The sequence below is a fragment of the Streptomyces sp. NPDC048516 genome (assembly GCF_043199875.1).
Classification (GTDB): domain Bacteria; phylum Actinomycetota; class Actinomycetes; order Streptomycetales; family Streptomycetaceae; genus Streptomyces.
Map to the genome: position 1 here is coordinate 1 of NZ_JBICWS010000033.1, position 50,892 is coordinate 50,892.

Genomic DNA, 50,892 nt, shown 5'->3' on the forward strand with positions numbered 1-50,892 from the left:
ATCCCACTCCGCATTCGTCAGATCCCCACGGCCCATACAGCCAGCCTGACGCCAACACTCCACCCGCGTCAGGAGATCCGAGAAACAGTGCCTAGTCCTCGCCGGTGGCGACGACGACCACGGCATGGCCGTTGCCGATGCCGACCACTGCCGCGTCGAAGGTGGCCTCGGTGACCGACGCCCAGGAGGTATTGCGGGGAGAGCCCTCCCGGTAGGCGGCGTAGCCGTTGGCGCGCCAGTCCGCGTCCGGCCCGAGCAATGTGATCAGCCCGTTGGCGAGGGCGTCGGCCAGGTGGCGCATCGGGCCGTCGGGCATCCGGTAGACGAGACTGCGGAGGAGCGTGGCGGCTATCCAGGGCGACAGTTCGTCCGGGGGGATCCGGATGCCCAGGGCGGACTCCATCTTCTGCGGGTTCCGTGGACCACCGTGCCCGTGCTTGCAGTGCCCGCAGTGCGGCGCGAGCAGCCCGGTGGGTTCCAGGGTGTCCCAGCACAGCTGCCCGTGGCTTCGGCCGTCGTCCGGCCCGAGGTGAACGATCCGGTCCGCGTACTCGGCCCACTCCGTCAGCCACATGCCGAGGTCCGGATCCGGCCCCAGGTCGTACGGCGGTGGCGGCTCGAACGGCAGATTCATGATCTTTCCTCCCCCTGTCCGGCCACTCTAATCGAGCCGGTGGTTGCCAGGGGCTGACGGTTGCTCAGGATGCCAAGGCCCTACGGGGCCACTCACCCGGCGGTGGAGGGAGTCATCTGGGGGGCTCGGGTACCGCCAGGGTCGGGAAGCGGCCGGAAATCGGCCGGATAACGGCCCAAGGGCGCTGGTCAGAGGCGGGGCCGGTGGGGTAGATCAGGAGTGGGGAGAGGGCGCGGTGGCCCCTGGCGGTGCCGTGGCGGGAGATCGGCAGGAGATCGGAGAGCAGGCTGCATGTCGGTACGACGTCTGAACCATGCGGTGCTTTACGTCCGTGATGTGGCGCGGTCGGTTGCCTTCTACACCGAGGCCCTGGGGCTCACGGTGGGGATGGAGGTTCCGGGACAGGCCGCCTTCCTCCACGCCCCCGGCTCACTCAACGATCATGATCTGGCGCTGTTCGCGGTGGGGGCGGATGCACCGGGACCCGAGGCAGGGCGGGTCGGGCTCTACCACCTGGCCTGGGAGATCGGCACGCTCGGGGAGCTCGTCGCGGCCCATGCGCAGCTCGTCGAGCGGGGAGCGCTGGTGGGATCGAGTGATCACCTCGTCGCCAAGTCGCTGTACGCCAAGGACCCGGACGGCAACGAGTTCGAGGTGATGTGGCGGGTCCCGCGGGAGGACTGGCCGGGACCGGACGAGCCGGAGCGGGTGCGGCCACTCGATCTGGCGGAGGCGCTGCGGCGCTGGGGACCGGATCTGGCGACGGGGGCGGCAGCCGGTTCGGCCACCTGAAGGAGCCGGTGACGGTGCCGGGCGCCACTACGGGCGCCGGGGACGCCTGCGGGGCGTGGTGCCCACGCGCCTCAGGAGTCCGGCGTGGCACGCTCCGTCGGCTCCGTCGGCCCCGCCTGCTCCGTCGGCTGGGTTCGCTCCGACCGCTCAGCACGCTCCGCCCAGCGCTTTTCGACGCCGGTCAGTCGCCAGTACGCCAGCGCCGCGGCCCACACCACCACGAACAGGCCGACGATGAGGAAGCCGACATTGTCGAGGTCGAGGCCGGAAATCCAGCCGGTCAGCGGGTCGTTGAGGGCAAGTTTGTCGTGCAGCACGGTCACCAGCTCGATCGTGCCGATGAAGAAGGCGACGGCGATCGACAGGCCGGTGATGGTGAGGTTGTAGTAGACCTTGCGCACCGGGTTGGAGAACGCCCACTGGTAGGCGAAGTTCATGAAGGTGCCGTCGAGGGTGTCGAACAGGCTCATGCCGGCGGCGAAGAGCAGCGGCAGGCACAGCACGGCGTACCAGGGCAGGCCGGCCGCGGCGCCGCTGCCCGCCATCACCATCAGCGTCACTTCGGTCGCGGTGTCGAAGCCGAGTCCGAAGAGGAAGCCGAGTGGGAACATCTGGCCGGGACGGGAGATCGAGCGGGTGAACCGTCCCAGGAAGCGGTTCATGAAGCCGCGCGCGTCGAGGCGCTGCTCCAGCTCGGCCTCGTCGTACTGGCCGTTGCGCATACCGCGGAAGACCCGCCAGATTCCGGCCAGCGCGATCAGGTTGAGGGCGGCGATGAGGTAGAGGAACGTGCCCGAGACGGTGGTGCCGACGGTGCCCAGGATCTGGTGCGTACGGGACTCGTCGTTGAGCAGGGTGCCCGCGAGCTGGGCGCCGCCCGCCACCAGGGCCGCCATCGCGACGACCACGCTGGAGTGGCCCAGGGCGAACCAGAAGCCGACCGAGACCGGTCGCTTGCCGTCGGCCATCAGTTTGCGGGTGGTGTTGTCGATGGCGGCGATGTGGTCGGCGTCGAAGGCGTGCCGCATCCCGAGGGTGTAGGCGGTGACACCGAGCCCCACGCCGAAGACCTGGCTGCCCACGGCGTAGTGATACGGCACCACGAGCAGGAAGAGCACGCCGAAGGCGATGACGTGCAGACCGGCTATGACGGCCATCAGGCCCGCTGTGCGGACGGTGTCCTGCCGGCGCCAGCGGAACGCCGCGGAGGCAGGGGTGGTACGGGTATCGGTGGACAGGGCCATCCGGCGGTCACGCTCCAGCACCTCGTGGATCACTTCGTGAGATGCCGTGGCCGGTCTCCTGGCTTACGGGTGCACGCGCCCGCCCCGCCTTCCCGGCCGCGGGTCGCGGTCAGTGGCGCCGCAGACGCGCCGTGCGTCTGCGGAAGGGGCGGAAACTCCCCGATCACAGTGGCGAGGGCCGCTCCGGTCTGGGACCACAAGGTCCGTCACCGGCTTCCCGAACACCACGGCCCGGCCACTCTAGCTGCCATGGGGTGGTTGCTGCCGCCCCGGTCGTCCTTTGCGCCGGCGGCCTCGGGGGCCGTTGGTTCGCGGCGGCGCAGTAGTCCTCAGCAGTTCTCGGCAATTCGCAGCAGTTCCCGGGCAGTCCTCGGTGGTCCTCGGTGGTCCTCAGTAGTGCTCAGTAGTCCAGGGAGGAGAGGAAGGCGTGGAGTTCGCGGTCGAAGAGCGCGGTGTTCTCCAGATTGACCATATGCGCCGCGCCCGGTATCCGGACTCTTCGGGCGCCGGGAACGGTGAGCGTGATCGCATGGGCGTTGGCGGAGATGTCCCTGCTGTCGAGGTCGCCGTCGAATACGACGGTGGGCACCCGTATCTCGCCCAGGCGGTCGGCGGCACCGACCTCAAGGGGCATACCGGCACCCGCACCCTCGCCATGTACCTCCACATTGGCCTCGGCCGAGGCACGCATCCGCGCACGGAAGCCGGGGTGTACGGCGGAGGGTTCGCGGTGCGGCCCGTCCACCCACATCCGCAGGAAGTGCTCGACATAGCGTTCCGCCCCGTCCGGTGCGCCGATCGCCGCCACCTGCTCCTTGATGTGCTCCAGGAGGAAGGGGTCGGTGAAGGCGCGGCCGCTGATGCCGGGGGAGGCGAGCGCGAGGGCCGTCACCCGCTCCGGGCGGGCTATGGCGGTGTCGAGCGCGACCCGCGCGCCATGGGAGAGGCCGACGAGGACGGCGCCGGGAACGCCGAGGGCGTCGAGCAGGGCGCACAGGTCGTCGTGGTTCGTGTAGTCCCCGGCCACGGTGGAGGACAGGCCATGGCCCCGGAAGTCGTAACGGATCGCGCGCAGGCCGGAGTTCACCAGCCAGGCGAACTGCTCGTCCCACATGTGCTGGTCGAGCATGCCGCCGTGGAGCAGCACCACCGCGGGGCCCGAGCCGGCCGTTTCGTAGAACAGCTCACCGTCCTCGACCGGCACGAGCCCGTTGTCGATCTCGGACCAGTCGGTGATTCCTCGGGTCATCTTGCAGGCCGTCCTTTGTGTACCGGATGCGATGAAGTGGGCGTGATGCCATTGTCGTCGCTCTTGCCGCTGCTGCCGCAACTGCCGGTTTCCTCCGGTGTCACGTGTGAGCCGTCCGCCAGCTGCCGGAACTCCTCGCCGAGCCGGTCCAGTACGTGGAGCGCGGTACGGACGTCCTCGGTGGAGAGGTCGGCCAGCCGCTGCCTCAGCTCCGCTGCCTCGGATTCCCGGACGCCGCGTATCGCCTCCGTGCCTTCGTCGGTGAGCCGGATCAGGGGCGAGCGGCGGTGTGCGGGGTTCGGGGCGGTCACGACCAGGCCCAGCTCCATGGCGTGGTTCACCCGGCGCTGCACCGGCTGCCGGTCGAGCCCCATCCCGCGCGCCAGTTGCGGCACGGTGCGCGGACCTTCGGCGCGCAGCGTGTCCAGCAACGCGTGTTCGCCGGCGGTCATGCCCGTGCCCGTCAGCTCGTGTTCCACCGCGCGGACGACCGTGCGATGCAGCGGCCACAGGCGTCGGAGGACGCCGTACAGCAGGTCTTCGGTGGGCGACGGCTCCCCGTCGCCGGCTTCCTTCACGTCATCGGCGCGCATCTCATTGACACTCATGATGTCATGATGACATCGCTGATGTCGTTTGGGAAAGGGGCTGCCGCGGAAAGGAATGGAGAAGGCGGCGGGCGCGACGGGGCTCGTGCGGCCGGCCGACGGGAGAAGAGGCGGGAACGGTCCAGGAGAAGTGACGAGAGCGGTCGACGAGACCAGTCGACGAGAAGAGGCGAGGAAAGGGGATGGTGGATGAAGGTCGGTCTGTTGCGTGCGGTCGGGGTGGCCACGGCCGTGTACGGGGTGGCGGTGGCGGCGCTGCCCGATCTGCTGGCACGGCCCTCGGGGCTGGCCGACGCCAGAGGGCGGACCGCGCCGGCGACCCGCACCGCACTGCGCCCGCTGGCCTGGCGGGACGCGGTGAGCGGGTTGGCGATGACGGTGGCTCCGGAAGGGCCGGCCCTGCGCACCGCCGCCTGTGTGCGGATCGCGGCGGACTTCGGGGACGCCGTCCTGCTCGGTGCGACGCTGCCGGGGCGCGGCCGGAAGCTGACGGCGGTGGCGGTGTCCGTCGGGTGGGGTGCGCTGTCGGTGGCCGGGCTGCTCGCCGACCGGGGGCGGTGGGGGAGCGGGGTCATGCGCTCGGTGGAGGTGGGGCCTCTCCGGGTGCGAAGGTGATGATGAGGTCGGCGCGGTCGCGGGTGGCCGCCACCACACGGGCGTTGGCCTCGTCCGAGGCGCGTACGAACCGCTCGGCGTCGGCCCGCGGACGCCCGAACCGCTCATGCCGGTCGACCAGCCGCCGGATCCGTTCCGGGGTCTCCAGCTCCACGTACCAGACCTCGTCGAGCAACGCCCGGACCCGCGGCCAGGGGGCGGAGTCGAGGAGGAGGTAGTTGCCCTCGGTGACGATGAGGGGAATGTGGGGCGCGACGGGGATGCTGCCGGCCACCGGCTCCTCGATACGGCGGTCGAACGCCGGGGCGTAGACGGCGGTGTCCGGCTCCGGGGAGCGCAGCCGCGCCAGCAGCGCGGCGTAGCCGGCCGGGTCGAAGGTGTCCGGCGCGCCCTTGCGGTCCGTACGGCCCAGGCGGCGCAGCTCCGCCTCGGCGAGATGGAAGCCGTCCATCGGGACGAGTGCCGCCTGACCGGCCAGCTCCGCCACGAGGTGGGCGGCGAGGGTGGACTTGCCGGCGCCGGGCGGGCCGGCGATGCCGAGCAGCCGCCGTCGGCCTGGGGTCGCGGAGGCGGCGAGCCGATGGGCGCGGGAGAGGAGGAGCCGGAGATCCATGGTGCGTCCATCGTGCCTGACCGGGTGCGTTCCCGGTGCTTGACCGGGTGTGTCAGGGGTGCCTGACGGCGGGGTGTGTTCCTCGTGCCCGTGACGGGGTGCCGCTTCGGGCTTGCGGTTTCCGCTGCGTCAACTTCTACGGTCATCCATGGGGCCGGAGAGACCGGCCCGGCGAGGGGAGGCACGGCAATGGCCTGGTCGATCGCGGAAGTGGCCCGGATGTCCGGGGTGACGTCCCGGACGCTGCGGCATTACGACGAGATCGGTCTGCTGCCGCCCGCGGGGATCGGAAGTAACGGGCACCGCTACTACGAGGAGGCGGACCTGCTGCGGCTGCAGCAGATCCTGCTGATGCGGGAGTTGGACCTGGGACTGCGGGAGATCCAGGCGGTTCTGGACAGCCAGGTCGACCGGGTGGCCGTACTGGGCGAGCACCACCGGCGCCTGCTGAGGGAACGGGACCGGCTGGAGACGCTGGTCCGCACGGTCGGGCGGACCCTCGCCGAACTGGAGGAAGGCAAGAACGACATGGTAAAGATCAACAGGCCGGAGAACCTGTTCGAGGGCTTCGAGGCCTCTGCCGCCGAGGCCGAGGCCGAGGTGCGCGAACGGTGGCCGGCGAAGTGGGAGCAGGCCCGGCAGGCCAGGGAGGCCATGACCGCCGAGGAGCAGGAGCGGTGGCAGCGTGAGGTGACGGCGCAGATGATCCGCATAGCGGAGTTCATGGTGGCCGGCACACCGGTTGCCGATCCCGCGGTGCAAGCCGAGATGCACGCCCACTACCAGGACATCTGCCGGTTCTGGACCCCGGACGCGGCCGCCTACAAGGGGCTGGCCCAGACCTACGCCGACGACCCGCAGTTCCGTGCGAACTACGACTCGATCGCCGAGGGGCTGGCCGTCTACCAGCAGCAGGCGATGGTCGTCTACGCCGATGCCCGGCTGAGCTGACGGGGCTGAGGGGCTGACGGAGCTGACCGGGCCGGCCGAGCCGGCCGACGGCTCTCCTTGCCGGGGGGCTGCAGACCCCCGGCAGTAAGCAGCTCTCTTCCCCGCTCTTCTCCTTCACTTCCGCCACGCTCGGAACATGCGCCCCGACGCCGGACGCCCTCAGGGAGTGCCGGACGTACCCCGGTCCGCGGTGCCCAGGCGCCACAGGGAAGTGACCTCTGCCGCGCGGGCCACGTGAAGCGGGTCGGAGGTGTCGCGGGCACGTGGATGCCGCGGGGTGATGTCATGCCGGCCCAGGACCCTCAGGCCGGCCTTGGCGAAGGCGTCCAGCAGCTCGGTGTGCGCGCGCAGGCCGAGGTGTTCCGCCAGGTCGGAGAGGATCAGCCAGCCCTCGCCGTCCGGTGTCAGATGGTCCGCCAGACCGCTCAGAAAGCCGTACAGCATCCGGTTTCCCGGGTCGTACACCGCGTACTCGACGGGTGAGGTCGGCTTTGCGGGCACCCATGGGGGGTTGCAGACGATCAGCGGGGCGCGGCCGGCCGGGAACAGATCGGCCTCGACCACTTCCACCTGTCCGGCGAGGCCCAGCCGTTCGGTGTTCTCACGGGCACAGGCCAGCGCGCGCGGGTCCTGGTCGGTGGCCACGACCCGGCGGACGCCGCGCCGGGCGAGTACGGAGGCCAGTACGCCGGTGCCGGTGCCGATGTCGAACGCCAGCTCGTCGCCGGGCAGCGGAGCCTCGGCCACCAGGTCGACGTACTCGCCGCGGGCCGGGGAGAAGACGCCGTAGTGCGGATGGATACGGTCGCCGCCCAGCGCCGGGATCTCGACGCCCTTCCTGCGCCATTCGTTGGCGCCGATGAGACCGAGGAGTTCGCGCAGCGAGACGAGCGAGGCGGTCGGATCCGTGCCGCCGGCGGCCTCCCCGTCGGTCTCCCCGGCGGCCTCCTCGTCGGTCTCCCCGGCGGCCTCCCCGGTGGGAGACTCCACGGGGCCGTACGCCCTGGCGCAGGCCTCGCGGACATCGGGGGCGCGGTGCAGCGGGACGGCGAGGGTCGCATCGAGCGGGACCAGCAGCATGCCCAGGATGCGGGCGCGGTGATTCTGCGCGGCCCGGTGCAGATGGAACGCCTGGGTGACATCGGCGGGCGGTGCCTTGCGGGGGCGGCGGTCGATGCGGCGGGCCAGCGCCGTCAGCAGTTGGCGGGCGTTGTGGAAGTCGCCGCGCCACAGCAGCGCGGTGCCCTCGCAGGCGGATCTGTAGGCGTCGTCGGCCTTCGTCCGGTCGTCCGCGATGACGACGCGGCGCGGTGGCGGGGTGCCGTTCTCGGAGCGCCAACGGGCGGAACGGGGCTCGTCGGCCTCGGTCCATTCGACGACCGGCGGTTGGTTCACCGAAATGTGCCTCGTGTGTGTGGTTCGGGCCCGTCCCAGGGGTGCCGCTGTGGTGCGGCGCCGGTCCGGCGCCGGGGGAGCGGCCAGGCGCTCTCGGGAGACGGTGGGCGGGGTGGACGGTCGACTTTACTCCGTATCGGCCCGGGGCCTGTTTCGAAGTCGGGTCGTTCGCGCGGAGGGCGGGCCTCGGGCCGGGGTCAGGCGACGCCGAACGCCGCGGCGTAGCGCACCGTGCCGCGCGGGGGCGGGGAGCCGTCCAGGGACAGCGCCATGAAGGCCTCGTCCGGCCAGGGCTGCGGGGGCAGGATGCCGAAGCGGGTGGCGGCCGGGGCGAATCCGAAGCGTGGGTAATACGGCGGATGACCGAGCACGAGGGCGGTTCGCTCGCCGGCTTCCCGCGCCGCCCGAAGGAGCGTCCTGATCACCGCGCCGCCCGCACCGCACTTCTGGTACCCGGGCAGCACCGCGCACGGGGCGAGTGCCACGGCGGGGACGTCGTCGACATGACAGCGCGTCAGCAGCGCATGGGCGACCGGGGTGCCGTCCGGTGCCTCGGTGACGTAGGACAGACCCGGCAGCCAGGCCGCCGGGTCGCGGCGCAACGCGTCGACGAGGTCCGCCTCACCGGCCGACTCGAAGGCGGCGAGGTTGATCCGGCGGACGGCCGGTACGTCGCGGGCGGTTTCGGGGCGGGGGTGCCAGGTGCCGGGGGCCGGGGTCCGGCGGGTGGTGGCCCCGGGGGTGGTGCCGCCGGGGGCGGTTGAGCCGTCGCTGTCGTGGGTGCCGCTCATGTGCTTCATCGTCGCACCGGGGTCTGACAGCGGGCCAAGGGATTTCCGCGCCGGTGGCCGGTGGCCGGTGGCCGGTGGCCTGCGGGCGGTGGCTGACGGGCAGCGGGCAGCGGGCGGCGGGCAGCGGGCGGCGGGCAGCGGGCGGTGGCCGGCGGGCAGCCGCGGCCCCGTCCCGGCCTGCCGGTCGCGCACCGTCCCCGTCAGTCAGCGGCAGCGTGTTCCGGACGGCGTATCAGGAAGGCGGCCGCGGACCCGGCGGCGAAGAGGGCCATCACGGAGAGGGCGGTGCCCGCCCAGGACGTGCCGAGCCATTGCCCGCCGAAGTAGCCGAGGCTGACGCTGTAGGCGGCCCAGGCGAGGGAGGCCAGCGCGGACCAGGGAAGGAACTCGCGGACCGTACGGTGCGCAACGCCGGCCCCGAGGCTGACCACCGAGCGCCCGGCGGGTGCGAAGCGGGCCAGGACGACGATGGCGCCGCCGCCTCGTGTCAGCGCCGCGCCGAGCCGTTTCTGCGCAGCCGTCAGACGGCGGGAACGGCGGATGGCGCGGTCGAAGCGGTCGCCGCCGCGCCAGGCGAGGCGGTAGGCGGCCATGTCGCCGAGCACCGAGGCGGTGGCCGCGCACAGCATCAGGGAGAACATCTGGGCCGGGTGCGTACCGGTGTGGACGGACGAGGTGACATCGGCACCGCCCACCGCGCCCGCCGCGGTGCTGGTGCCGGCGGCCGTGGTGGCCGCGGCGATCACCAGGACTCCACTGGGCAGGATCGGCACGAACACGTCGAGAACGATCGAGAGACTGACGATCACATACACCCAAGGGGTGCCGCTGAGGGACCCCAGCTTTTCCAGCAACGCCCTGCTCCCGGTCCGAACCCCGCCGCGACGTCGCTGGTGCGGCAGGGGCGGCCCTACAGCCATACAGCGTACGCCTGGGCTCCGCGCGCGCCGGGCCGGGGGTGGAGGGCGGCGGGCGGCTCATATGGCGGAGATGCCGCACGGTCCGTACGGCCTGCACGGCCTGCACGGTGGAGATGCCACGGCCCGTACGGCGGAGATGCCGCACAGGCCGTGCGAGGGGGCGGGGCCGGTGGGTGCGCCGGGCCCGCCGGCGCGCGTGCGTCAGGCGGCGGAAGGCTCGTGGCGCACGGCCGAAGCCCGCTCCTGCCGGCCCTCGCCGAAGAAGACCCGGTCGAGGGCCCACGTCCCGGGGCCGGTGAAGAAGATCAGCAGGAAGGCCCAGCAGAACATCACGGAGGCCTCACCGCCGTTCTGTATCGGCCACAGTGCCGAGCCCTGGTGCATCGAGAAGTACGCGTACGCCATCGAGCCGGAGCTGATGAACGCCGCGGGGCGGGTTCCCAGGCCGAGCATCACGAGGATGCCGCCGGCCAGCTGGATCACGGCGGCGTACCAGCCCGGCCAGGCGCCGGTGGGGACGGTGCCGCCCTGACCCATGGCGCCACCGAGGACGCCGAAGAGGGAAGACGCTCCGTGGCAGGCGAAGAGCAGCCCGACGACGATGCGGAAGAGCGCGTGCACGTGCGGGGCTGATTTCTGGATGAGCGAGGACAGAGGTGCGGACATGTGGGGACTCCTACGGTCTCTGGGGACGAGGTAACCGTCGGAGGCAGAGGTTAGGGACACCTAAGCAGTACTTGCAAGTTCAACTTCTGGCCGAATCGGACCTTTGGCCGGAAACCGCCGAGCCGGCCACCGCGACCGCGCCCGTTCCCGGCCCGCTTCCCGCCTCAGGCCCGCTTCCCGTCGCCGGCCCGCCTCCCGTCGCCGTCCCCGTCGCGGCCGTCCCCGCCCCCGTTCCCGTCACCGCGGCCCGCAGCGCCGCCCGCGCCACGGCGTCCGTGTCCGCCAGCGTGACCGACCCCACCCCTGGACGGGCCCCCGCCGCCGTCACCCAGTGCACGCCCTCCGTGGGCACCCCGACCGCGAAGCGCCGCGGGTGGCGCGCGCCATCCGCCCCGACGACGTGGTACGGGCGCGGCGACACATCGAGGCCGCCCGTTTCGTAGCCGTCCGCGGTGTGCGGCCGGCAGCCGCCCTCGGCCAGCAGCCCGGCCAGCAGCGGGTCCGCGGTGTGCCGCAGATCCGGTTCCGGCAGCCGCGCCTCGATCAGCGCCGTCGCCGTCACCTCCGAGCCCGCGACGTCCGGCGAATGGGCCGTGAAACCGGGCCCGCTGCCGTCGGCGCCGCCGAGCCGGACGGTCATCCGCGGGCCGATCACCTCCAGCACCCCCGCCTCGATCAGCGCGGTCATCTCCTCGATCCGGCGCCGCGGCGGTCCGATGGACAAGAAGGCGTTGAGCGGGGTGTACCAGCTGTCCAGGTGCCGGCGGCGGGAGGCTCCGGCCAGCCCACCGTGGTCGACGATCTGCCGCAGCTCGTTGCGCAGATCCCGCAGCACGTCGAGGGCCGCCTTGAGCGGGCCGGACACGTTGTCCTGCCGGGCGTGCGCGATGTCCTGGCGCAGATGCCCCAGCAGCCACTCCCGGAACGCGGTGCGGTCGGCGAACGACCGCTCCGCGTGCGGCCGGGCGATCCGGTCCCAGTCCCAGCGCTCGGCCGGGGCGATCCCGAAGGCGTCCAGGACGGCGGCCTCGTCGGTGCCGCGGTGTGCGCTGCTCAGGAAGCGCCCCAGGAAGCGCTCCAGGAAGCGGTGGCGCGGCTCACCGCCCGCACCGCCCGCACCGCCCGCACCGCGCCGCCTCAGCAGCGCCTCGTAGTAGACCGCTTCCACCTCCTTGGCCACCAGGGGCCAGACCTCCGTCAGGAAGTCCGGCGGATCGCCGGAGTCCGCACGCTTGCGGAAGGCCGCTATCACGTCCGGCGTCAGCAGCAGCGGCAGATGACGGCCGTGCGCGCCCTTCGCGTTGTCGCCGCGTGCGTGGTACGGGATGCCGCGGCGGGAGCCCGCGTACAGCCGGGGTTCGCGGCCGGACGGCAGATAGGCCAGCGCCCCGTCGGCACCGTCCACGAACCGGCCGCCGCGGGCCGTGGTCAGCAGCGCCATGTGATCGAAGAAGTTGAGGCCGAGACCGCGCAGCAGTACCGGGCGGCCCGGGGCCAGTGCCGCCAGAGGGGCGGAGAGGTCGGCGGGGTTGGCGGGCGGGAGGTAGTGCAGGCCGTGCCCGGCGGCGTAGCCGGCCAGGCGCCGTTGCTCCGGGCCGGCCACGGCCGGCAGATGGCCCTGGGCGAGCACGACCGCCCCCAGCCCGTGCAGCGTCCGGCCGTCGTCGAGGGTGAGCGACTGCGATCCGCCGGGGGCCTCGGCCAGGTGCACCGCGCGGGCCCGGTGCACCACCACCGTCACCTCCTCGGGAGCGGTGCGCACGGTACGGCCGAAGACCCACTCCAGATAGCGGCCGTACAGCGCACGCCCCGGATAGTCGTCCGGGCCGACCTCGCAACCCTCCCAGGCGTACAGGCTCGGCCCGGTACGTATCGGACCGGCGCACTCGACGCTGTCGTCGGTGAACAGCGTGACCTGTGAGGCCACGGTGTTCATCAGCAGCTCGGGGGGCTGGGCGGTGCGCCACACCTGGCCGGCGCCGGGCGGGGCGGGGTCGATGACATGGACGGTCAGCCGGGCGCCCGGGGCCAGTTCGGCGGCCGAGGCGCAGATCCGCTCCAGCACGCTCGTCCCGCGCGGCCCCGCACCGACGAGGGCGAGAGCGGGCCGGGGCTGGCGGTCGGCGAGATGGTCGGCAGCCAAAAGGGGCTCTCCCTGGGGCGGCGGACGGCCGGCGCGCGGGCGCGGCCGCCCGAGAGTGCGGGCGACGGGCAAAGGTGCGCCCCATCATCACCGCCCGATCCGCCGTTGCAGCACCCGGGGGTGGGCAAAAAATACGCCGGAATCCCGGGGTGGCTGCCCGGTCGCCGCGCCCTTCAGGACACCTGCCGGGCAATTACCGGAACCGGGGCGTCCGGATCATCCGGTCTTCGGGCGTTCGGTTCCCGGGGCACGCCCGCCCGCATCACCGGATTTCCCGGCAACCCGCGCATCGGACAACGCCGCCCGCCAGACCGTGACGAGCCGGACGCCGCCCCGCTTCTCCCGGCGGGCCTGGTCCAGGGCGAGGCGCGCCGTCCGGCCCGCCAGGGTCAGCGTCATCAGCTGGTTGCCGAACCACGGGCCGCCCGTACGCCGCCACTTCACCGCCGGGCGGGCCAGTCGCCCGTGCCGGGCCAGCAGCTTGCCCAGCCAGCGGCCCGACCGGCTCCAGCCGAAGCGGAAACCGGCCTGCAGCGAGCCGGGAATGCTGTTGTGAACGGGGGAGCAGGTCAGTTGCAGCACCCGGCTCGTGGGGTGCGGCCCGGCCCCGCGCCAGTGCGGCTCGGCCACATAGGCGTGGTGCACATCCCCGGACAGCACACAGACCGTCGCCGGCGCGTCCGCACCGCCACCGGCCTCGGCGATGAGCTCGGTGAGTGCGGTGAACGAACCGGGGAAGGCCGCCCAGTGCTCCAAGTCGGCGCGCTGGCGCAGGAATTCGCCCCTGCGGGCCCAGCGGGGTCCGCGCTCGCCGGCGCACAGCGCGGCGTTCCAGCCCTCCGCGGCATGGATGAGGTGCGGCAGCAGCCAGGGCAGCGAACTGCCCAGCAGCAGGTGGTCGTAGCCGCTGCGCCCCTCCAGCACCGCCTGCCGCAGCCATTCGCCCTCGCTCTTGTGGAGCATCGCGCGGTTGTTCTCGTCCAGCACGCGGGTGGCCCGGGTGTCGATCATGACCAGCCGCACCCGGCCGAAGTCGCGGCGGTAGCTCCAGCGTGCGCACGCCGGATCGGCATCCGCGCCGGCCGCGAACTCCCGCACCGCGTCCGTCGCGTCCGGCAGCGCCCGCACCCGCGCGTACAGCTCGTCGGCGGCCAGCTCGGCGGGCGAGAGATTGCCCAGGTGCTGGTGGACCCAGTACGACATCAGGCCGCCGAGTATCCGCTCCCGCCACCAGGGGGTCGCCCGCATCCGGGCCACCCAGGCCGCCGAGGTGTTCCAGTCGTCGATCACATCGTGATCGTCGAAGATCATGCAGCTGGGGACCGTGGACAGCAGCCAGCGGACCTCCGGGTCGAGCCAGGACTCGTAGTAGAGGTGGGTGTACTCCTCGAAGTCCGCGACCTGCTTCCAGGGCGGCTCGCTGATATCGCGGCGGCCGGCCAGCACGCGGGCGGTCGCCTCGGAGGTCTGGTCGGCGTAGACCTGGTCGCCCAGCAGGAGCAGCACGTCGGGGCGCGGCCGGCCGGGATCGGCGGCCAGCGTGGCGGCGAGGGTGTCCAGGGCGTCCGGGCCCACCGGGTCGTGCGCCGCGTTCGAGGGCGTCGCCGACCAGCGGCAGGAGCCGAAGGCGAAGTGCAGCGGCTCGTCGGGGGCGGCGGGCAGCGTACGGATGGTGCTCGCCGGGAAGGGGCTGCCGGGCGGCGGCCAGACCGTCCCCCGGGCACCGCCGGGAGGCGCCCCCAGCTCTTCCAGCAGGACCTCGTAGGGCGTCTCGGTGCCGGGCGTGAGGCCGGTCACCGGGACCAGCGCATAGTGGTGCCCGGCCACCTGCCAGGTCCGTTCCGCGCCGGCCGCCCCGCCGTCGCAGCGGACGTGCACCACGCACGGTTCATCGGTCTCCACCCACACCGTCGCGCTCCGTGCGTCGACGTAGCGCAGCAGCGGCCCCAAGCGCAGTCCGGCCATCGGTGTCTCCCCACTCGTCGTGGTCAGAGGATAGGAGCACAACGGACGCGGCGGGGGGCCGGGGCGGCGGCGCGCCCGCCGGCCGGTGGTTTCGGCCGACGGGCGCGCGGGACCGGCCCCGCGGGCATGCGGGGAACGGGGTCGCTCAGCAGCCGTCCAGGATCTTCTTCAGCGCGGCCTTCTCCGCGGAGTCCGCGGTCATGCCGTACTCATGCTTCACCGACACCCACATCCGGGCGTACTCGCAGTGGTAGGACGCCTTCGGCGGCAGCCACTTCGCCGGGTCCTTGTCGCCCTTCTCCTGGTTGACGTTGTCGGTGACGGCGATCAGCTGGGAGTGGGTGAGGTCGTTGGCCAGCTCCTGGCGGCGCGCGGTGGTCCACTGTGCGGCGCCCGACTTCCAGGCCTCCGACAGCGGTATGACGTGGTCGATGTCGAGGTCGGCCGGGTCGGTCCAGGTCGCGCCGTCGTAGGCCGAGACCCACTTGCCGCTGGTCGCCGCGCAGCTGTCGTCCTGCTTCACGTCCGTGCCGTCGCGCTTGAGCACCACTTCGCGGGTGTTGCAGTTCTTGCCCTGGTCGATCCAGTGCGGGAATTTGTCGCGGCTGTAGCCGTCCTGCGGGCCTTCGGCCTGTTCCTTGATCTGGGTCAGGTACGTCCGTGCGGTGGCCGCGTCCGGCGGGCTGGGCGGTGCCGCCTGGGCGGACTGGCCGCTGAGCGCCAGCGTGCAGACCAGCGCCGCCGCCGATCCCGCGGCGAGGGAAACTCGACGCGCGTAGACCTTTTTCATCGAAACTCCCGGAATGTGGGGGGAAGTTACTGTGCGGTGCCGCCCCATGGTGGCGATGTGGGGTTTCCACGGGATGGGCACCAGGTAACAGAGTGGCGACATGCTCACGTCAGTTCAAGGGGAGCTGACGGGGCACCACAAATGCATCACGGCACTCCGGTTGAACCGCTCCCGCGTATGCGCCCTGTCGCCGCCCTAAGGTGAGCGCGTGCTGCTGCCGGTCAACGTCACCCTCGGGGTCGTCCTCGCCGTCCTGCTGGCCGCCGCCGTGGCCGTTGCCGCGCTGGCGCGCCTCGGCCATGCCCGGGCCATCGCCGTGGCCGGAGTGCGCGCCGCCGCCCAACTCGCCGCCGTCTCCTACCTCATCGGCTGGGTGGTGCACGTCCTCCCCTGGCTGCTGAGCTTCCTCGCACTGATGTTCGCGGTGGCGGTACGGACCGCCGGCCGCCGGATCACCCGGAACCGCACCTGGTGGTGGGCCGCCGCACCGATCGCCGCCGGGGTCGTCCCGGTCGTCGGTCTGCTGCTGCTCACCGGCCTGGTGCCGCCGCGCGGCCTGACCCTCATCCCCGTCGCGGGCATCCTGATCGGCGGCGCGCTGACCGCCACCGTCCTGGGCGGGCGGCGGGCGCTGGACGAGCTGGCGATGCGGCACGGCGAGTTCGAGGCGGGTCTCGCGCTGGGGCTGGCGGACCGCGACGCACGGATGGAGGTCGCCCGCCCGGCCGCTTCGGACGCCCTGCTGCCGGGGCTCGACCAGACCCGGACCGTGGGATTGGTCACGCTGCCCGGCGCCTTCGTCGGGATGCTGCTGGGCGGCGCCTCCCCCGTACAGGCGGGCGCGGTGCAGCTGTTCGTGCTGGTGGCCCTGCTGGCGGTGCAGGCAGCGGCCTGCGCGACGGTGCTGGAGCTGGTCGCGCGCGGACGGCTGCACCGCGTACCCTTGACGGCAGCAGAAGGGGAGTAGCTCTCTGCCGGACCGTCGACATACTGCCCTCCCGTTGCCCGCCCGCCATTCCTGGCGGAGCGCCTGACCGGCGCTGGGAGACGGGGGAGCCGGCGCCCGGAGCCCGGTACGTACGCCTACCGAGCCAGCGAGACCTTCGGCCGCAGTGTCTGACGCTGCCGTGCCGAAGCGACCCCTCTCCCGGGCCCCTTTGGCGCGGCCCGACCGATCGAGGTATCCCACCCCGTGTTCAGCCTTACCGTCGCCGCAGTCGTCTTCGGCGTCGTCTTCCTCGCCGAACTGCCCGACAAGACCGCCCTCGCCGGGCTGATGCTCGGCACCCGCTACCGCGCCTCGTACGTCTTCGTAGGCGTCGCCGCGGCCTTCCTGGTGCATGTGGCGCTCGCCATCGCCGCGGGCAGCGTGCTGACGCTGCTCCCGCACCGCTGGGTCCAGGGTGTGGTCGGTGTCCTCTTCCTCGCGGGCGCCGCCGTGCTGCTGTTCAGGAAGGACGACGACGAGGAAGAGGTGAAGAAGCCCGCCGACCAGAGCTTCTGGAAGGTCTCCGGGGCGGGCTTCATGATGATTCTGGTCGCCGAGTTCGGTGATCTGACCCAGATCATGACCGCCAACCTCGCGGCCCGTTACGACGACCCGCTCTCGGTCGGCATCGGCGCCGTCCTGGCCCTGTGGGCGGTGGCCGGCCTGGGCATCCTGGGCGGCCGGACGCTCATGAAGTACGTGCCGCTGAAGCTCATCACCAAGATCGCGGCGGGTGTGATGCTGCTGCTGGCGGGCTTCAGCCTGTACGAGGCGGCTTCCGGCTGAGCCGTACGCGGGACGGGGCGGGCGGGGGCTCCCGGTGGGTGCTCACTCCGCGCCCCGAACCCCTCGCCCCGAACTCCGTGCCCGGCGCTGCACGCCCCGCGCGGGGGCTCAGCTCGTGAGATGCACCGCGATCATGCCGTCCGCCAGGGCCTCGACGCGGACGCCGGTGAGGTCGCGCACCTGCACGGTGGGCGCGAAAGCCGCGGCCCGGTCGCCGACGCCGACCACCCGCATACCGGCCGCCCGGCCCGCCTCGATGCCTGCCTCGGAGTCCTCGAAGACCAGGCAGTCCTCGGGCGCGTACCCCAGCTCGGCCGCGCCCTTGAGGAAGCCCTCCGGGTCGGGCTTGCTGGCGCTCACGCTCTCCGCCGTGATCCGCACGGCGGGCATGGGCAGCCCCGCCGCACCCATCCGCGCGTCGGAGAGCGCGATGTCGGCGGAGGTCACCAGGGCGTGCGGGAGGGTGGCGAGGGCGGCCATGAAGGCGGGCGCGCCGGGTACCGGCACCACGCCGTCCGTGTCGGAGGTCTCCTGCGCCAGCATCCGGCGGTTGTCGGCCAGGTTGCGTTCCATGGGGCGGTCCGGCAGCAGCGCGGCCATGGTGGCCCAGCCCTGCCGGCCGTGGACGACCTTGAGGACCTGGTCCGCGTCCAGCCCCTGCTCATCGGCCCAGCGGCGCCAGCAGCGCTCGACGACCGCCTCGGAGTTCACGATCGTGCTGTCCATGTCCAGCAGCAGGGCGCGGGCGGTGAGCGTGGTGGTGGCCGGCATCGGCGGGCTCCTGAGCGCTACGGGCATACGTACGGATGGTGGCGCGTATGCGGACGGTCATACGGAGGGGCCGCCGTATGCGGACCGTGCCGCCGTATGCGGACCGTCATACGGATCGTGCCGCCGTATGCGGACGGTGCGGATCGCACGGGGAACACAAGCGGTTCCGCCCGCCGGTCAGGGAGTGCGGGCGGAACCACTTTGTTCCTTCACGATACAAAACGCATCCGGGTGTCGACAACCGGGCTGGTCAGCGTCCCGCGCCGGGGCCGGTCCGCCGGGTCAGGACGGGCTGCCCTCCGGCTCGCGGGTGCGGGACTCCAGGGACGCCCGGGTCGGCGCGCCGTAGACGCCGTCCGGGTCGCCCGTCACCCCGTAGGCCCGCTGGTAGCGGGATACGGCGGCCTGCACCGCCGTGCCGTAGCGGCCGTCTTCCGGGCCCGCGTAGAAAGCCAGTTGCCGCAGCCGGTCCTGCAGTTCGGCCACTTCCGGGCCGGCCGCCCCTTCGCGCAGCACGATCGGCCCCGTGGGCGGGGTGCCGGGGACGCCACTTCCGGGGGAGTGCGTCGGGAACCGTGTGACGCTGCCGGAGGCCCGGGTGGGAGCGGGGGCCGGTGCCCCGCCGGTCCGGTGGCGCTGCCCGCCGGCCGTGGGGCGGGGGATGCCGGTCGCGCCAGGCGACGGCGTGCGGACCGCGGAGCGGGAGGGGGCGGCGCTGCCCCGTGCGGGGGCGGAGGCGTCGCCGCTGGGGAGACCGGCGCTGGGGGAGGTGGTGCCGTGGTCGGGCATCGCCGCCCGGTCCCTGGTGCCGCCGGACAGGGCATCGGTGGCGATCAGGACCGCGGCGGCGGCGAGAACGGCCCCGGCGGTGGCCAATACGGCCGGGAGGGCACGCCGGTGGCCAGGGGTGGAGGCGGAGGCGCGGGCGGCCGGTGCCCCTTCCGGGGGTGCGAAGCCTTCCGAGGGGACGAAGCCTTCCGAGGGGACGAAGCCTTGCGAGGGGACGGAGTCTCCCGAAGGTGCGAACCCTTCCGCAGTTACGGAGCCTTCCGCGGTGACGGGACCGCCGGCCCGATGCACGGCGGCGTCCACCCCGGGTAAGTCGTCCAGCCGGTCGCCCCGGCTCACAAAGAGGGCGTGCGACCCGCCGTAGACCTCCCGCGCGCCGCCGTACGCGCCCTCGCCCGCGCCGCCGGCCCCGCTCTCGCTCCCGCTCCCGTCCCCGCCCGCGCTGTCGCCCGCGTCGTCGCCCGCGCCGTCGTACGTGTCGCCCGGCAGTGACACGTACGGGCGAACGCGCAGCGGATCAAAGCCGTCCGCATCGACCGCCGCACACAGACAGGCCGGCCGGCCGTCGCCGCGTACGGGGGCAGAGCAGTGCGGGCATATCGGTGCCGTCACGAGCGGTCCCCTCCCTGGAGGCATCGAACCGGCAGCGATTATCCAAAGGGCGCACCCGTTCGCGCAGGCGCTCGAAGACATCCGTACGGCATACCCCGGGTGTCCCCCGAACGGCCCCGGATACCGGACGCCGTCCGGCGGGCCGTATCCGGCCGAACCGCCCAGGATGGGAGGAGCCCGAAGGGCGCTCCGCGACGGAAAGGGCGGCCCGGCGGAACAGAGGGAGACGCACATGGCGCAGGACACCGGCGCTCCTGCCGTCCCCCGCGAGGAGGGGGCACGGCGCACGGTCCTCGTCGCGATCGGCGCGCTGCTGCTCGGCCTGCTCATCGCGGCGCTCGACCAGACCATCGTCGCCACCGCGCTGCCCACGATCGTCAGTGAGCTCGGCGGCCTCGACCACCTCTCCTGGGTGGTCACCGCCTACCTCCTGGCCTCGACGGCCGCGACTCCCCTGTGGGGCAAGCTCGGTGACCAGTACGGCCGCAAGAGGCTGTTCCAGACCGCCATCGTGATCTTCCTGATCGGGTCGGTGCTGTGCGGTATCGCGCAGAACATGGGCCAGCTGATCGCCTTCCGGGCCCTCCAGGGGCTGGGCGGCGGCGGCCTGATCGTGCTGTCGATGGCGATCGTCGGCGACATCGTGCCGCCCCGCGAACGCGGGAAGTACCAGGGCCTGTTCGGCGCCGTGTTCGGCGGCACCAGTGTCCTCGGGCCGCTGCTCGGCGGGCTGTTCGTGGACCACCTCAGCTGGCGCTGGGTGTTCTACATCAACGTCCCCGTGGGCATCGTCGCGCTCGCCGTCATCGCCGCCGTGCTGCACATCCCGCGCCGCCGCACCCCGCACCGGATCGACTACACGGGCACCGCCGTGATCGCCGCGGTCGCCGCCTGCTTCGTCCTGATGACCTCGCTCGGTGGCGTCACCTACCCCTGGGCCTCGTGGCAGATCGTGGGATGCGGAGTCCTGGGTGTCGTACTGCTGGGCGCGTTCCTCGTCATCGAGCGCCGGGCCGCCGAACCCGTCCTGCCGCTGCGTCTGTTCCGTAGCCGCACCTTCACGCTGACCGCCGCCATCGGCTTCGTCGTCGGCTTCGCGATGTTCGGATCGATGACGTATCTGCCGACGTTCCTGCAGGTCGTGCAGGGGGTCACGCCGACGATGTCCGGGGTGCACATGCTGCCGATGGTGGTCGGCATGCTGCTCGCCTCCACCGGCTCCGGGCAGCTCGTCAGCCACACCGGCCACTACAAGGTCTTCCCGATCGCCGGCACCGGTGTCACGGCGCTCGGACTGCTGCTCCTGCACCGGCTCGAACCGTCCAGCGGCGTCGCGGGGATGAGTGCCTGCCTCTTCGTCTTCGGCTTCGGACTCGGCCTGGTCATGCAGGTACTGGTGCTCATCGCGCAGAACGCCGTCCCCTACCGGGACCTGGGCGTCGCCACCTCCGGCGCCACGTTCTTCCGCTCCATCGGTGCCTCGTTCGGGGTGTCCCTCTTCGGCACGCTCTTCACCAGCCGGCTCCGGCCGCGGATCGCCGACGCCGTCGCCGGAGCGCACCTGCCGCCGGGCGTCGACCCGTCAAAGATCGCCGAGGATCCGCGGACCGTCGCCCGGCTGCCGTCCGGGCAGGCCGCCGGGGTCCTCAACGCCTACGCCGTCTCGATCACCGACGTCTTCCTCTACGCCGTCCCGGTCGTCCTGGCCGCGTTCGTGCTGGCCTGGTTCCTCAAGGAGGAGCCACTGCGCAGCAGCGTCACCGCCCCCGACACCAGCGAGGTGCTCTCCTCCAACCCCGTCGAGCGGTCCTCGCACGACGAATGCGCCCGCGCCCTGTCCAAACTCGGCAGCAGGGAAGGCCGCAGGCGCATCTACGAGAAGATCACCGCTCGGGCCGGGCTGGACCTCAGACCGGCGGCCGGCTGGCTGATCCTGCGCATCCACCGCCACGGCGCGGTACAACCGGCGCTGCTCGCCGAGCGCAGCACCGTCCCGCTCGGGGTGCTCGCCGAGAGCATCCGCCAGATCGAGGAACGCGGACTCGCCACTCGCGACGGGCAGTTCCTGCGGCTCACCGACAGCGGACGGGAGATCGCCGACCGGCTCGCTGCGGCCCGCCGGCAGTCGCTCGCGGAGATGCTGGGTGACTGGTGGACCCAGGACCGGCCCACCGATCTCACCGCACTCGTCCGGGAGCTGACGGCGGAGCTGTGCGGCTCGGACGCGGAGAAACCCCGCCACGGCGCCGCCCGCCGGACACTGCCCCGCACCCCACCGCACACACCACAGCCGCCGGACCTGGCGAAGTGAAAACGTCCGAAGGCGATCCGAAGGTGAGTTGACGGCTCAGGGCCGCCGACCTGGTGGCTCAACACCGCCGCCGGGCCGGCGCCCGGGTGATGCGTGCGCCCATCCCTCACGGTGATGCGTGCGCACATCCCTGACGGAACTGCGTGCGCACATCCCTCACGGAGCAGGCACCGGACGCTCCCGGCCGGTCAACGGCCCTCGTCCTCCTCCAGCCGCTTCTCGAAGAAGATCTCCGCGTAAGGGTCCTCGTGGTACGGGTCGATCTCCACGAAGCCGTGCCGCCGGTAGAGCGCGACGGCCTCCACCAGATCCCGCCGGGTGTCGAGCCGGATCCGCTCGGCGCCCAGCTGCGCCGCGACCCGCTCCGCGGCCGTGAGCAGCACGCCCGCACCGCCCCGGCCGCGCCGGGCGGCCCGTACGAACATCTGCTTGAGCTCCGCGGTCCGTGCGTCCAGCATCCGCACGCCGACGCAGCCCGCCGCCACCTCGCCGTGGCGGGCCACCAGCAGCGTGCCGTGCGGCGGCGTCAGATCGGTGCTGGGGTACTCCGCCACCCCCTCGTCGATCTCCTCCGGAGTCGAGCGTCGGCCCTCGTGCAGGGCGAAGTAGCGGTCCGCCACCTCGGTGTAGTACTCCCGCAAAAGCGCCTCGGCATCCGGCGAACCGACCGGCTCCGCGGAGACGGCCCAGGGGAGTCGGAGGGCGGCGGCGTCACTCATGGCGTCATTGTGGCGGCCGGTGCGGCGCGTGGCGCAACGGTTTTCCGAGTGACGCCGCCGAAGGCGGTCAGCCCTGCTTCGGGCCGGTCTGCTGCACCACCTCGAAGGACCACAGGGTGGAACCGGACGCGGCGGGCTTGGGCCGCTCGCCGCCCCCGTCACCGCCCTGCTGGTGCGCGGCCTTCATGGGGCCCTCCATCCACGCCTGGAACGACTCCTCGTCCCGCCACCGGGTGTAGACGAGGTACTGCTCGGTGCCCTCGACGGGGCGCAGGATTGTTGGATGTACCTTACGAACCATGAGCGACGATGACTTGGTATCTCGTGCGCAGTGGGGGCAGTTAGAGGGGCAGCACTGGGCGGTACTCGTCCGACTGTCCACCGATGAGAGCGACGACGAGCCCGTGACCGAGCCGGTCGAGGGCGAACGTCGGCGAGGCCCCATAACAGGGCGGGACATCAAGAGCACCAAGGAACAGGAGCGCGACGGCCGCGACTTCATCAGCCGGCGTGGTGGCTCGTGCGTGCACGTCTACTACGAGCCGGACACGTCCGCCTGGCGCAAGAAGCGGGTGCGGCTTCCCGACGGGCGGGTGGTGTACAGGGTCGTGCGCCCCGTCTTCGAAGGAGCCTTGGAGGACCTGAAGTCAGGTCGGACGCCTGATGGGCGGCGCCTTGACGGATTGATCGTCTACGACATCGACCGCCTCACGCGGGACAACCGTCACCTGGAAGACGCCATCGATGCGGTCGAGCGCCACAGGCGGCCGATCATCGACATCAACGGCAGCCTTGACCTGCTGACGGAGAACGGTCGTGCCACGGCGCGAGTTGTCGTGGCGATGAGCAACAAGCAGTCCGTCGACACCTCCAGGCGGGTGCGCCGCAAGCACAGGGCTCTGGAGCGCGAAGGGATCCCGACAGGCGGAGCCCGACCGTTCGGCTGGAACGACGACAAGCGCACCCTGCACCCGACCGAGGCGAAGCTACTACGGGCAGCAGCACTCGGCATTCTTGGGGGCGCTCCGGTACGGGCCTCCTGCGTGCGCTGGAACGAGCAGGGTGTGACCACGCCGCGGGGAAGCACTTGGAGCACAACCAAGCTCAAGGCGGTATTGCGGAATCCACGTATCTGCGGGATCCGCTCCCGCAAGGTTCGCGTACTCAACCCGGAAACCGGCAGCGAGAACGAGCGCTGGGAAATCGTCTACGGCGACGACGGCGAGCCCGTACAAGGGCAGTGGGAGCGCATCATCACCGAGGAGCAGTGGAAAGCGCTCATGGAGGTGATCGGCGACAATATGGCACCGGGGAGTGGGCACAACTCGCGGAAGTACTTGCTCACCGGAACTCTTCGATGCGACAAAGACGACTGCGGTACAGCGCATAGGGCAATCAAGGCGCCGAAGAGCGCGAACAAGCCAGATGGATTCTTCTACTACGCATGCCCGGACAAGGGCCAGGGCGGGTGCGGTGGTGGCACCAAGATCCCAGGCCCGGACGCGGAGAAGGCGGTCACGGAACTGGTGATCGCCAAGTACGAAGAGGAGGCCGCCGCCCGGCAGGCAGCGGCAGCGCCGAAGGACTGGGAGGGGGAGGAGGAGCTGACGCGCGTCCGTGAGGACATCGAAGATGCCAAGGAAGCCCGCAGGAAACGGATCCTCAGCAAGGAGCGATATTTTGCGATGCTCCAGGAATTCACTGCCCAGGAGCGTCGTCTGGTGCGAGACCGGAATCGCTGGATCAAGCATCAGCATGCCTCGTTGGGCAAGCCGGTTGACTTGCGGGCTGATTGGGACGATCTGACGCTTCCGGAGCAGCGTGCCTATGTCGAGCAGACACTCACCGCTGTCCTTGTCGCGCCGGCGGTCGGTCGCCGAAAGCCGGTGCACACACGGCTGACCCCGCTTTTCCGTTCTGAAGATGACGCTTAGGCCCTGTCCTTCAGGTCAGATTGCGGAGTCGTTTGTAGCGGCAAAGGGCATCTGCCAATCGGAGAAAGGCCAGGTAGTTGCCGACGGTCGTGGGTGTTGGCCGCGGATAGTCCGACGAGTAAGGGCAGTCCGTTCGCGTTGGGGACAGGACACGCGTCTTGGGACCGGGCTTACCCCGGTCGACGGGGCTCGGACCTGCAAGTTCGCCCCCATTTGCGAGGACCTGGGCGGAGTCGAGGACTGCGCGGGAGAGGTCGACTAGGTCGCGTTCGTCCAGGAGTTGGAGAACCCTTGATGCAGCTGGGCCCAGACCCTCGTGCGGGACCAGATGACAAACCGCGCTACACGGTCGACTTCGACGCCCCGAAACACGGTGGCAGCGCTCGTCAGGCGCAGCCGCTGACGAGTACATAGATGATCGCGACTCCACCGCCGTGCGGCCACACCCGAGCCGCCGACTACAGCGGCCGTGCGATCTCCCACAATCCGTCCGAAACGATCCATCCCCAACGCCCGCCCCCAATGCCCAGTACAACAGTCAACCGGCCAAGTGACACACGATCTTATGGAGGTTGCCGTACAGCTGGGTGAGTCGGCTGGCTGCTACAAGGTGCAGTTGCTGGAGGCAGATGACGTGTACGTCCATACCCTCTCTGTGGCGTCTGTCCCAGGCTGCTGCACGCAAGCCGCTATTCGGCCACAAGGCGGTGGCCGACGGCGGGCAGATGCCCAGCCGCCTCTGACACGCCAACTTGCCAATACTACAGTGAGTTGTTCCGCAGCAGGGCGGCCCTATGGGGTATCAATCCCGTGCCTGTTGGGGATAGGGCTGGAACGACGACTCGAGGAGATGGCGATGAGTGACCGTGTTGACCCGAGGCTGGCCTACACCATGAGCCCCGGCCCTTCCCCCGGCCCAACTCCTGCCCCCAACCCGTCACCCTCCCCGCCAGGATCTTCCCCAAGTCCTGAGCCCTCTCCTTCACCGGGGCCGAGACCTCAACCGCCGGCCCCATGGGGCAAGGATCCTGACGTGGGGGTCGATCCGTCATTCCTGCGCAGCAGAGCAGATGCCTGTGATGTCGCAGTCGAGACGATTCGCATGACCAGGGGTGCAGCCATGGATGCCAACGGCGACCTGAGTAAGGCGGCTTCCGGTTGGGCCTTCACGCAAAGTATCGACGACATGCAAAGCCGCTGGGAAGCACTCGTGAAAGAGGTCACCGGCCGGCTGGACACTGCGTCCGATAACTTCCGGATCAGCGCGGCTGCTTACGAAGAAAATGAGGATCGGGTCCAGTCCTCGTTTTTCAACATCTACCGCTAACGAGCAGGACGGGCAATGGTTACCTTTACTCAGATTATCGAATTGGACGTTTCCGGCCTGGAGACGTTCGCAGACCGATGGGGCCGCGTACATAGAAAAATCAAGGAAGCCCGCGAAGGATTCCATGACGATGTGGTCCGCAAGCTCCATGATGATCAATGGCGGGGGGCGGGCGGCAGCAAGGCACAGGATTACTGTGACCGAATACAGACGGCAATCGACGCCCTGGATGCCGAAGTGGTGAGTCTGCGTAGATTTCTCGACGAAGAGGCCGACGGCTCAAAGGGTAGCGGCGGCGTCAAAGGCTTCGAGGGCCTACAAAAAGAAGCTTGTGCGCTGCAAGAAGAAGCGTTCGTCCATGGCCTGCTGATCAATGATGACGGCAGCATCCAGCGTATGGGGGGATATGACCCTACTGCGCCTGAAGGCTCGGAAAATCTCGACGAGGAGAAGCGCATCATCGCTAATTCGCTCGAAGAGAGAGCCAAGAAGGTGATCGGTACGGCTACTGAAAACGACGAATGGATAGCCGCTAGCCTGAAGGTAATCTTCGGTACGGTTGGCAACTTCGAGACGGAGGACCGCAGGTACAAGGTCTCCGAGCCCACCTTGAAGGATCGGATGGTGCGCAATCAGCTGAATAATGTTGGTGCAATGGCTAATATGAGGGGCTGGAAGACGACTGCTGGGCTAGTCCAGCACTTCCTAGACGGCAATGGTGAGCCGGTCGAGGTCCAACCGCAGCAGATGATGAAGGATATCCCGCAGTTTCAAAGAGACCTCGACAAGACCATGGATCATGACGTCAGCAAGCGACCAGACGGCCCCTTCACCACTGAATGGAAGTCGACCGCGCCGAACCCCAAGGATGGGGACAAGAGCATGGACTGGTATTACGGGCTGAATCACTTCCAGTACCGGACGGTCGGTGAGAAGCATGGGAATGAAGTCACTTACCACGTGGAAGTTCAGAAGCGGTACGACTGGGGAATTCCCAGTGAACATCGCAGAACTCAGGAGGCATTTGGCGGACCGTTCGAGATGTCATTGGAGCAGGCAGATCTCGCTCACCTCAACACCACTGGATTGGGCCGAGACTTCGACGTGAAAGGGAGTTCAGAGCAGATGAGGGCAACGGTATGAAGCCTCTATACGTTGGCCGTCACACTGGTAAGCCGCGGGAACCGCGGGATCCGAATGACTCGGAACAGTCTGCGCCTCAGTCGCGGAAATGGCGTCTCGCCGCCCTCAGTCGAAGCAAGGGCGCGAAAATAGCCTTTTGGGTGGGAATCTTCGCCTGCCTTGCGTTTTCGATCGCCGTGATCGTCGGCCTCGTTCAAGGCTATTACGAGATGAGCCACCCGCCCGGCGGCTGGTGTCAGGACAATTCCCCCAAGTGCGTGAAGCCCTGACCAGGGTCAGCCTGGTCGGTCTGGTGAATATGGGGCGCATGCTCGCGTCCATGTTGCGTGAGTCGGCCAGGACGAACCTGACATTCCTTTCCCCGGGCCCTGAGATGGCGGAGCGTACGGCTGCACCTTGGCGCAGTCGTTGATGCGAGCGTGGGTGGTCAGTCTCTGGTGAAAGGTCGGAGCTCTCGCACTCGCCGCCGCCATCTGCTGCTACAAGCGGCTCGACCGCCTCACCATGTAGGACACGGCCTAAGAGTCGTGGGTGGACGACTGACCCGGTGCACGGTGGCGAGTTGCAATGTCCAGGCCCAGTGTCACGTTCACCCGCCGCCACTTCCGCTCGGACCAACGAGGCGCCTTTCGAGCGTGCGCCCGTGCCCACTCACGTAGTTCCTGATCTGGCTCCATCAGGAGCCTGCTTCCGCAGCGGGCCGCAGCTCCGACCGGGCGTGCTCGCGGTTGCGAGCCAAGTCGTCGGCGACTCCCGCGGCGATGAGGGCAGCGCCGGGGGTATGGCCGGAGCCGACATAGCGCCAGGAGGCGTCCGTGACCGCGCCGGGTGCATCGTCGTGCCCCTCGTGTGCAGCCCGTTCCGCCCGCAGCGCCGCGTACGTCGCCGAATACGCCCGGGACTTGGTGAGGACGTGCCCGCGGAACCCGAGGGCGTGAGCCCAGGACCGCAGCCGCAGATGCTTGAACTCGGCCAGGCCGCCAAGCCTCCAGCAGGTTCGCATCAGGGTCCGGACATGCGGCGAGGCGGGCACCGCGTCGATGTCGCCCCAGGCCGAGAGCCGCCGATCGGCGCCGGCCGCCGTTTCGCTCGCCCCTTTGGTGACGTACTTGGCCACGTACGCAGCCACGGCGTCGTCACTCAGCTCGTAGTCCTCGGGACGAGCGCGGAGCGGCCGAACGTCGATCTCTCGGCCCCATCGCAGCCCGTGCTCGCCAACGGCCGGGCTGTAGGACGTCCGCACGACGACGGAACGGGCAGCAGCTTGCACGGCGGCGCTGAGCCGAGCGGCTGTGCCCCAGACCGGCGGTGGGTCTACCGGACCGGCCGGGCCATCGAGTCGGACGACGGCGTGGACGTGAACTGCCGCGCGCTTCTGATACTCGGCGACCTTGGCGAAGGACAGTCGGGCGTGATCGGAAAAGTGGCTCTGCGGCAGGCCGGCCGTCACGGCGAGGCGTCGACGGACGGCACGAGCGAAACGGTCCCAGAGTTCCCCGGCGTGGGCATGCCAGAGGACATGCGTCACGTAGTCGTAGCAGTCAGCACAGAGCGGTTGGCCGACCAAGGGGTCAGCGGGGTTGTGGACGGAGGCGCAGCCTGTCGGTCGTTCGTGTGCGCAGTGGGCCGCACGACGTCGCGGTCGGCAGCGTGCCCCGGTGGTGGACGCGCGATGAACCGGGCCGAAGGACGGAGCGGTGAGTGTGACGAAGAGCCGGGGGTGTTCGCGGACGTCGTCCGGGACGTTCTTGCCGCCGATGAGCCCGGCGCGGACGAGGTGGAACGTGTCTCCGGCGTGGAGGCGGGAGCAGGGGGCACAGACAGTGGCCCGGCGGTTGCGGCAGCGGACCAGGAGGCGTTCGCCGGGGTCGTTTCGTGTGTCGTAGTGGTGCAGGATCTCGCCGGTCGTGGCGTCGCGCGTGGTGGTCGATCCGGCCAGGTGGACCGGGTTGGCGCAGCCGCCGGTCGCGGTGATCTGCTCAAGCCAGCGGGGGAATTGCGGGTCTTGCGCAAGCCGGATGGCGTCGCAGTCGATTTCGGAGAGCTGACGCAGGCGCGCCGAACGGTCGAGGACGGCGCGCCTGTCAGCCGAGGTGATCTCGGCGGGGATGGTGGTGACCTCCCGGGGTGGGCCGCCGAAGCGGCACGGTGGCTGGGTGGTGGCGTGGTGTCGTCCATGTCGTTCTCTCCTTGCGTGGTCAGGTGTTGAGCGGGCAGTCAGCGGATGGTTCCCGCGCCCCGGCAGATCCGGCACCTGTGCCTGCGACCGGTCCAGGTCGTACGGGATCCTTCGCCCTTGCAGTGAGGGCAGCGCACACGGCGCATGGGCATGCTGTGCCTCCTGTTCCTAGGTGTGTTGGAAGCCCGAGAAGACCCAGGTCACGAGTCCGTTGATGGTGAAGATGACGGGGGTCTGGCCGATGTACACGCCGAAGAGGGCGATGAGCACGGCTTCCCAGGCCCGGACGTCGCGGGAGCGCACCAGAAGCACGGTGATGATTCCGAAGGCCACCGCGAACGGGATGGCTGCTACCTCGCTCATGCGCCTGCCTCCGTGTCCAGGGATTCCAGGGCACTTGCAGGCCCCGGCAGTTCGGGGGCCAGGTCTGCGTATTTCACCGCGGCTTCTTTGGCCTCTTCAGGCCGCGTGAAATGGGAGCGGGCCCGGTCCCAGCCGCCGTCCGTGCCGGTGCAGACGGCTACTCCCTTTTCCTCCGCGCTGATCGACTGAGCTACGGCCACGGCGTCCTTGTTGAGGTCGCCGAGGGTCATCTCCGCCGTACCGGGATCGTTTACCCGGTGGCAGATCCGGCCGCCGAGTTGTGCCCGCAAGGCAGTGACGCCGGAGCCGAGTTCAGAGCCGACCCGCTGCCCGGCGACCACCAGGTGGAGTCCGAGTGCGCCACCGAGCTGTGCCAGCCGCAGGAGGTACGTGGAGCACTGCTCCGCCTCTGCCCGGTCTCCCCGGGTGCCGTTGGACAGGTACAGCTCGGCGAGTTCGTCGATGATGACGACGACCGGAGCGGGCTGTTGCTTCTCGGGCAGCTCCCAGATCGAGCGGGCGCCCGCCTCCCGGCAGATGTGCATGCGGTCCTGCATCTCGACCACGAGCGCGCCGAGTATGGCGGCAGCCTCACGGCGGCAGGTGGCCAGTGCAGTGAGCCGGCTGCCGAAGAGCCCCAGTTCCATGCCTCCCTTGCAGTCGATACCGACGAGGGCGACTGGCTGCGGCGCGAGCTGCGTGATGAGACGCGCCAGGAGCGTGGACTTGCCCGATCGGGTAGCCCCGGTGATCAGCCAGTGCGGCTCCGTCCGCAGATTCATCACCCACGCACCGCCGCTCTCCAGCACTCCGAGCAGGGCCGAAAGGAGGGCGGCCGGAGCAGAGGCGACGCCGGGGCGCTCCAGGGGGTCGCTGGCAGTGGCGACAAGTCGGACGATGCCGCGCTCCGGCGAGGAGACGCGCACGGCGTGCATGCGCCAGGCGTGCGCCAGAGCGTCAGCCGCCGCGATGAACGGCGCCGGTGTCTGCCCCGGGTGAAGCCGTACCTCCACGCTCAACCCCGTACGCGTCGCCCGAGGGAAGGAGATCCGCGGAGTGACGGGCCGCAGGGTCTGCCCCTTGACGACCAGGTCCCCGACGAGTCCGTGCGCCGGCCGGCGGGAGACGGTCAGGTCGTTGATCAGTGCGACCTTCCGCCAACTCCCCATGATCCGGACGACGGCTACCGGGTAGCCGGTGAGGTACCAGAAGCTGACCGGATGCCGGTCCCGCATGTAGTTGCCTGCGACCAGAACCCAGGCCAGCACCGCCAGGAGTAAGGCGAGTGTGTTCGGCCCATCACGCATCACCCGCCTTGCGCTGAGCGGCGCCGGCCGGAACGGTCGGCACGGGCGTGATGGCGGCGGCGCGAAAGCTGATTCCGTGCCGGTCCCCCATCGCCCACGCGAAGGCGTCAAGACCGGTGACCTTGACCTCGTGCCCCTCTTCAACGCCCTTCGGCTCTCCCGTGACCGAGATCTCGATCACCGAGACCCGTCGGCCTTCCTGCCGGACCGTGACGCCGACGGTGTAGATGGTGTTGCCGTCACGGTCCTTCTTCACCTCCTTGCTCTCGAAGTCCGCGATCTTCGGTTCCGGCGCGACGGCGCAACGAAGTACGCCGAGCCGGGTGGTGTCCACAGGGATGGACTGCATGTTCTTTGGCCTCCTTGGCCACTTAGGCGTCAGCTCAGATGCTGACATCTGTCATTACGGGGGCGTAGGCCCGGAGTTCGGACTGCGACGGCCGTGGAAGCTGGGCGCCGTACTCCCGCCGTCACAGATGCAGGCGCGTGAGGAGAGCGAACGGCCCGGCTGTGGCTGAGGGGGAGCGGGCAGCTGCCGCGCTGTGGCTGAGCCCGTCGTGGGCGCTCCGCTCAGCGCGGCCCCGTCGTGGTGACGCGTTCGGCCGCGGGCTTTGGGTAGCAAGGTGCACTGCGGCAACGGTGGCTTCATCACACGCCCCGCCGTCGAGAATTCGTGCTGCACTGCCTCAGCAGGTCTGCCAGCTCATCTGCGGCGGGCAAGGCTGCCGTGAGTCGCACGACACCCCGACCTTCGGCATCGACGTTGGGCACCGCCCGGACATTCGAAGAATCAAGGCCCGCAGCCCGCAGCGCGCCATTCAGCTTGTCCGCCGTCGCCCTGGCCTGCCGCCAGCCGGACAGGTAGTCGACATCGGCGCTCCACACCCAGGCGTCAGGCCCCACGTCGTTGAGGCCACCCATCAGCCCATCTCCGTCATCGCGCATCACGTGCGCCGCCTCCGTTCCCGTCCAGTAACGCTTCATCAACTTCTTTTTGGCCGGGGCATAAAGGCAGCACGGCGGCCCCGGTACCATCAGGCACCGGGGCCGCCGTGCCCCCTGCCGGGCCACCCTTCGCTTTCCACGGCTGACGGGGTGGCCCGGTCTCGGTATTCGGTTGTTTTGCGCGAGTGTCAGCGAGGCCCCTCTACGAGCAAGGCTCGGAAGAACGTCGTCACCACGCACCGGAACCCGGTGTGTCCGGTACGGCCCGCGTGGCGCAGGCACCACACGTCCGGTCCCTCGGCTTCCTCCGACGCACCCGAGTCCTCACCGCATGACATGCACTCCTGCACGTAGATCGGTCCGCTCCCCGAGGTGTCGACCGTCAGAGCCCAGTCCGCGAAGCGCCATACCGACCGAGCCGCCGTCACCGGAGCTCCCGATCACCGCGCCAGACCGCGAGCTCATCCGAGGCATTCACGCGCAGCGGTCGCCCCGACTTGAAGACCAGCGTCAAGGCCGGCTGGCCCGCCCCGCGCTGGTCGGAACGCACTGCTTTCACCTCTCGGAGTTCGCCACACAGACTCACCACGTCGCCGCGACGCACGCGCGCCGCCAAAACCCGTGCCATTGCCACCCATCACCCTTCATTGAGTGCCATGCCAGATCGGCAGGCCTCGTTGCTTCGTGGATGTGGACGCGGCCCCTCAGCCCTCTAGGGAGCGTGGACCAAAGGGCCGCGCCCGGCCAGACACGGTGGTCGCTCCATGTCTGGCAGTGGGCCCGCCGCGGCCTCCCCGATCGCAGAAGGGAGTCTCGCCGCCAGCAGCGGACCACGTATCTCTACGTCCGGCCGTCGGAGGCGCGGCAAACGAGGTCGAAGCGGCAGAACACGGTTTTTCCGCCCACCTCTTCCGGCGACCACCACAGGCTGTCCGCCAGCGCCTGCACGATCCGCAGGCCCCGCCCGGAGTCCAGTAGCGCCGGCTCGGGCGGATCGTCCACCAGCTCAGGAGAGGAGGCCTTCCCCAGCGAGAACTGCGGCGGGGAGGAGTCCTCATCGGTCACCCCGAGGAAAAGCCACTTGGGCCACTTCGTGAGAGTGACATCGATACGGCGAGCAGCAGTCGGCACAGCCAGGCGGTCGTCAGGAATAGCGTGATGGACCGCGTTGCCCACAAGCTCGGACGCGCAGAGCACAACATCGTCGACGAGAGCACCCAGGGCCCAGTCTTCGAGAGCTGAGCGGACCATCTTCCGCGCTGCCTGCACCGTGTCCGCTGAATCCGCGAACAGAGTCAGCGCCTGGAACTGCTCCAACTGCGTGGCGTCATATGGAAGAGCCTTGACCCGCGGGGTCAAGGCCGAGCGATCCATCCTCCGAACGCTCATCGCATTCCCTCCAGTTACCGACAGGGCGACCTCCCTGCCGTGAGAACAGTCAAGGGCAGGCCAGGCGGAAGCGGGAGCGTTCACCGGGGGGTTCACGAGAACACCGGTGGGTACGAAGGGGGTTCACAGATGAACCCCCTATGTCAGTGGCTTGTGCCACGATGAATACTCGCCGTCATTCTCGGGTTGGCAGGGGAGCATGAACCGAGAGCCGAACGCGCAATTGATCGCAGTCATGGACGAAGCGAAGGTCTCGAACAAAGGCCTCGCAAGACGTATGAAGGACGCCGCCGAGCAGCGCGACGACAGCCTGGGGACGACACACGTCTCCGTACAGCGGTGGCGGGACGGCGCGGGGATCCAGCCGAGCACGGCCGCGATCATGGCGGACGTACTCGGCGCCAAGCTTAAACGGCGCATCACGCCCGGCGATCTTGGATTCTTCGATCAGTCGAAGCCCGCAGCTCCACCGCCGGCCGAATACCCACGCACCGTGCCCGACGTCCTGTCGATGCTGGACGGGCTTGCCGAGGAACGGGCCGAAGCCCCGTCGAGCAGCCCGCTGATCATTCCCGAAGCCGGCCTCAGCTCCGCAGTCCTGTCATGGATTGTGGCGCGCCCCGACGGTATCGAGGCCGACCGGCCCGCCTCCCCACGCGTCGGCATGCGCGACGTCAAGGCGATCAGGGCGGCCGCCGAGATGTTCATGCAACTCGACTTCAGATTCGGCGGTGGTCACGGCCACAAGGCCCTACGCCATTACTTCCGTCATGAGGTCCTGCCGCTGCTCAGTGCCAGCTACAGCGAACGCGTCGGCGCAGCGCTGTTCGGCGCCGCTTCCGAGATCTCACAGTTGCTCGGATGGACCGCGTATGACTCCGGGAACCACGTCCTCGCGCACCGCTACCTGACGGCGACGTTACGCCTGTCCCAGGCCATCGACGATCGCATGTTCGGAGCCCGCATTCTCGGCAACCTGAGCCATCAGGCGAACTACCTCGGCAACCACGCCCAGGCGATTCAACTCGCCCGCGCCGCCGTCGAGGGAGCCAAGGGCCGAGCCACCCCACGCGCGATGGCGAACTACTCAGCAATGGAGGCTCGTGCCTACGCGAACACGGGCGACACCAGCGGCGCCGGCCGAGCCATGAACGAGGCAGAACGCCACTTCGAGCGAGCTGACACCGGCGAAGACCCGGAATGGCTCGGCTATTTCGACTCGGCAGAGCTCATGGGCGAACTCTGCCACTGCTTCCGCGACCTGAAGATGCGCCGCGAGTCAATCGAGGCCGCACAACGCGCGGTCGACGGCACCGACCCGAAGTACGCCCGTACCCTCGGGTTCTGCCGGATGGTCCTCGCCCAAAGCCAGCTGCTGAACGGCGAGCTGGAAGCCGCCGTGGAGACCGCAAGCCTCGCAGTCAACAGCGGAGACACCCTCCAGTCGTACCGCTTCCAGCGCTACGTCACCGACTTCCAGCAGGAGGTCAGCATCCACGTAGGGAACCCTTCCGTGGCTGCCTTCCACGACCAAGTGCGTGAGGCTCTTGGTCGTCTGGACGAGATCTAGGGCACGTGCGACAGAAGATTCCCAACGGTCAGAACCAACGGCCGCACTGGGCTCTGCATGGGCTCTGCAGCTGTGCTGGCCGGTCGATGGTGCGTTCGGTGCGTAGGCGTTGGCCTCCACCGCGAACGGCACGGAGATTGGAGCTGGCGCAGGGCGGCTCAACCACCCAGGAGCCATGCGGAGTTGTGATATCTTCTTGCCAATCTCAGACTGCGGGAAGCGGTCTGTCCGCGCCCTGGGCGGCCCGATGAATGTTGGGGTGCCAGGAAGGATTCCATAAACTTGCTCGGGCCTCCGCACGGGTGGGCGGGAGAGTGGTTTCAAAGCCTGCGGGACTTTACCCGCGTGTAGTGCCCTGTTCTAGCCTCCGAGGGGCTTCCTCGGTCTGAGTTTTTGGTGTCGGCAGGAATTCAGTTCTGTCCACGTAGTTTGTGGTCGAACTGATCCTGCGGTCTGTGACCGGTTCGACCACCTGTAATGGAAGGGTCTACGAACCGGTGGACGAAATTATCGTTCTCTGGCTCCTTGCCGGCGCAAGCGTGATCTCGGTTCTCCTCTTTTCAGTCAAGGGTGTTCTTGATCAGTTGCCGGGAGTTTTTCAGTCCTACAGAAGGGCGAAGCGCGCTTGGCGGGGTGGCGGAGAAAGTGGCCAGGAGTGAGCAGAGGATGCTGGAGCCGACCTTCCGGGCCCTCGGACGCCCTGGCACCGAACCACCCTGCACCTCAGCCCTCTGGAGACCCCTAATCCAGGGGGCTGTCGTCTCTCCGAGGAGCCTCATGATCGGCCGGTGGGTGCCATCAGGGCAACCCACAGGATACAAGACGCAACACATCCACTGCCCGACGCTCCACGTCAACTGTCAGGGCCGCGAGGGGCAGTCGGTCTGCCGCGGCTGCCGACTCGGTGACGGAGAAGACCTGGTGACTTGCCTCCTCGGCCAGGCTCGTGACTGGCTTCAGGCATTAACCTCCCGCGACGGCACCTTGTACGGAGGAACCGCCGGCGCGTGAACGGGTCACATCCCCCACGCTTTTCGGAAGGATTCGATGCAACCGACCGACGTCCAGGGACTGAGCGAGAGTGCCTGGCGGGCGTCAGCGAGCTTGCCGAGGGACTTGTGGCCTGCTGCTAGAGTCTCTGCTTCTCTAAGCTGGGTTGCGTCCAAGTCTTCTCCAAAGAACTCGATCACTGTTGCGGCGAAGAGCATGAAGGCGGCAAGTTCGCATCCCAGACGTGCTGCGGGGAGCAGTTGGGAGGAGCCGCCAGGGTCGGGAGTGGTCCTGCCCCTCTGGACGATCCATGAACGCAACTCGTCGTGCCACTGGCGAAATTGTGCTGCCGTAGCGCTCTTTGGCTCGATGCATTCGAGTTGACCAAGGAGGTCAAGTCCAACGGGGTTGCAGGACTCTCTTAACAGACTGTGTCGTATGGCCCACAATCGTGCGACTGCCTCGCGCTGCATTAGGTCCGGCACAGCCCGTACCAGGTGAATATCGTTATCACTCGCCACGTCTAGCCGACCGACCAGCTCACGTGTACTACGCAGCAGTTCACGGGGAAGGCCTCCGGAGAGTACGTAGCATAGTGCCACGAACGGTTCCTTCCATCCTAGGAGCAGGCCATAGAGAATCTTCCGCGCCGTGGGCATACTCAGGCGCTGCAGAGTGATTACGTCATCGAAAGAACTATCAAACACATCGCGGAAGGGTTTGCCGCGCCGCTCGAAGCTTGCCGCTGCTTCCTCCGAGACGGAGACAAGGAAGAAGCAGCGACTTGCTCCGAAGACTGCCTTGATGTCGTTGAGGAAATCCTCAACCGATTCCGCGCTCTTGAGTTTGTCCAACTCGTCAACCGCGATGACCAGTTCGTAACAGTTGGTCGCCGACTCAAGGAAGGCCCGAAGCTCGGCAACGATTTCTGGGAAAGTTTTGGTGCGCTCCGCCAAGGTCGTTCCCTGCTTGGCGCCGACGTCAACGCCTAGGGGAAACTGGCGTGTTCCGCCAATCTTGACCACGGTTGAGCGCTCGCTATTGAGGGTCTGCTCATAGCGGATCTGACGCAGCTTGTTCCACGCGAGGTCTCGGAGGTCGCGAACATCCTGGGATTCTACGAAGTGCCTCATCTCCATCCCCACAGTGAAGTGACGGGCCGCACCCACAGCCATGGAGAATTGGGTCACGCGGATCCCAGCGAGGAGTAGCGTCACCCCGAGGACGAGGGCTCCCATACCACCCAGCAACGCCCAAGTGCCAGGCCCCAAGCCTCCAGCTGTCGTGAGCAGGGGCAGACCGATCGCTGCGCAAAGAGCGAGGTATAGGCAAGACGAAGTCGCAATAGCGGAACGGTGGTAATGAAGCCGTCGCTCTTTGGTCGCTCTCTCCGCGCGTGACATTCCAGGTGATTGCCAGAGGCCGGCTGGAACTGTCATCCGCACGATGCTGACGAGAACCAATGTGAGCAGCATGGCCGCCACGGCCGTCAATGCCAAGCCCAGGTAAGAAAGCCAGCCGTCGGGTGCAGTCAGCAGCGGAGCGGCTTGGTTAAGAAGGAAGGCACCTACTGTTAGGCTAAACGCACCAGCCAACGCGACGCAGAGCCCAGTAATGGCTCTAGCGGACCGCCATTGGGGGATCTCATTTCGACCAATTTCCTCCGATTCCAGGTCCGCCTCCGGACCGAGGACCGCGCGACAGGCTTCGGCATGGAGGTGCAGTACAAAGTCGCGGGGCTCGTATGCGACAGGTGCCGCCACGGCGACACCCAACCTTGGTCGTTTGGGCGAGTCGGTGCGTACTGTTCCAGAATCCCTGACGGGTGTACTGGCAGGCGTGAAGAATTTGATGAGGGTCGACTTCCCTACCCCCCCCCGGGGGCCAGCGATCCCGAAGCTTCCTTCAGCGTGCTGGCGGATCATGGCCTCCAGGCGTTCGAAGGACGACGTGATCACCACCTTCTCGTTGGTGATTGTTTCTCGGAGGCCGTCGAGAGATCGTACTCGCATATTCAAAGCGAACTGCTCAGTCGCAGCAACGTTCAGGGCCGTGAGGACAAGTCCCTGAACTGCTGATTCGGCTGTGTAGCTGAGGTCTCGTTGCGCTGACTGCCACTCCGTTTCCAACGTGCGGAAATCCAAACGCTCGCGTGCGCTGGAGCGTTGGCGGTCCAGTTCCTCCTTCACCTGCTCTTCGACTCTCGTCAGTAGGTGGGCAACGATGGCAGCCTGACTCGGGAGAGCGTCCCAGGGATCGGCTGGCCAGTCCGGTGGCCCGGACCGAGGCTTGCGCCTAACCTTTGGCAGCCAGCGCCGCCGAGCCTCGCCCCAGGTTGCGGTCGTTCCCGGACCTGCCGTCACCAGTCTTTGGGCGGCAACACATCGCTCCCATGCTGCGTTCAGCAGGGCTCGCACTTGTTCGATGCGGAACCTTTCGGTGGTTGCGGGCCCAGTCGCCGTGAGCTCGCGAATTGCGCCTGCCACATCTGACAGCTTCTCCCACGAGACAGTGAGCCTCCTGAACTTCCGCAAGTGACTAGGATCTGATGCCATTTCATCCACCAGCAGCTCATGCAGACGCTTGTAGAGCTGACGAGTGCGATCCAGCTGGTCGGCGATGTTCAATCTCAGAACGTCACGTTGCGCTGTGATCACTTGTGTGAGATCCGGGGCCTCCTGGAGTTCCTCCATCTGCTCGATGATCTCCGGTCGAGCACGCACAGCCTCCAGCGCCTCGTCCAGGACTTTGCTTTCAGCAACGTAATAGGGTCCCACCGGCGCGGGCAGTGTGAAGGACTTCGGCGAGCCCCGACCGCGTGCACCCTGCTCTGGAAGGTCGCCGCTTGGAGATGGCATAGGGACCACCCGCCGTCATCGTTCTTTGTTTTCCAGCCTCACCCCATGCCTGTGCACAGTCAAACCGACCTTCGGGTCCTGTGGCTTTGAGGACCGGAAGCTCTTGAGCTGCTTGGCCTTCCGCTGGACGTCGTTGCTGCGGGCATAGCGCGCGGTTGGAACCAACGGCGCGACCGCCCTGGCTGCCGCGCCATCAGCGGTTGTCCTGCTGGTTCCGGCGTTGGGGGATCGTGCGCCGCATCTGCCATCGCCGCAGGCGACGGGTCCGGTGTGAACTGCATCCGCTGTCGCCCACGGGTGTTCCGGTCGCGTCCCCGGATGCCCGCTGGCCAGGTGCGGTGTACACCGACGGACCAAACATGTGACTCATCGGACCCGCCTCCGCAACTATCGGGGGCGCCAATCCCGCGGTCCGTCGTCATTGCGCAGGCCGGCAATGCGCCGCCGGTACTCGTCAGCGGTCGCGCCGTCCTCCTGCACGTTCTGCATGAGCCACGTCGTCATGCCGAACTCCTGGAGGCCGCGCAGTGTCTCGTACCCGTGCCAGTCGTGCAGGTCCCGCCCGTACGCGGTCACGAAGTCGGCGTACTGCTCACCGGTCTGCCACCCTAGGCTGTGGTGTTCCACGGCCGTGACCATCAGGTCCCACTCCGGGTGATCGAAGCAGAAGGCTTCGAAGTCGATCAGGATCACTTTCCCTTGATCATCCACCATGAGGTTCTGCACGTGCGCGTCACCGTGTACAGGCCCTTTGGATGTCTCGAACCTCAGGTCGTTGAACTTGTCCCGCAGCTCCCGCCACCGCTTCCGCAAGAAGAGCTTGTCATCCTGGGGGATCACGGCGCGGTCCAGGCGCAGTTCTTGCTTGTCGAAGGGGTCGAAAGACGGCAGCTCAAGGCCGGCCGGGACAGTCAGCGCATGAAGGTCGCGCAGCATGCCGCCCAGCTCCCCGTACGTAGCCTTCCGGCCCCCCTCAACGATCAGATGCCAGAAGGTCACAGGATGGCCGTCTATCAGGAACGGTTGCTCCAGGTCCTCGACGATGCGAACAGCAGGGAACCCTTCACGCTGGAGCCACCGCGAAACGGCTACCTCTGTACGGGCTTTGGGCAGCCACTCTTCTCCACGTGCCACACGGACGATCACCGGCGCCGACGCCAGCCGAAAGAGTCCGTTCTCCCCGAAGCGGATCAACTCCGCCCCTCTGTCATCGAGCCCCGCAGCCCGACACGCGCCAGCCATCACCCGCGCCGCCCCCGCCGACGTGAACCCCTCTTCCGACCCCCGAGCAGCGTCAACCGCCATGCCCGAACCAGCTCCCCTAGTTGCGTGCGATCAACCGGCGCACGCCATGGGCGACCAACCCGCGTGTGCCGGACACGACCACGACCGTACAGACCCGTCACCGACTCAGCCGAGAGGATAGGTAGCGGCAGCCGGACGACGTGGTGCGCCACGTTTGCTGGGCGGGTGCACCACGCAGGCATGAGAGGTAATTTCCGTACGCATGCCGTTTCCTGCACTACTCTTTAGTAAGTAGTAAATGGCCTGGCGCTGCATCATTCCCCTTCCTGAAGTCCATTTTACGCGCTAAAGTCCCAGCCTGCCGGGTGCCCCATCTGATCCCAGGAATCTAGAGTTGCGCGCAGGATTACGCAATATTTCTGATTGAGACCTCGAAACTCTTGTGTCCGACTCATGCTTTCGAGGAGGGATTTCATCCTTCCTTGTGAAGCGAACTTTTGAGCAATGAATGCGACGTCATCGTAGCGGCGATCTCGCGCGCAAATAACCATATATCTCGCTGCCGTGAAATCATGACCGCTGTTCGCGACCATGTCAGTGAATTGACTCCGTTGGGCTGGCGAGATGCCGAGCAGGGCTTTCCAGAGGGCGGACATATCTGGCATTCGTCCGTAGTCAAATGCGGAAATTAGGAGCTGACGCGCCCGGCCTGTATGCCCTTCCTCCAGCAGTCGCAGCAGTGCCGGAACAGTCAATTTGCATGACAGGGTCGACAGGGCACGGAGGATTTCATTCTCTGGAATATTCGCCACGCGAAACCTGTCCCACAAAGCCACAACCTCATAATCATCCGACCTTGTGTTGACGGCACGCGCCAACAGTCTTTCGCTTAGGTTCCCTGTCCCAAAGGTGATCTCTCTCCAGTCGTTGGCCAGCTGTGACAGTTCAACATCTGCCCGCGACGACGCGGCTGCATCACAAAGAGTGATGATGGGCTCTGGCTTCTTGATTGCCTGCATATGGTCGTTCAAATCCTCCGCAAGCGCAGCAATCGCGAAGCCTGCAGAAATCACATCCTCAACTGGCCTCAGGCGGGCTACATTTTCCACAAAGTCATTCAGAAGTAGCTTGGCGTCAATCCCCTGAAGCCACTCAACCAGTGCTACCACATCAGCAAGTTGACGCGACCATGCCGCCTCGGTCAACGCCTTCGATACCTCATGAACTCTCTCGCTCGTCCACTTCTCAAACAGTTCCGCCCGAAATTCTTCCAGAGGAACATCAGTCACCCCGTCCAAGATTGTGCGCTCTGCAAGCTGTTCCTCAAGCAGCAGTACACGCTCCCTGAATTCCACACTCTGTCGCTCTGCCTTCTCGCGGAGGTGAAGAGCGTTGTGCAGGTCTTCCCGGAGCTCTTCGAGCTCCGTCATGAGATCATCGCGCTCTGCTGAGAGCCCGCAAACTTCCCCCTCCCGCTTAGCCTCTCTTTGTGTTGCCGCAACCTGTTCTGCCGTCCAGTCACTGTGGGCCTGAGCTACCTCACCCCGGAGGCTCTGGAGTTCGTTCTCCTTCTTCTCGATAAGGAGGTGAAGCGCCTCTTCTCGGTGTATAAGGCGTGTGACCTTGCGATTAGAGTGGGCCAGTTCGTCGCGCAGCGCCTCAAGCTGGTATTCGGCGGGATTGCTGACCTTCAGGGCTGCCAGGCGGAGGTCTCGTAAATGTTGCCGCACCTCTGGACGCATGGAGGTGTTGTGATGCGCTTCGGTTTCACGGATGAGGCGGTCGATGAAGTCTTGCGTTGCCAGCCGCTTCCCGCTCAACGACCTCGAAACGAGGGACTCACTCCATGAGGTCCGCAGGGCGTATGCACGTTGGGTGACCCCCAGAGTGTTGAACAGCTCGGACAACTCCTTGCCGAGTGCCGCAACTTCGGGCACGTCGCCGCGTTCGACGGCCGACGAAGTTGCTGGTACGCGCGCGATCTCGTTCACCGGGTCCCCTGTGACGATTTGACTTGGCATTGGCAACGGTTGCGCCTATCGCAACATATCTGGTCTTACCAGGCTTGAGTCATCGACTAGGCGTCCCAGACAGGAAGGGCCTCAATGTCTTCTCGTTGGCCAACGGTTTTGGCTGGCGCACGATGGGCGCAGCGCGCCGTCATCGTCGCGTTCGCGCTCGTTCCCATGCTCGTTGTGACGGTGGCTTCGTCGCCGGCCTTGCTAGTGCTCCCGTTCCTGCCAGGGCACAGCTCAAGGGCCCAGGACATCACTCGCCAACTCGCGGCATGGACCCGGACGTTGCTGGTGTCTAGCAGGTAGGTGGCGTTCTTGAGGTAGAGCTCACTGAGTTAATCAGGCAGTGCGCACGGATGCGCCCCGACCTGGAAGAGATCGGGGCGCATCCACCGAGCAAGTTGCGACAAGTCGGCAGCCAGTGCGGAAACCTTCTCCTGCCTCGCGATCGAGGACTCCACCATGGGGCACGATCAACGTGCGTATCGATCGTCCAGCAACGCTTGTCGATGTGTAGCGGATGGCAGCGAGGCTTGAGGGCTGTGAAGCTAGGCGGCCTTCGGCTTGGCCTGCTGTACCACCTCGAACGACCACAAGGCAGAACCGCTAGCAGCGGGCTTCGGCCGGTCGCTGCCGCCCTGGTGGGCCGCCTTCATGGGTCCCTCCATCCACGCCTGGAACGACTCCTCGTCACGCCACCGCGTGTACACCAGGTAGTCGTCGGTGCCTTCGACCGGGCGGAGGAGTTCGAACCACTCGAAGCCGTCGGAGCTCTCAACCGCGTGGGCGCGGGAGGCGAAGCGCTTCTCAAGGGTTTCCCGCTGCTCGGCGGGGACGGTCAGTACGTTGATCTTGACTACGCTCATGCGCCCATCTTGCCGCATGTGGTGTTAGCGGAGTGTCAGCGGCATCGAGCGGAACAGAGTGGTACATCAGAGCACCCGTTGCGGGCGCAGCAGCTCGAACCACTCGAAGCCGTCCGAGGAATCCACCGTTCCGGCGCGCGACGCAAAGCGCTTCTCCAGAACCTCGCGCTGCTCGGCGGGCACGGTCAGTACATTGATCTTGACTACGCTCATGCCCCCATCTTGCCGCACGGTCGGCCCGCGGCGGCCACGAAAACCGTGCCGCCGGAGGCGTGGGGCGCCATGGCTACTACCTTGCGAGGTCCCCAGGCCGTCCGGCTTCATCTTCCCGAGTGCGCAGGGTGCGTGCCATGCGTGCCTCGGCGGACTCCCCGGCGCCGTACGGGCCGAGTGGAAATCAGGGCCAGGGCCGGCAGGCGCGGCCGGTCAGTTGTGCAGTTTCAGGCCCTTGGTGATTTTGTCGATGATGCCGCGGGGGCCGTGAACGGCGAGTCCCACCAGGTCGAGGTCGGCGACGGCCACCGCCCGCACCGCGGCCCGGTTGTCGTCGTCGTTTCCCGTGCGGAACATGTCGGCGGTGTACAGCGCGGTCGGTACGCCGCGGCTGAGTGCCCGGGCGTGGGTACGGGACAGCGCCCGGGAATCGGCGGCGTAGCAGAGCACGGGCTCGCGCAGCAGTGCCAGGTAGTTCTGCCCGGAGGCGTCCTCGTAGGGCTTGCCCATGATGTCGTCGGTGGCGTGCGCGATTCCGCTGGCGAGGAAGGCGGTGACGTTCAGTTTCTGCCAGACGGCGAGGTCGTCCCGGACGATCACGGCGATCTTGGTGTCGAAACGAGGCGCGGCCGGGGCGGTGCCAGGGGATGTGGCCGTGTCGGCGGATGCGGTCGGTGCAGTCGTCATACGGGGAGTGTCGTCCGGCATCCGGACCACCGTCTTGAACGCTGGTGCGGCGCGGCAGACTGGAGTGATGAGCAGGCAGCACGGCGGGGACTGGGCGCGCTACTGGCGCGACAGCGAGCGGCCCCTGGAGGCGATGCACGCGCACTTCGTCCGCCATGTCTTCCACCCGCACAGCCATGACGCGTACTCGTTCGCCGTGACGGAGACCGGCGCCCAGCGCTTCACCTGCCGGGGCGCGGGCCACACCAGCGCGGCCGGCATGGTGATGGCGTTCAACCCGGACGACCCGCACGACGGGGAGTCCGCCGTCGAACTCGGCTTCACCTACCGGATCATGCACATCGGCCCGGACGTGGTCCGCGGCGTTCTCGACGATGTCACCGACGGCCGGGGCGCCATGCCGCTGTTCGCCCGTCCGGTCGTCGACGACCCGGTGCTGGCCCGCGCCCTGCGCCGGCTGCACCCGGCACTGGTCGGTGGCGCGGATAAGTTGGTGCGGGAGGAACGGCTCACCGCGGCCGTCGAAGCCATGGTGCGGCGCAATGCGTCCCGCGGCGCCACGCCCACCGGACCGCGCGAACTGCCCCCGGGCGCACAGGCACCGGCGGCCCGGCGCGTCCGCGAGCTGCTGAGGGCGGCCTATGACCAGCCGCTGTCCGCCCAGGATCTCGCCGATGCGGCGGGCTGCAGCCGCTTTGCGCTCTACCGGGCGTTCCGGGCCGAGTACGGCATGGCGCCCAGCGACTTCCAACGGCTGCTGCGACTGCGACGCGCCCGCACGCTCCTCATCGACGGCCGGCCGGCCGCCGAGGCGGCCACCGAGGCAGGCTTCGCCGACCAGGCGCACTTCCACCGCTGGTTCGTGCGCTGCTTCGGTGTCACGCCGGGTGCCTTCCGCGGGGCCGGGGCGCGGACGTGAGGCGGCAGAGGTGAGGCGGTGGACGTGCGGCCGTGGACGTGCGGCCGCACGCGTGAGGCTGTACACGTGAGGCCGTACGCCTGAGGCGGCTGACGCGGGGCACGGGTCGGCCGCGCGGCGGCGGGGAAGGAACCGGAACCGTTCGAGCGGCACTGCGCCCCGCCGGTTGGACCGGCGGGGCGCAGTGCCGCAGCAGTGATGAAGCAGCTGTGGTGCAGGGTCCGATCGCCCCGTCGCCTGCCCGGTCGGGCGGTGCGCGGCGGCGCTCGGTGTGCGGTCAGGCTGCCGAGCCGGCCTTGACCGCCTCGCGGACCTCGCGTGCCTCCGCCTCGGTCTCGACGGCCGGCGGGGAGCCGGGCAGCGGCTTGCGGGCGCTCTCCGACATCAGCAGGACGGCGATGCCGCCGATCACGGCCGCCGCCATCATGTAGTAGGCGGGCATCATCTTGTTGCCGGTCGCGCCGATCAGGGCGGTGACCACCAGCGGCGTCGTCCCGCCGAAGAGCGACACGGAGATGTTGAAGCCGATCGACAGGGAGCCGTAGCGCACCTTGGTCGGGAACAGCGCGGGCAGCGTGGACGGCATGGCCGCGGTGAAGGTGACCAGCAGCAGTCCGAGGGCGGCCATGCCGACCGCGATGGCGGCCAGCGACCCCTGCCGGATCAGCAGCAGGGCGGGCACGGACAGCACCAGGAAGCCGACGCAGCCCGCGCCGATGACCGGACGGCGGCCGAAGCGGTCGGTGAGCCGGCCCGCGAACGGCTGGACGCCCATCATCAGGACCATCACCGCGAGCACGACCAGCAGTCCGTGCGTCTCGTCGTACTTGAGCTCCGAGGTCAGGTAGCTCGGCATGTACGACAGCAGCATGTAGTCCGTGACGTTGAAGACCAGGACCAGCCCCACGCAGAGCAGCATCGACCGCCACTGACCGAAGATCATCTCGCGGATGCCGATCCGCTTCTCGGCCTCGCGGCGCGCCTTCTCCTTGGTCCGCGCTTCCTTCTCCAACTGGGCGAAGGCCGGGGTCTCTTCCAGCCGCATCCGCAGGTAGAGGCCGATGATGCCCATCGGCCCGGCGACCAGGAACGGGATGCGCCAGCCCCAGGAGGTCAGGTCGTCGGTGGACAGCACCGCGGTCATCAGCGTGACCAGGCCGGCGCCGCCGACGTAACCGGCCAGGGTGCCGAACTCCAGCCAGCTGCCGAGGAATCCGCGCTTCTTGTCGGGCGCGTACTCGGCGATGAAGGTGGAGGCGCCGCCGTATTCGCCGCCGGTGGAGAAGCCCTGTACCAGGCGGGCGACGAGCAGCAGGACGGGCGCCCCGACGCCGATGGAGGCGTAGGACGGGATCAGGCCGATGGCGAAGGTGCCCGCCGCCATCATGATCATGGTGATCGCGAGGATCTTCTGCCGGCCGATCCGGTCACCGAGCGGCCCGAAGACCATGCCGCCGATGGGGCGGACCAGGAACGCTGCCGCGAACGCCCCGAACGTCGACAGCAACTGCGCGGTCGGATTCCCGGACGGGAAGAAGACATGTCCGAGGGTGACCGCGATGTAGCTGTACACGCCGAAGTCGAACCACTCCATCGCATTGCCGAGCGCGGCCGCCGACACGGCACGTTTGACCATCGCGGGGTCGACGACGGTCACCGCGTCCGATGGCTGCTGGGCCGGATCCCCGGCCCGCTCCTGTTGCGGATCGGCTGCGGTATCGGCACGGCTGCCGACGGGGTTACGGGGCCCGGGGGCGACGGTGGAATGCGTCGGCACGTGCTCGCTCGCCTGCGCTCTCTTTGGACGACAACATGACTCCGCCCGCCACGGAGCGGCGGGCCCAAGCCCGCCATGGAGCGGCGGGCAAAGGTCGACCATAGGGGCAGACCGGATCATCACGGACAGTGCGCGGACGACCGCGCAGGTGGCCGTATACCCGCTCCTTGCTGGGGAAACGCCTTGTCGCGGAGCAATCCACGGCACTTATGTCTGTGATCCATATCGCGATCATCCGCTGCAACCTTCGGCGGATTGTGAGGTGCACCACGTGCGGGGGAGGGGGTGGGCCCGGGTGACGGGCGCGCCGCTGCGGGGTTGCGGGAGTCCGCAGGCGGGCGCGAAAGCGGTGCCTGCCTCGCGGGCACGAAAGCGGTGCCTCGCGGGCGCGAAAGCGGCGCGGCGGCACACTACCCGGCCGCCGCGCCGATGTGGATCGTCGCGTTCTCTCCAGGGTCATCCATGACCGCCGGCCCCGCCACTCGGGCGCGGGCCGGCCGGCGGGCCGTTCAGCCGGTGAAGAGCGCGGTGAGTGAGGCGACGACGGCAAGAGCCGGCTGGGCGATATCGGCGCCCGCGGCCACCATGGCGCGCAGCCGCTCCAGCCTGCCCCGTACGGCCGGCTGGTCGGGCGCCGGCTCGGCGGTGAGTCGCGCCAGGTCGTGCACCACGCCCGCGGCCTCGTCCCGGTCGGTGTCGGAAAGATCCCGGCTGTTGAGGACGAGCTGCAGGAGCCGGCTCAGCTCGTCCACGCCGGCCACGGACGGGTAGCTGTTCTGGAAGTCGCGCACGACGGTGTCCGTCGGACGGTTGATGAAGGTGGTGTTCGTGCCTTGGAAATAGAAGTTCTCCGTCATGGAACCCGATCCTCCGGAGGTGATGACGACATGGCAGTCGGTGAGCCGCAGATCGCGCACGCCGGCCGCTTCCGTGGCGGGGCGCAGGGCGGCGCGGATGGCCCCTGACGCGGCGCGGATCCTGGCGAAGGCTTCGGCGTCGGTTGCCGCTGCCCGCTGTGCCCGCCCGATTCTTCGGAGCATCTCTTCGGGCGAGGCGTATTGCGCCTCGTCGAGGCGGCTGTGCTGGTAGTTCAACGGGTGCGAGTCCGGCGGCAGGGGGAATTCGCTGACCGGTGCCCTCGGCCCGGTCTGCTCGGCAGGATCCTTGAGCACGCGGGCAATGCCACCGAAAAGGGAGCGGAAATATCCCACGGTGGACTGCTCGACGGGGAAAATGATCTTTTCGCTGTCGCGCAGACCGCCCCGTGGATCGCCCACGAAGACCAGGCAGGGCAGCAGGCCGGGCTCGATGCCGAGCCGGTCGGCGAGGGCGTAGGCGCCCTGGGGGTCGTACGGCTGCCAGCGCAGCCACTGCATGCCCGCCAGCGGACGGTAGAGCTCGGGTTCGAGCCGGGTGCGCCAGTACCGTTTCGCGGCGCCCCGGTGGGCACGGCGCTCCACGACGAACACCTGGGTCGCCGGGCCGGACAGGGCGTGGAGGTCGTCGAAGTGTGTGCGGACGTAGGTGGCGAGTTCGTGGTCGGCGTCGGTGTAGAGCAGCAGGCCCCACAGCCGCGGACCGCTCTCCGGGGCCGGTGCGTTGGCGGTCAGCTGGAGCTTTTCCAGCAGAGCGGCAGGGTTGCGCGCCGCGCTCATGCTGTAGCAGGCCCGGGGCTCCCGCTCGATGCACAGCACCAGCAGGTCGCCGTCCGCCAGTTCGGCCTCGGCCAGCGTCCAGGACTCGTCCAGCCGTTCGTCCGTGACCGGGTCGGCGAGCCAGGTGCGAAGGACCGGTGGTGGGTAGGCGGTCCGGGCCGCCTTCCTGCGGTGTGCCTCGGCCAGGCACAGATCCTTCAGCTCCCCGACGGTCAGCGCTTCGGGCGTCGAGACCTCCATGGCGCCCTGCAGGCAGGCCTGGGCGACATCGGCCCAGCGCCGGCACCGCTGTTCCTCGGTGTCGCCGGCGTGGCCCTCGACACCGAGGCGCTCGCTCAGCAGACGAGCGAACCGCACCCCGTACGGACCGTAGGAAACCACGGCCCAATCGCCGTCCCGCACATCGATTTTCAGTCGCAACAGTGCCTCCCCCGGGTCACCGGTCTGCCCGCAGTATGGCGGGGTAACGGGCCGCGCTTCCGGGGAATCGCCGCTTTGGGGCGCCGGGGCATGGGCGCCGGGGCATGGGCGCCGGTCAGGCGTCCCGGTCCGGCGTCCCGGTCCGGCGTCCCGGTCCGGCGCCGTCGCCTCACGGCATCCACGCCTCGTACGACATGACCTCCCCCGACTTGATCCTCAACTCCGGTGCGTCCTTGGTGAAGGTGATCTCCAGCCCCAGGAGTTCGCCGGTGCGCGGATCGAGGATCACCATCTGGCGGGTGGAGTCCGCGGCGCCGTCGGGCCCGTCGTACACATACGCCTGCCCGCGCCGGCCCAGCCGGTCGGTGACCACGCCCGCCTGCCGCAGCCCGTCCGCATCGGCCAGCATCCGGACGATGGCGGCCGTCTCGCGCGGCCCCGGGGTCCACTCCTGGCGGAAGGAGGAGAGCGCCGACAGGAGCTCCGGCGTCGTACGGGTGCCGCCGGGACCGCCGTACAGCCACGACAGCTGTTCGCGCAGTGCCGCGGGGTCGGTCGATGGCCTCGTCCGGGAGGCGAGGCCGCTGTGCTGGGCCTCCGAGCCCGCCGGATAGGTCTTGCGGTGCAGCACCTTGCCGTCGCTGACGGTCTGCCAGTGGCCGTCGTTGTCGTGGATCACCGGGCGGCCCGGGTGCTGAGGGTCGGTGGCCACGACCAGTTCCGAGCCGCTGCCGTCGTCGTGCCAGCGGGTGATGCACTCCTCGGGCACGGTGACGGGCGGGTGGGCGTCAGGGCCCGACTCCATGCTCATGTACCAGCTCTGCAAATGGCTGCCCCGGCTCGGCCCGTCCGCGGCACCGGCCGCCCGCGCCCTGGCCTCCGCCCTGCGGGCGAGGACGTCCAGCGAGACCGACGGCGCATCGGCGTGCAGGGCGAGGGCGGCGGGCGCCGCGACGGCGGGGCCGCTGCCGGCACCGGAGAAGGTCAGCACGAGGGCGGCGACGACGGCCGACGACACGGCGGTCAGGCCCAGCACCAGACGGCGACGGCGGACGGGACGCGGACGGCCGCGGGGGGCGGCGCCGGCCGTCCATGCCTGCAGGCGGGCCTCGGCCGACGCGGTCAGCGGGCGGTCGCGCCAGGGCCCCTCAGCGGCGGAGACGGGGTCGGCCTGCCGCAGCAGCTCCAGTTCCTCAGTCATGGCGGCGGCCTCCGGCTCGGGTCGGTACGGGGTGGGGGATCGCTCTGGGCGGTGCGGGTGGTGAGGGCGGCCGCGCAGGGGGTGACGGTGGCTGCGCAGGGGACGCGTCGGGCCGTGGCGGGGGCGCGTCGGGCCCTGCGGTGCCCCTCTGCCGCATCCGCTCGATCTGCGTACGAAGCCGGCCGCGCGCCCGGTGCAGCCGCATGGCCGCCGCGCTCCGGCCGCATCCGAGGGTCACCGCCAGCTCCTCGACGGTCAGTTCCTCCCAGGCCGTCAGGCGCAGCACTTCCTGGTCGGCGGGGGTGAGCCGGGCCAGCGCCTCGTGCACCCAGGAGCCGGGCCGCTCCGCGTCCGGACTCTCCACGGTCTGCCGCCGGTGCGCCGCCTCGTGGTTGCCGAGCCGGTGCAGCAGCCGCCGGTAACGGCCCAGCCCCCGCACCGCATTGGCCAGACAGTTCCGGGCCACCCCGTAGAGCCAGGGCAGTGGCGCATCGGGGAGTTCGGCGCGGCGTCTCCAGGCTATGGAGAAGACCTCCGCCACCACTTCCTCGACCTCGTGTGCCTGCCCGTCCAGCCGTCGCGCCACAAAGCGGCTGACCGCCCAGTAGTGCGCGCGATAGGCCTCGGCGAAGGCGTCGTCCGTGCTCATGAACCCTTGGTGTCCGGCACGACGCCGATCTTCACACCCTTCTGGGGTGAGACTTCCCACCGGCCGTCAGGGCCCGTCGTTCCCCGCCGGGGGTGACGTCCGCGGCGGCTGCGGACACCTACGGGGCATGAGATCTCCCGTGAAGTGGCTGACGACCACCGACCACAAGACGATCGGCACGCTGTACCTGGTCACCGCCTTCGCGTTCTTCTGCGTCGGCGGACTGATGGCCCTGCTGATGCGCGCCGAACTGGCCCGTCCCGGCCACCAGCTCCTGTCGAACGAGCAGTTCAACCAGGCGTTCACGATGCACGGCACGATCATGCTGCTGATGTTCGCGACGCCGCTGTTCGCCGGATTCGCGAACTGGATCATGCCGCTGCAGATCGGCGCGCCCGATGTCGCCTTTCCCCGGCTGAACATGTTGGCGTACTGGCTCTATCTCTTCGGTTCGCTGATCGCGGTGGGGGGATTTCTGACGCCTCAAGGGGCGGCGGACTTCGGCTGGTTCGCTTATGCGCCGCTCTCGGACGCGGTGCGTTCGCCGGGCGTCGGCGCGGACATGTGGATCATGGGTCTGGCCTTCTCGGGCTTCGGCACGATCCTCGGTTCGGTCAACTTCATCACGACGATCATCTGCATGCGGGCACCCGGTATGACGATGTTCCGGATGCCGATCTTCACCTGGAACGTGCTGCTGACCGGTGTGCTGGTCCTGCTGGCCTTCCCGGTGCTGGCGGCGGCGCTGTTCGCGCTGGAGGCGGACCGTAAATTCGGGGCGCATGTCTTCGACGCCGCAAATGGCGGGGCATTGCTCTGGCAGCATCTCTTCTGGTTCTTCGGACATCCAGAGGTGTACATCATCGCGCTGCCGTTCTTCGGCATCAT

The 50,892-nt window shown here is 68.8% G+C and carries 44 protein-coding genes, 2 pseudogenes and 1 riboswitch; of the genes and pseudogenes, 13 read left to right on the forward strand and 33 right to left on the reverse strand.

What is annotated here, in order from left to right; translation table 11 throughout:
* Positions 1 to 91: 91 nt before the first annotated feature.
* On the reverse strand, positions 92 to 634 hold the full coding sequence (locus ACGFR7_RS35265; protein WP_393327505.1) for a hypothetical protein: 543 nt from the start codon (positions 632 to 634) through the stop codon (positions 92 to 94).
* 291 nt (positions 635 to 925) lie between these two features.
* Between ACGFR7_RS35265 and ACGFR7_RS35270 the strand changes: the two genes are divergently transcribed.
* On the forward strand, positions 926 to 1,426 hold the full coding sequence (locus ACGFR7_RS35270) for a VOC family protein (RefSeq protein ID WP_393327508.1): 501 nt from the start codon (positions 926 to 928) through the stop codon (positions 1,424 to 1,426).
* A 71-nt stretch (positions 1,427 to 1,497) separates the two neighbouring features.
* Here ACGFR7_RS35270 and ACGFR7_RS35275 read toward each other — a convergent pair whose 3' ends face one another.
* The 3 genes from ACGFR7_RS35275 to ACGFR7_RS35285 form a co-directional block, all read right to left on the reverse strand.
* The gene (locus tag ACGFR7_RS35275; RefSeq protein ID WP_393327511.1) at positions 1,498 to 2,703 is read right to left on the reverse strand and encodes a HoxN/HupN/NixA family nickel/cobalt transporter; all 1,206 of its coding nucleotides are present in this window, start codon (positions 2,701 to 2,703) and stop codon (positions 1,498 to 1,500) included.
* A riboswitch (cobalamin riboswitch) is annotated at positions 2,701 to 2,914 on the reverse strand. (Overlaps the previous gene by 3 nt.)
* Before the next feature lie 156 nt (positions 2,915 to 3,070).
* Positions 3,071 to 3,919 (reverse strand): alpha/beta fold hydrolase, encoded by an 849-nt coding sequence (locus ACGFR7_RS35280; protein WP_393327514.1) that lies wholly within the window; start codon positions 3,917 to 3,919, stop codon positions 3,071 to 3,073.
* Positions 3,916 to 4,527: a MarR family winged helix-turn-helix transcriptional regulator gene (locus ACGFR7_RS35285; RefSeq protein WP_393327517.1), complete on the reverse strand. Its 612-nt coding sequence runs from the start codon at positions 4,525 to 4,527 to the stop codon at positions 3,916 to 3,918. The genes ACGFR7_RS35280 and ACGFR7_RS35285 overlap by 4 nt, the downstream gene beginning before the upstream one ends.
* Positions 4,528 to 4,716: 189 nt before the next feature.
* Here ACGFR7_RS35285 and ACGFR7_RS35290 point away from each other — a divergent pair, with 189 nt between their 5' ends.
* Positions 4,717 to 5,142, forward strand: a complete 426-nt coding sequence (locus tag ACGFR7_RS35290) for a hypothetical protein (RefSeq protein WP_393327520.1) — start codon at positions 4,717 to 4,719, stop codon at positions 5,140 to 5,142.
* Here the strand turns inward: ACGFR7_RS35290 and ACGFR7_RS35295 are convergent.
* Positions 5,099 to 5,755, reverse strand: a complete 657-nt coding sequence (locus tag ACGFR7_RS35295; RefSeq protein ID WP_393327522.1) for a nucleoside/nucleotide kinase family protein — start codon at positions 5,753 to 5,755, stop codon at positions 5,099 to 5,101. The genes ACGFR7_RS35290 and ACGFR7_RS35295 overlap by 44 nt on opposite strands.
* A 189-nt stretch (positions 5,756 to 5,944) precedes the next feature.
* Here ACGFR7_RS35295 and ACGFR7_RS35300 point away from each other — a divergent pair, with 189 nt between their 5' ends.
* On the forward strand, positions 5,945 to 6,706 hold the full coding sequence (locus ACGFR7_RS35300) for a MerR family transcriptional regulator (RefSeq protein WP_393327525.1): 762 nt from the start codon (positions 5,945 to 5,947) through the stop codon (positions 6,704 to 6,706).
* Between the two features lie 159 nt (positions 6,707 to 6,865).
* Here the strand turns inward: ACGFR7_RS35300 and ACGFR7_RS35305 are convergent, their stop codons facing one another.
* From ACGFR7_RS35305 to ACGFR7_RS35335, 7 genes are all read right to left on the reverse strand, one after another.
* The gene (locus ACGFR7_RS35305; RefSeq protein WP_393327528.1) at positions 6,866 to 8,101 is read right to left on the reverse strand and encodes a methyltransferase; all 1,236 of its coding nucleotides are present in this window, start codon (positions 8,099 to 8,101) and stop codon (positions 6,866 to 6,868) included.
* Between the two features lie 197 nt (positions 8,102 to 8,298).
* Positions 8,299 to 8,892 carry a GNAT family N-acetyltransferase gene (locus ACGFR7_RS35310; protein ID WP_393327531.1) on the reverse strand — a complete coding sequence of 198 codons (594 nt, stop codon included), beginning with the start codon at positions 8,890 to 8,892 and terminating at the stop codon, positions 8,299 to 8,301.
* Between the two features lie 200 nt (positions 8,893 to 9,092).
* Complete coding sequence (locus ACGFR7_RS35315) at positions 9,093 to 9,746, reverse strand: DedA family protein (RefSeq protein ID WP_393327534.1); 654 nt, start codon at positions 9,744 to 9,746, stop codon at positions 9,093 to 9,095.
* A gap of 267 nt (positions 9,747 to 10,013) precedes the next feature.
* A complete protein-coding gene (locus tag ACGFR7_RS35320; protein ID WP_393327537.1) occupies positions 10,014 to 10,478 on the reverse strand; it encodes a DoxX family protein in 465 nt (154 codons plus the stop codon).
* 79 nt (positions 10,479 to 10,557) lie between these two features.
* On the reverse strand, positions 10,558 to 12,621 hold the full coding sequence (locus ACGFR7_RS35325; protein WP_393327539.1) for an FAD/NAD(P)-binding protein: 2,064 nt from the start codon (positions 12,619 to 12,621) through the stop codon (positions 10,558 to 10,560).
* A 216-nt stretch (positions 12,622 to 12,837) separates the two neighbouring features.
* On the reverse strand, positions 12,838 to 14,586 hold the full coding sequence (locus ACGFR7_RS35330) for an alkaline phosphatase D family protein (protein ID WP_393327542.1): 1,749 nt from the start codon (positions 14,584 to 14,586) through the stop codon (positions 12,838 to 12,840).
* Between the two features lie 145 nt (positions 14,587 to 14,731).
* The gene (locus tag ACGFR7_RS35335; RefSeq protein WP_393327543.1) at positions 14,732 to 15,376 is read right to left on the reverse strand and encodes an HNH endonuclease family protein; all 645 of its coding nucleotides are present in this window, start codon (positions 15,374 to 15,376) and stop codon (positions 14,732 to 14,734) included.
* Positions 15,377 to 15,584: 208 nt separating this feature from the next.
* On the opposite strand from ACGFR7_RS35335, the gene ACGFR7_RS35340 reads away from it, so the two are divergent.
* Both ACGFR7_RS35340 and ACGFR7_RS35345 read left to right on the forward strand, forming a co-directional pair.
* The gene (locus tag ACGFR7_RS35340) at positions 15,585 to 16,343 is read left to right on the forward strand and encodes an ABC transporter permease (protein WP_393327544.1); all 759 of its coding nucleotides are present in this window, start codon (positions 15,585 to 15,587) and stop codon (positions 16,341 to 16,343) included.
* Positions 16,344 to 16,568: 225 nt separating this feature from the next.
* Complete coding sequence (locus tag ACGFR7_RS35345) at positions 16,569 to 17,150, forward strand: TMEM165/GDT1 family protein (RefSeq protein WP_393327547.1); 582 nt, start codon at positions 16,569 to 16,571, stop codon at positions 17,148 to 17,150.
* Positions 17,151 to 17,258: 108 nt separating this feature from the next.
* Here the strand turns inward: ACGFR7_RS35345 and ACGFR7_RS35350 are convergent, their stop codons facing one another.
* On the reverse strand, positions 17,259 to 17,921 hold the full coding sequence (locus tag ACGFR7_RS35350) for an HAD-IA family hydrolase (RefSeq protein WP_393327550.1): 663 nt from the start codon (positions 17,919 to 17,921) through the stop codon (positions 17,259 to 17,261).
* A 282-nt stretch (positions 17,922 to 18,203) separates the two neighbouring features.
* A complete protein-coding gene (locus ACGFR7_RS35355) occupies positions 18,204 to 19,322 on the reverse strand; it encodes a peptidoglycan-binding protein (RefSeq protein WP_393327552.1) in 1,119 nt (372 codons plus the stop codon).
* Positions 19,323 to 19,554: 232 nt separating this feature from the next.
* Here ACGFR7_RS35355 and ACGFR7_RS35360 point away from each other — a divergent pair, with 232 nt between their 5' ends.
* The gene (locus ACGFR7_RS35360; RefSeq protein WP_393327554.1) at positions 19,555 to 21,633 is read left to right on the forward strand and encodes an MFS transporter; all 2,079 of its coding nucleotides are present in this window, start codon (positions 19,555 to 19,557) and stop codon (positions 21,631 to 21,633) included.
* Between the two features lie 188 nt (positions 21,634 to 21,821).
* Here ACGFR7_RS35360 and ACGFR7_RS35365 read toward each other — a convergent pair whose 3' ends face one another.
* Complete coding sequence (locus tag ACGFR7_RS35365; RefSeq protein ID WP_393327556.1) at positions 21,822 to 22,352, reverse strand: GNAT family N-acetyltransferase; 531 nt, start codon at positions 22,350 to 22,352, stop codon at positions 21,822 to 21,824.
* A 67-nt stretch (positions 22,353 to 22,419) separates the two neighbouring features.
* Positions 22,420 to 22,629: pseudogene (locus ACGFR7_RS35370) on the reverse strand (antibiotic biosynthesis monooxygenase family protein); the annotation flags it as partial.
* Between the two features lie 22 nt (positions 22,630 to 22,651).
* Between ACGFR7_RS35370 and ACGFR7_RS35375 the strand changes: the two are divergent.
* Positions 22,652 to 24,286, forward strand: coding sequence for a recombinase family protein (locus ACGFR7_RS35375; RefSeq protein WP_393327559.1), 1,635 nt, complete (start codon positions 22,652 to 22,654; stop codon positions 24,284 to 24,286).
* Positions 24,287 to 24,342: 56 nt separating this feature from the next.
* Here the strand turns inward: ACGFR7_RS35375 and ACGFR7_RS35380 are convergent.
* Positions 24,343 to 24,810 (reverse strand): annotated as a pseudogene (locus ACGFR7_RS35380) (transposase); the annotation flags it as partial.
* Positions 24,811 to 25,319: 509 nt separating this feature from the next.
* Here ACGFR7_RS35380 and ACGFR7_RS35385 point away from each other — a divergent pair.
* The 3 genes from ACGFR7_RS35385 (at position 25,320) to ACGFR7_RS35395 (ending at position 27,025) form a co-directional block, all read left to right on the forward strand.
* Positions 25,320 to 25,613, forward strand: coding sequence for a type VII secretion target (locus ACGFR7_RS35385; protein WP_393327562.1), 294 nt, complete (start codon positions 25,320 to 25,322; stop codon positions 25,611 to 25,613).
* A 15-nt stretch (positions 25,614 to 25,628) separates the two neighbouring features.
* Positions 25,629 to 26,756 carry a hypothetical protein gene (locus ACGFR7_RS35390; protein WP_393327565.1) on the forward strand — a complete coding sequence of 376 codons (1,128 nt, stop codon included), beginning with the start codon at positions 25,629 to 25,631 and terminating at the stop codon, positions 26,754 to 26,756.
* 140 nt (positions 26,757 to 26,896) lie between these two features.
* The gene (locus ACGFR7_RS35395; RefSeq protein ID WP_393327567.1) at positions 26,897 to 27,025 is read left to right on the forward strand and encodes a hypothetical protein; all 129 of its coding nucleotides are present in this window, start codon (positions 26,897 to 26,899) and stop codon (positions 27,023 to 27,025) included.
* Positions 27,026 to 27,432: 407 nt separating this feature from the next.
* Here the strand turns inward: ACGFR7_RS35395 and ACGFR7_RS35400 are convergent, their stop codons facing one another.
* The 6 genes from ACGFR7_RS35400 to ACGFR7_RS35425 form a co-directional block, all read right to left on the reverse strand.
* The gene (locus tag ACGFR7_RS35400) at positions 27,433 to 28,809 is read right to left on the reverse strand and encodes a replication initiator (protein WP_393327606.1); all 1,377 of its coding nucleotides are present in this window, start codon (positions 28,807 to 28,809) and stop codon (positions 27,433 to 27,435) included.
* A gap of 294 nt (positions 28,810 to 29,103) precedes the next feature.
* Complete coding sequence (locus tag ACGFR7_RS35405) at positions 29,104 to 29,298, reverse strand: hypothetical protein (protein ID WP_085928420.1); 195 nt, start codon at positions 29,296 to 29,298, stop codon at positions 29,104 to 29,106.
* Positions 29,295 to 30,605, reverse strand: a complete 1,311-nt coding sequence (locus ACGFR7_RS35410) for an FtsK/SpoIIIE domain-containing protein (RefSeq protein WP_393327571.1) — start codon at positions 30,603 to 30,605, stop codon at positions 29,295 to 29,297. Before ACGFR7_RS35410 ends, ACGFR7_RS35405 begins: the two co-directional genes overlap by 4 nt.
* Entirely contained in the window at positions 30,598 to 30,954 is a 357-nt protein-coding gene (locus ACGFR7_RS35415; RefSeq protein ID WP_085928418.1) for a hypothetical protein, read from the reverse strand. Before ACGFR7_RS35415 ends, ACGFR7_RS35410 begins: the two co-directional genes overlap by 8 nt.
* A gap of 299 nt (positions 30,955 to 31,253) precedes the next feature.
* Positions 31,254 to 31,589 (reverse strand): hypothetical protein, encoded by a 336-nt coding sequence (locus tag ACGFR7_RS35420; RefSeq protein ID WP_393327574.1) that lies wholly within the window; start codon positions 31,587 to 31,589, stop codon positions 31,254 to 31,256.
* Positions 31,590 to 32,390: 801 nt separating this feature from the next.
* Positions 32,391 to 32,924 (reverse strand): ATP-binding protein, encoded by a 534-nt coding sequence (locus tag ACGFR7_RS35425; protein ID WP_393327575.1) that lies wholly within the window; start codon positions 32,922 to 32,924, stop codon positions 32,391 to 32,393.
* A 214-nt stretch (positions 32,925 to 33,138) separates the two neighbouring features.
* On the opposite strand from ACGFR7_RS35425, the gene ACGFR7_RS35430 reads away from it, so the two are divergent.
* Positions 33,139 to 34,509, forward strand: a complete 1,371-nt coding sequence (locus ACGFR7_RS35430) for a sporulation protein (RefSeq protein ID WP_393327578.1) — start codon at positions 33,139 to 33,141, stop codon at positions 34,507 to 34,509.
* A gap of 1,016 nt (positions 34,510 to 35,525) precedes the next feature.
* Here ACGFR7_RS35430 and ACGFR7_RS35435 read toward each other — a convergent pair.
* The 6 genes from ACGFR7_RS35435 to ACGFR7_RS35460 all read right to left on the reverse strand — a co-directional run bounded on the left by ACGFR7_RS35435 (position 35,526) and on the right by ACGFR7_RS35460 (position 43,383).
* Positions 35,526 to 38,276 (reverse strand): hypothetical protein, encoded by a 2,751-nt coding sequence (locus ACGFR7_RS35435; RefSeq protein ID WP_393327581.1) that lies wholly within the window; start codon positions 38,274 to 38,276, stop codon positions 35,526 to 35,528.
* Between the two features lie 468 nt (positions 38,277 to 38,744).
* The gene (locus ACGFR7_RS35440) at positions 38,745 to 39,662 is read right to left on the reverse strand and encodes a phosphotransferase enzyme family protein (protein ID WP_393327584.1); all 918 of its coding nucleotides are present in this window, start codon (positions 39,660 to 39,662) and stop codon (positions 38,745 to 38,747) included.
* A 278-nt stretch (positions 39,663 to 39,940) separates the two neighbouring features.
* A complete protein-coding gene (locus tag ACGFR7_RS35445) occupies positions 39,941 to 41,593 on the reverse strand; it encodes a hypothetical protein (protein WP_393327586.1) in 1,653 nt (550 codons plus the stop codon).
* Between the two features lie 572 nt (positions 41,594 to 42,165).
* On the reverse strand, positions 42,166 to 42,483 hold the full coding sequence (locus tag ACGFR7_RS35450) for an antibiotic biosynthesis monooxygenase family protein (protein ID WP_393327589.1): 318 nt from the start codon (positions 42,481 to 42,483) through the stop codon (positions 42,166 to 42,168).
* Positions 42,484 to 42,549: 66 nt separating this feature from the next.
* Entirely contained in the window at positions 42,550 to 42,696 is a 147-nt protein-coding gene (locus tag ACGFR7_RS35455) for an antibiotic biosynthesis monooxygenase family protein (RefSeq protein WP_393327592.1), read from the reverse strand.
* Between the two features lie 213 nt (positions 42,697 to 42,909).
* Entirely contained in the window at positions 42,910 to 43,383 is a 474-nt protein-coding gene (locus tag ACGFR7_RS35460) for a DUF2000 family protein (protein ID WP_393327594.1), read from the reverse strand.
* 67 nt (positions 43,384 to 43,450) lie between these two features.
* On the opposite strand from ACGFR7_RS35460, the gene ACGFR7_RS35465 reads away from it, so the two are divergent.
* Positions 43,451 to 44,302 carry an AraC family transcriptional regulator gene (locus ACGFR7_RS35465; protein WP_393327596.1) on the forward strand — a complete coding sequence of 284 codons (852 nt, stop codon included), beginning with the start codon at positions 43,451 to 43,453 and terminating at the stop codon, positions 44,300 to 44,302.
* A gap of 277 nt (positions 44,303 to 44,579) precedes the next feature.
* Here the strand turns inward: ACGFR7_RS35465 and proP are convergent, their stop codons facing one another.
* The 4 genes from proP to ACGFR7_RS35485 form a co-directional block, all read right to left on the reverse strand.
* Positions 44,580 to 45,959, reverse strand: coding sequence for a glycine betaine/L-proline transporter ProP (gene proP, locus ACGFR7_RS35470; protein WP_393327609.1), 1,380 nt, complete (start codon positions 45,957 to 45,959; stop codon positions 44,580 to 44,582).
* Positions 45,960 to 46,588: 629 nt separating this feature from the next.
* Complete coding sequence (locus tag ACGFR7_RS35475) at positions 46,589 to 48,154, reverse strand: hypothetical protein (protein WP_393327598.1); 1,566 nt, start codon at positions 48,152 to 48,154, stop codon at positions 46,589 to 46,591.
* Positions 48,155 to 48,323: 169 nt separating this feature from the next.
* Positions 48,324 to 49,355, reverse strand: a complete 1,032-nt coding sequence (locus ACGFR7_RS35480) for a CU044_5270 family protein (protein WP_393327600.1) — start codon at positions 49,353 to 49,355, stop codon at positions 48,324 to 48,326.
* A complete protein-coding gene (locus ACGFR7_RS35485) occupies positions 49,348 to 50,004 on the reverse strand; it encodes an RNA polymerase sigma factor (protein ID WP_393327602.1) in 657 nt (218 codons plus the stop codon). The genes ACGFR7_RS35480 and ACGFR7_RS35485 overlap by 8 nt, the downstream gene beginning before the upstream one ends.
* A 127-nt stretch (positions 50,005 to 50,131) precedes the next feature.
* On the opposite strand from ACGFR7_RS35485, the gene ACGFR7_RS35490 reads away from it, so the two are divergent.
* Positions 50,132 to 50,892, forward strand: a 761-nt coding sequence (locus tag ACGFR7_RS35490; RefSeq protein ID WP_393327604.1) for a cbb3-type cytochrome c oxidase subunit I, incomplete at its 3' end; no start/stop codon positions are given.

Coding starts and splice junctions, on each gene's coding strand:
- ACGFR7_RS35360 (WP_393327554.1), top strand. CDS start 19,555: ATGGCGCAGGACACCGGCGCTCCTGCCGTCCCCCGCGAGGAGGGGGCA.
- ACGFR7_RS35480 (WP_393327600.1), bottom strand. CDS start 49,355: ATGACTGAGGAACTGGAGCTGCTGCGGCAGGCCGACCCCGTCTCCGCC.
- ACGFR7_RS35465 (WP_393327596.1), top strand. CDS start 43,451: ATGAGCAGGCAGCACGGCGGGGACTGGGCGCGCTACTGGCGCGACAGC.
- ACGFR7_RS35365 (WP_393327556.1), bottom strand. CDS start 22,352: ATGAGTGACGCCGCCGCCCTCCGACTCCCCTGGGCCGTCTCCGCGGAG.
- ACGFR7_RS35410 (WP_393327571.1), bottom strand. CDS start 30,605: ATGCGTGATGGGCCGAACACACTCGCCTTACTCCTGGCGGTGCTGGCC.
- ACGFR7_RS35375 (WP_393327559.1), top strand. CDS start 22,652: ATGAGCGACGATGACTTGGTATCTCGTGCGCAGTGGGGGCAGTTAGAG.
- ACGFR7_RS35415 (WP_085928418.1), bottom strand. CDS start 30,954: ATGCAGTCCATCCCTGTGGACACCACCCGGCTCGGCGTACTTCGTTGC.
- ACGFR7_RS35440 (WP_393327584.1), bottom strand. CDS start 39,662: ATGGCGGTTGACGCTGCTCGGGGGTCGGAAGAGGGGTTCACGTCGGCG.
- ACGFR7_RS35425 (WP_393327575.1), bottom strand. CDS start 32,924: ATGGATCGCTCGGCCTTGACCCCGCGGGTCAAGGCTCTTCCATATGAC.
- ACGFR7_RS35290 (WP_393327520.1), top strand. CDS start 4,717: ATGAAGGTCGGTCTGTTGCGTGCGGTCGGGGTGGCCACGGCCGTGTAC.
- ACGFR7_RS35450 (WP_393327589.1), bottom strand. CDS start 42,483: ATGAGCGTAGTCAAGATCAACGTACTGACCGTCCCCGCCGAGCAGCGG.
- ACGFR7_RS35270 (WP_393327508.1), top strand. CDS start 926: ATGTCGGTACGACGTCTGAACCATGCGGTGCTTTACGTCCGTGATGTG.
- ACGFR7_RS35280 (WP_393327514.1), bottom strand. CDS start 3,919: ATGACCCGAGGAATCACCGACTGGTCCGAGATCGACAACGGGCTCGTG.
- ACGFR7_RS35265 (WP_393327505.1), bottom strand. CDS start 634: ATGAATCTGCCGTTCGAGCCGCCACCGCCGTACGACCTGGGGCCGGAT.
- ACGFR7_RS35485 (WP_393327602.1), bottom strand. CDS start 50,004: ATGAGCACGGACGACGCCTTCGCCGAGGCCTATCGCGCGCACTACTGG.
- ACGFR7_RS35460 (WP_393327594.1), bottom strand. CDS start 43,383: ATGACGACTGCACCGACCGCATCCGCCGACACGGCCACATCCCCTGGC.
- ACGFR7_RS35310 (WP_393327531.1), bottom strand. CDS start 8,892: ATGAGCGGCACCCACGACAGCGACGGCTCAACCGCCCCCGGCGGCACC.
- ACGFR7_RS35455 (WP_393327592.1), bottom strand. CDS start 42,696: ATGAGCGTAGTCAAGATCAATGTACTGACCGTGCCCGCCGAGCAGCGC.
- ACGFR7_RS35390 (WP_393327565.1), top strand. CDS start 25,629: ATGGTTACCTTTACTCAGATTATCGAATTGGACGTTTCCGGCCTGGAG.
- ACGFR7_RS35300 (WP_393327525.1), top strand. CDS start 5,945: ATGGCCTGGTCGATCGCGGAAGTGGCCCGGATGTCCGGGGTGACGTCC.
- ACGFR7_RS35285 (WP_393327517.1), bottom strand. CDS start 4,527: ATGAGTGTCAATGAGATGCGCGCCGATGACGTGAAGGAAGCCGGCGAC.
- ACGFR7_RS35420 (WP_393327574.1), bottom strand. CDS start 31,589: ATGAAGCGTTACTGGACGGGAACGGAGGCGGCGCACGTGATGCGCGAT.
- ACGFR7_RS35320 (WP_393327537.1), bottom strand. CDS start 10,478: ATGTCCGCACCTCTGTCCTCGCTCATCCAGAAATCAGCCCCGCACGTG.
- ACGFR7_RS35330 (WP_393327542.1), bottom strand. CDS start 14,586: ATGGCCGGACTGCGCTTGGGGCCGCTGCTGCGCTACGTCGACGCACGG.
- ACGFR7_RS35430 (WP_393327578.1), top strand. CDS start 33,139: ATGAACCGAGAGCCGAACGCGCAATTGATCGCAGTCATGGACGAAGCG.
- ACGFR7_RS35350 (WP_393327550.1), bottom strand. CDS start 17,921: ATGCCGGCCACCACCACGCTCACCGCCCGCGCCCTGCTGCTGGACATG.
- ACGFR7_RS35335 (WP_393327543.1), bottom strand. CDS start 15,376: ATGAAAAAGGTCTACGCGCGTCGAGTTTCCCTCGCCGCGGGATCGGCG.
- ACGFR7_RS35405 (WP_085928420.1), bottom strand. CDS start 29,298: ATGAGCGAGGTAGCAGCCATCCCGTTCGCGGTGGCCTTCGGAATCATC.
- ACGFR7_RS35295 (WP_393327522.1), bottom strand. CDS start 5,755: ATGGATCTCCGGCTCCTCCTCTCCCGCGCCCATCGGCTCGCCGCCTCC.